At 40.5% G+C, this 57,671-nt stretch carries 42 protein-coding genes, 3 tRNA genes, 9 rRNA genes, 1 other RNA gene, 2 pseudogenes and 1 other annotated feature; of the genes and pseudogenes, 6 read left to right on the top strand and 51 right to left on the bottom strand.

Going from position 1 to position 57,671, the window contains the following annotated elements; all coding sequences use genetic code 11:
- Positions 1-494 precede the first annotated feature (494 nt).
- The 23 genes and pseudogenes from rsmI to ffs form a co-directional block, all read right to left on the bottom strand.
- Entirely contained in the window at positions 495-1,367 is an 873-nt protein-coding gene (gene rsmI / locus AC3WSO_RS01440) for a 16S rRNA (cytidine(1402)-2'-O)-methyltransferase (protein WP_492528132.1), read from the bottom strand.
- Positions 1,364-1,627, bottom strand: a complete 264-nt coding sequence (locus AC3WSO_RS01435) for a GIY-YIG nuclease family protein (protein WP_492528130.1) — start codon at positions 1,625-1,627, stop codon at positions 1,364-1,366. The genes rsmI and AC3WSO_RS01435 overlap by 4 nt, the downstream gene beginning before the upstream one ends.
- Positions 1,611-2,360 carry a tRNA1(Val) (adenine(37)-N6)-methyltransferase gene (locus tag AC3WSO_RS01430; protein WP_492528128.1) on the bottom strand — a complete coding sequence of 250 codons (750 nt, stop codon included), beginning with the start codon at positions 2,358-2,360 and terminating at the stop codon, positions 1,611-1,613. The genes AC3WSO_RS01435 and AC3WSO_RS01430 overlap by 17 nt, the downstream gene beginning before the upstream one ends.
- Before the next feature lie 63 nt (positions 2,361-2,423).
- Positions 2,424-2,780 (bottom strand): DNA replication initiation control protein YabA, encoded by a 357-nt coding sequence (gene yabA, locus AC3WSO_RS01425; RefSeq protein WP_492528126.1) that lies wholly within the window; start codon positions 2,778-2,780, stop codon positions 2,424-2,426.
- A gap of 27 nt (positions 2,781-2,807) precedes the next feature.
- Positions 2,808-3,623 (bottom strand): PSP1 domain-containing protein, encoded by an 816-nt coding sequence (locus tag AC3WSO_RS01420; protein WP_079563667.1) that lies wholly within the window; start codon positions 3,621-3,623, stop codon positions 2,808-2,810.
- Complete coding sequence (gene holB, locus AC3WSO_RS01415; RefSeq protein WP_492528124.1) at positions 3,616-4,620, bottom strand: DNA polymerase III subunit delta'; 1,005 nt, start codon at positions 4,618-4,620, stop codon at positions 3,616-3,618. The genes AC3WSO_RS01420 and holB overlap by 8 nt, the downstream gene beginning before the upstream one ends.
- Before the next feature lie 175 nt (positions 4,621-4,795).
- A complete protein-coding gene (locus tag AC3WSO_RS01410) occupies positions 4,796-5,236 on the bottom strand; it encodes a YaaR family protein (protein WP_079563665.1) in 441 nt (146 codons plus the stop codon).
- An 87-nt stretch (positions 5,237-5,323) separates the two neighbouring features.
- A complete protein-coding gene (darA, locus tag AC3WSO_RS01405) occupies positions 5,324-5,653 on the bottom strand; it encodes a cyclic di-AMP receptor DarA (protein ID WP_049667342.1) in 330 nt (109 codons plus the stop codon).
- Between the two features lie 207 nt (positions 5,654-5,860).
- Positions 5,861-6,490 (bottom strand): dTMP kinase, encoded by a 630-nt coding sequence (tmk, locus tag AC3WSO_RS01400; RefSeq protein ID WP_492528122.1) that lies wholly within the window; start codon positions 6,488-6,490, stop codon positions 5,861-5,863.
- Positions 6,491-6,507: 17 nt separating this feature from the next.
- On the bottom strand, positions 6,508-7,932 hold the full coding sequence (locus AC3WSO_RS01395; protein WP_492528120.1) for an aminotransferase class I/II-fold pyridoxal phosphate-dependent enzyme: 1,425 nt from the start codon (positions 7,930-7,932) through the stop codon (positions 6,508-6,510).
- Positions 7,933-8,022: 90 nt separating this feature from the next.
- Positions 8,023-8,559, bottom strand: a complete 537-nt coding sequence (locus AC3WSO_RS01390) for an HXXEE domain-containing protein (RefSeq protein WP_492528118.1) — start codon at positions 8,557-8,559, stop codon at positions 8,023-8,025.
- Between the two features lie 195 nt (positions 8,560-8,754).
- Positions 8,755-8,985, bottom strand: coding sequence for a hypothetical protein (locus AC3WSO_RS01385; protein WP_492528116.1), 231 nt, complete (start codon positions 8,983-8,985; stop codon positions 8,755-8,757).
- Between the two features lie 201 nt (positions 8,986-9,186).
- Positions 9,187-9,276: pseudogene (locus tag AC3WSO_RS01380) on the bottom strand (TetR/AcrR family transcriptional regulator); the annotation flags it as partial.
- Between the two features lie 323 nt (positions 9,277-9,599).
- Positions 9,600-10,034, bottom strand: a complete 435-nt coding sequence (locus AC3WSO_RS01375) for an SRPBCC domain-containing protein (protein WP_492528114.1) — start codon at positions 10,032-10,034, stop codon at positions 9,600-9,602.
- Positions 10,035-10,151: 117 nt separating this feature from the next.
- Positions 10,152-10,267 (bottom strand): 5S ribosomal RNA (gene rrf, locus AC3WSO_RS01370).
- A 186-nt stretch (positions 10,268-10,453) separates the two neighbouring features.
- Positions 10,454-13,381, bottom strand: a 23S ribosomal RNA gene (locus AC3WSO_RS01365).
- Between the two features lie 181 nt (positions 13,382-13,562).
- Positions 13,563-15,114, bottom strand: a 16S ribosomal RNA gene (locus AC3WSO_RS01360).
- Together the 16S, 23S and 5S rRNA genes form the textbook arrangement of a ribosomal RNA operon.
- A 290-nt stretch (positions 15,115-15,404) precedes the next feature.
- Positions 15,405-15,677 (bottom strand): pro-sigmaK processing inhibitor BofA family protein, encoded by a 273-nt coding sequence (locus AC3WSO_RS01355; protein WP_349662205.1) that lies wholly within the window; start codon positions 15,675-15,677, stop codon positions 15,405-15,407.
- 200 nt (positions 15,678-15,877) lie between these two features.
- On the bottom strand, positions 15,878-16,093 hold the full coding sequence (locus tag AC3WSO_RS01350; RefSeq protein WP_492528112.1) for a YaaL family protein: 216 nt from the start codon (positions 16,091-16,093) through the stop codon (positions 15,878-15,880).
- 13 nt (positions 16,094-16,106) lie between these two features.
- Positions 16,107-16,703 carry a recombination mediator RecR gene (recR, locus tag AC3WSO_RS01345; RefSeq protein ID WP_079564088.1) on the bottom strand — a complete coding sequence of 199 codons (597 nt, stop codon included), beginning with the start codon at positions 16,701-16,703 and terminating at the stop codon, positions 16,107-16,109.
- An 11-nt stretch (positions 16,704-16,714) separates the two neighbouring features.
- Entirely contained in the window at positions 16,715-17,029 is a 315-nt protein-coding gene (locus tag AC3WSO_RS01340; protein ID WP_134026842.1) for a YbaB/EbfC family nucleoid-associated protein, read from the bottom strand.
- 21 nt (positions 17,030-17,050) lie between these two features.
- Positions 17,051-18,838 carry a DNA polymerase III subunit gamma/tau gene (gene dnaX, locus AC3WSO_RS01335; protein ID WP_492528109.1) on the bottom strand — a complete coding sequence of 596 codons (1,788 nt, stop codon included), beginning with the start codon at positions 18,836-18,838 and terminating at the stop codon, positions 17,051-17,053.
- A gap of 305 nt (positions 18,839-19,143) precedes the next feature.
- Positions 19,144-19,411, bottom strand: an RNA gene (gene ffs, locus AC3WSO_RS01330) — signal recognition particle sRNA large type.
- Between the two features lie 171 nt (positions 19,412-19,582).
- On the opposite strand from ffs, the gene AC3WSO_RS01325 reads away from it, so the two are divergent.
- The 4 genes from AC3WSO_RS01325 to AC3WSO_RS01310 all read left to right on the top strand — a co-directional run bounded on the left by AC3WSO_RS01325 (position 19,583) and on the right by AC3WSO_RS01310 (position 23,613).
- A tRNA-Ser gene (locus tag AC3WSO_RS01325) sits at positions 19,583-19,675 on the top strand.
- A gap of 431 nt (positions 19,676-20,106) precedes the next feature.
- Positions 20,107-21,369, top strand: coding sequence for an ATP-binding protein (locus AC3WSO_RS01320; RefSeq protein WP_492528107.1), 1,263 nt, complete (start codon positions 20,107-20,109; stop codon positions 21,367-21,369).
- Positions 21,370-22,248, top strand: a complete 879-nt coding sequence (locus AC3WSO_RS01315; protein WP_492528105.1) for a response regulator — start codon at positions 21,370-21,372, stop codon at positions 22,246-22,248.
- 90 nt (positions 22,249-22,338) lie between these two features.
- Entirely contained in the window at positions 22,339-23,613 is a 1,275-nt protein-coding gene (locus AC3WSO_RS01310; protein ID WP_492528103.1) for a cation:dicarboxylate symporter family transporter, read from the top strand.
- Between the two features lie 48 nt (positions 23,614-23,661).
- Here AC3WSO_RS01310 and AC3WSO_RS01305 read toward each other — a convergent pair whose 3' ends face one another.
- The 11 genes and pseudogenes from AC3WSO_RS01305 to AC3WSO_RS01255 all read right to left on the bottom strand — a co-directional run bounded on the left by AC3WSO_RS01305 (position 23,662) and on the right by AC3WSO_RS01255 (position 32,207).
- Positions 23,662-24,282: an RraA family protein gene (locus tag AC3WSO_RS01305; RefSeq protein ID WP_492528101.1), complete on the bottom strand. Its 621-nt coding sequence runs from the start codon at positions 24,280-24,282 to the stop codon at positions 23,662-23,664.
- Between the two features lie 142 nt (positions 24,283-24,424).
- A complete protein-coding gene (locus AC3WSO_RS01300) occupies positions 24,425-24,916 on the bottom strand; it encodes a methyl-accepting chemotaxis protein (protein ID WP_492534218.1) in 492 nt (163 codons plus the stop codon).
- A 45-nt stretch (positions 24,917-24,961) separates the two neighbouring features.
- Positions 24,962-25,333: pseudogene (locus AC3WSO_RS01295) on the bottom strand (PAS domain S-box protein); the annotation flags it as partial.
- A 105-nt stretch (positions 25,334-25,438) separates the two neighbouring features.
- Positions 25,439-25,966: an LOG family protein gene (locus AC3WSO_RS01290; protein ID WP_492528099.1), complete on the bottom strand. Its 528-nt coding sequence runs from the start codon at positions 25,964-25,966 to the stop codon at positions 25,439-25,441.
- Between the two features lie 278 nt (positions 25,967-26,244).
- A complete protein-coding gene (locus AC3WSO_RS01285) occupies positions 26,245-26,913 on the bottom strand; it encodes a deoxynucleoside kinase (protein ID WP_492528097.1) in 669 nt (222 codons plus the stop codon).
- On the bottom strand, positions 26,910-27,548 hold the full coding sequence (locus tag AC3WSO_RS01280) for a deoxynucleoside kinase (RefSeq protein WP_492528095.1): 639 nt from the start codon (positions 27,546-27,548) through the stop codon (positions 26,910-26,912). Before AC3WSO_RS01280 ends, AC3WSO_RS01285 begins: the two co-directional genes overlap by 4 nt.
- Before the next feature lie 180 nt (positions 27,549-27,728).
- Positions 27,729-30,140 (bottom strand): heavy metal translocating P-type ATPase, encoded by a 2,412-nt coding sequence (locus AC3WSO_RS01275; protein WP_492528093.1) that lies wholly within the window; start codon positions 30,138-30,140, stop codon positions 27,729-27,731.
- An 81-nt stretch (positions 30,141-30,221) separates the two neighbouring features.
- Entirely contained in the window at positions 30,222-30,428 is a 207-nt protein-coding gene (gene copZ, locus AC3WSO_RS01270; RefSeq protein WP_068986807.1) for a copper chaperone CopZ, read from the bottom strand.
- 61 nt (positions 30,429-30,489) lie between these two features.
- Entirely contained in the window at positions 30,490-30,822 is a 333-nt protein-coding gene (locus AC3WSO_RS01265) for a metal-sensitive transcriptional regulator (protein ID WP_492528091.1), read from the bottom strand.
- Positions 30,823-30,903: 81 nt separating this feature from the next.
- Positions 30,904-31,851 carry a cation diffusion facilitator family transporter gene (locus AC3WSO_RS01260; RefSeq protein ID WP_492528089.1) on the bottom strand — a complete coding sequence of 316 codons (948 nt, stop codon included), beginning with the start codon at positions 31,849-31,851 and terminating at the stop codon, positions 30,904-30,906.
- A 20-nt stretch (positions 31,852-31,871) separates the two neighbouring features.
- A complete protein-coding gene (locus AC3WSO_RS01255) occupies positions 31,872-32,207 on the bottom strand; it encodes an ArsR/SmtB family transcription factor (RefSeq protein WP_492528087.1) in 336 nt (111 codons plus the stop codon).
- Between the two features lie 217 nt (positions 32,208-32,424).
- On the opposite strand from AC3WSO_RS01255, the gene tadA reads away from it, so the two are divergent.
- Complete coding sequence (gene tadA, locus AC3WSO_RS01250) at positions 32,425-32,943, top strand: tRNA adenosine(34) deaminase TadA (protein ID WP_492528085.1); 519 nt, start codon at positions 32,425-32,427, stop codon at positions 32,941-32,943.
- A 79-nt stretch (positions 32,944-33,022) separates the two neighbouring features.
- On the opposite strand, the gene serS is transcribed toward tadA, so the two are convergent.
- The 3 genes from serS to pdxS form a co-directional block, all read right to left on the bottom strand.
- Complete coding sequence (gene serS, locus AC3WSO_RS01245; protein ID WP_492528083.1) at positions 33,023-34,303, bottom strand: serine--tRNA ligase; 1,281 nt, start codon at positions 34,301-34,303, stop codon at positions 33,023-33,025.
- A gap of 70 nt (positions 34,304-34,373) precedes the next feature.
- Positions 34,374-34,597: a binding site (T-box leader), on the bottom strand.
- A 49-nt stretch (positions 34,598-34,646) separates the two neighbouring features.
- Positions 34,647-35,210 (bottom strand): pyridoxal 5'-phosphate synthase glutaminase subunit PdxT, encoded by a 564-nt coding sequence (gene pdxT, locus AC3WSO_RS01240; protein WP_492528081.1) that lies wholly within the window; start codon positions 35,208-35,210, stop codon positions 34,647-34,649.
- 1 nt (position 35,211) lies between these two features.
- Positions 35,212-36,096 carry a pyridoxal 5'-phosphate synthase lyase subunit PdxS gene (gene pdxS, locus AC3WSO_RS01235; RefSeq protein ID WP_197143171.1) on the bottom strand — a complete coding sequence of 295 codons (885 nt, stop codon included), beginning with the start codon at positions 36,094-36,096 and terminating at the stop codon, positions 35,212-35,214.
- A gap of 105 nt (positions 36,097-36,201) precedes the next feature.
- On the opposite strand from pdxS, the gene pdxR reads away from it, so the two are divergent.
- Positions 36,202-37,626, top strand: coding sequence for a MocR-like pyridoxine biosynthesis transcription factor PdxR (gene pdxR / locus AC3WSO_RS01230; RefSeq protein ID WP_492528079.1), 1,425 nt, complete (start codon positions 36,202-36,204; stop codon positions 37,624-37,626).
- A gap of 25 nt (positions 37,627-37,651) precedes the next feature.
- On the opposite strand, the gene asnB is transcribed toward pdxR, so the two are convergent.
- The 14 genes from asnB to AC3WSO_RS01160 form a co-directional block, all read right to left on the bottom strand.
- The gene (gene asnB, locus AC3WSO_RS01225; RefSeq protein ID WP_492528077.1) at positions 37,652-39,490 is read right to left on the bottom strand and encodes an asparagine synthase (glutamine-hydrolyzing); all 1,839 of its coding nucleotides are present in this window, start codon (positions 39,488-39,490) and stop codon (positions 37,652-37,654) included.
- A gap of 102 nt (positions 39,491-39,592) precedes the next feature.
- Positions 39,593-40,924, bottom strand: coding sequence for a D-alanyl-D-alanine carboxypeptidase family protein (locus tag AC3WSO_RS01220; protein ID WP_492528075.1), 1,332 nt, complete (start codon positions 40,922-40,924; stop codon positions 39,593-39,595).
- Positions 40,925-41,065: 141 nt separating this feature from the next.
- Positions 41,066-42,529 (bottom strand): IMP dehydrogenase, encoded by a 1,464-nt coding sequence (gene guaB / locus AC3WSO_RS01215; protein WP_197143168.1) that lies wholly within the window; start codon positions 42,527-42,529, stop codon positions 41,066-41,068.
- Between the two features lie 300 nt (positions 42,530-42,829).
- Positions 42,830-42,945, bottom strand: a 5S ribosomal RNA gene (rrf, locus tag AC3WSO_RS01210).
- A gap of 186 nt (positions 42,946-43,131) precedes the next feature.
- Positions 43,132-46,059 (bottom strand): 23S ribosomal RNA (locus AC3WSO_RS01205).
- 180 nt (positions 46,060-46,239) lie between these two features.
- Positions 46,240-47,791: ribosomal RNA gene (locus AC3WSO_RS01200) — 16S ribosomal RNA — on the bottom strand.
- 312 nt (positions 47,792-48,103) lie between these two features.
- On the bottom strand, positions 48,104-48,997 hold the full coding sequence (locus tag AC3WSO_RS01195; protein ID WP_492528072.1) for a patatin-like phospholipase family protein: 894 nt from the start codon (positions 48,995-48,997) through the stop codon (positions 48,104-48,106).
- Between the two features lie 192 nt (positions 48,998-49,189).
- The gene (locus AC3WSO_RS01190) at positions 49,190-50,872 is read right to left on the bottom strand and encodes a methyl-accepting chemotaxis protein (protein WP_492528070.1); all 1,683 of its coding nucleotides are present in this window, start codon (positions 50,870-50,872) and stop codon (positions 49,190-49,192) included.
- Positions 50,873-50,908: 36 nt separating this feature from the next.
- The gene (locus tag AC3WSO_RS01185; RefSeq protein ID WP_492528068.1) at positions 50,909-52,084 is read right to left on the bottom strand and encodes an ATP-grasp domain-containing protein; all 1,176 of its coding nucleotides are present in this window, start codon (positions 52,082-52,084) and stop codon (positions 50,909-50,911) included.
- A 326-nt stretch (positions 52,085-52,410) separates the two neighbouring features.
- Positions 52,411-52,526 (bottom strand): 5S ribosomal RNA (gene rrf / locus AC3WSO_RS01180).
- Between the two features lie 184 nt (positions 52,527-52,710).
- A 23S ribosomal RNA gene (locus tag AC3WSO_RS01175) occupies positions 52,711-55,638 on the bottom strand.
- Between the two features lie 89 nt (positions 55,639-55,727).
- Positions 55,728-55,803, bottom strand: a tRNA-Ala gene (locus AC3WSO_RS01170).
- Between the two features lie 12 nt (positions 55,804-55,815).
- Positions 55,816-55,892, bottom strand: a tRNA-Ile gene (locus tag AC3WSO_RS01165).
- A gap of 94 nt (positions 55,893-55,986) precedes the next feature.
- A 16S ribosomal RNA gene (locus AC3WSO_RS01160) occupies positions 55,987-57,538 on the bottom strand.
- Between the last annotated feature and the right edge of the window lie 133 nt (positions 57,539-57,671).

Raw genomic sequence — 57,671 nt, 5'->3', positions numbered from 1 at the left:
TTTATTTTTATCCATTTCTCCTTAGCGTAATTGCTTTCAGAGGCGTTATTATTCAATAGAAGATAACTATAATATAACCAATTTTTAAGTCCCTTATAATGTCCATGTCAGACCTTTCATAGTTAAGAGTACTATTTTTTACAATTATTATCAATTAAATAGTTTATATGCTTATCACTAAAGGTTTGACATGATATTTGTTAAAACGTATACCATGTATTGGAATGAAGGTTGGGCGACACCTTGGGGATCAGCGATATAGAAGAACGAAGGCTAAAAGAATCACGTCCTGTGATAACGCCTTCGTGACCAACATCCTGATGGCCCGAGATTCTGAAGCGAGCCTGTGGATGAAGCAGCTCATCGGACGGCCAGGAAAGCGCCCAGCCGGAACGGAAATCAACCATACGTTTTGGTGATGAGCTATTTTTATAATTACCTATTTAGATATACAAAAAAGAGGTGCCTATATTAAGGCGACCTCTTTCTTTATATTAACTATGGTATTCATTATAGATTTCACGCTTGGCTACTTGACGTAGTTTGGCTACTTCTTTTATAGCTTCTTTTGATGTAACACCCGTTTGATCAATAATATAATCAACATGTTCAACAATAGACATTGTCACCCAATAGGCTTGTTCATCATTTTCTTCCTCAGCATTTTCGTTTCCTTCAAGGACAATACAAAATTCTCCTCGAATTTCCTCTGTTTGTGACCACTCGACTGCTTCAGCCAACGTACCACGTAAAAACTCTTCGAATTTCTTAGTTAACTCGCGAGCTAATACAATTCGACGATTACCAAGAATAAATTCCATATCTTTTAAGGTTTCCTTTAAACGGTGAGGAGCCTCGTAAAACAAAATGGTTTCCTGACGTTTTTTTAATTGCTCTAATTGCTGTCGACGTTCCTTTTTCCCTCGATTTAAAAATCCATAAAAGAAAAATGGTTGCGGTGTTAATCCAGAGGCGATTAATGCTGATATTGCAGCATTGGGACCTGGCACCGGCACAACCGGAAAGTCTTGCTCAATTGCTTTTTCGACTATATCTGCACCAGGATCGGAAATACACGGTAGACCAGCATCACTAACTAATGCAACTGTTTTTCCTTCACGTAAAAATGCTAATAGCTTCTCTCCCCCCACTTCTATATTATGTTCATGATAACTGATTAGTGGTGTTGCTATATCAAAGTAGTTGCAAAGCTTTTTGGTATTTCGTGTATCCTCAGCAGCAATAATATCCGCTTCCTTTAAAATACGTAACGCACGCACGCTCATATCCTCTAGATTTCCAATAGGTGTTCCAATTAAATATAAACAACCTGTATGATTGTGCATTGTACTTTTTTGAGATTTCATAACGCATCCCTCCCTATATATTTCATTTTTTGCGTTCGTGTTAGCTGTTTAAAAGCATATTCTGCACGCATCGCCTCTTGTTTCGTATCGAATTCCTCTACATAAATGCATTCCACCGGGCCTCGTGCTCTCGTATATTTTGCTCCCTTACCAGCATTATGTACAGCGACACGTCTGTCTACATTATTCGTGTAACCAGCGTAAAAGGATTGGTCGGCACATTCTAGCACATAAAAATAATGGTTACTTTTCTTTTCCATAAAGAATTTCTCTCACTTCTGCTGTATATTCATTATCCGCATTATACACATACAGGGGTGGTAATATTTTCAGATCCGGTTTACCGTCCTTAATTCCTTCTATTAATAGTGTGTTGGCCTCCTTACCCTCTTTCGGGTAAATAAGTTGCATACGTTTAGGCTCTATACGATTCGCTCGCATTGCCGTAACAATATCCAACAACCGGCCAGGACGATGAACAAAAGCGGCCTTTCCGCCCTGTTTTAATAATTTACTTGCTGATTGTATTGATTCCTCTAACGTTAGATATAGTTCATGACGGGCAATAGCGTAATGCTCACTTAAATTTTTATCACTAGCTTCATGTGCTAAAAAATATGGTGGATTACATGTTACAACGTCATACTTTTCAATACCAAGCTCCTTAGGAATTTCCTTCACATCACCAAGGACCATATGGATTTGCTCTTCCAACTTATTATAACGGATACTTCGATCAGCCATATCAAATAAGCGTGGTTGAATTTCTACTCCTATAATATGACCCTTTGTTCTAGCACTTAGAAAAAGTGGGATTACACCATTACCTGAGCATAAATCAACAATTTTTCCTTTATGGTGTGGGACATTGACAAATTTCGAAAGTAGCACTGCGTCCAATGAAAATGAAAATACAGAAGGGCTTTGAATAATACGTAAATTCTCAGCTAATAAATAATCTAACCGTTCATCATCTTCCAACCATTCTTCCATGTTTCTTCCTCCTACTATACAAAACAAAAGACTGACACCACTATAGTGGGAATCAGCCTTCTATTACACATTTTGTTTATTTAAAAATGATAGACAAAACAGACAGTCTTCACCTTTACGTGAACTTCCGAAATGAACATGACAAACATGGAAGCCTTCATGGTACAAACGTGCTAGGTTATCATAACCCTCGCCAATATCTAACGGATTCTCTTTCTTCTCATCAGTAGTCTGTTCAGAGTTTTCATTAGAAAGTAATTCTTCTAGACGTGTACGAAGGAGATGATTTTCTGTTTCGAGTGTCTTATGCTCCTCCATCATTAACGCTACAAATTGTTTCAATGCACCAAATTGCTCCTGCATTGCTTCGAGCTGTTGTTCGAACTCCATAACGGTATCTAAGAAATTACGGTCCTTCACCCAAGCCACCTCGTTCAGTTCTCTATCTTATATAAGATTTTTTTCGCATGCTAGCAGTTCTTCTAGTGTATACTCGACTGTACGCTCCTGCTCATGTAAATATACTTGAATGAGTCTCTCTAGTACATTTAAACCTACAACTTTACCTCGTCCATCTGGTGTCATCGTCAATTCACCGATGTCTGGCATGCCCTCTTTCGCTTCCTCATATTCATCATTTTCATATTTCAAGCAGCACATTAAACGACCGCAAAGACCTGAAATTTTAGATGGGTTTAAAGATAGGTTTTGATCTTTAGCCATTTTAATAGACACTGGCTCAAAATCCCCTAAAAATGTTGAGCAGCAAAGCATCCTACCACATGGACCAATACCACCTAACAACTTCGCCTCATCACGTACACCAATTTGACGAAGTTCGATACGTGTTCTAAAAACGGAAGCTAGATCTTTTACAAGATCTCTGAAATCAACGCGTCCTTCAGCCGTAAAATAAAAGATGATTTTATTACGATCAAATGTATATTCAACATCAACGAGCTTCATTTCTAAATTATGCTCAATGATTTTTGTACTTGCTAGTTCAAATGCGCGCTTTGATTCGGCAGCATTTTCCTCTACTTGAATACGATCACGTTCATCCGCTGGTCGCAGAACTTGTTTAAGTGGTAAAACAACATCATTATCCTCAACAACCTTTTGAGGGACAACTACTTTACCATATTCTACACCGCGAGCTGTCTCTACAATAACATATTGACTGTCCTCTAGTAGATATGATGCTGGATCAAAATAATATATTTTACCCGCTTTTTTAAAGCGGACTCCAACTACATTATACAAATGTATACCCCTCCTGCAGATTTAGCATTAACTGCTCCATCATTAACGTCCTATTCATGTTACGCTGTAAAGATGAACGTGCCTGTAAAATAGACTCCATTTGACTAGATAGACGTTCATAAGTCGAATGTAACGCTGCTTCTTTAAATGTCTGTAACATGTCTGGGTAAGTACAAGCTGATTCGGGATTAGCTTTTATTGACACTATATCACGGTAAGCAAATAGTAGTAAATCTAATGCTTGCTCCATCTCGCCTTTTTCTTTAAATAGTGGCAACCATTCTTCATGTACAACAAGCATTGCTTCATGTACGTTCTGGCGAATTGCCTCTACTAATTTTAACACTGTTTTTCGAGCATGTGCAAACTGCTCATCATTTGCTAAAATCATAGCTGTTTCGAGCTCGTTCGTCATCATGCTCACTGTAGAAGCCATCGAGTAAGAAATATTATTATCTTGTAAATGCTTTAACAATAAATGTCGAGGCATTTTTTGAAATTTAATATGCTGACAACGAGAGCGAATCGTTGGTAAAACTGACTGCATTTGCTCCGTTAATAAAATCGCAGTTACCTCACCATCAGGTTCCTCTAAAAATTTAAGAATCATGTTTGCAGATGCAATATTGAGACGGTCTGCATGATGAAGTACATAAATCTTACGTCCCTCTTCAACACCCATCATCTTCATTTCTGCAATTAATTCACGTATTTGATCAATTTTTATAAATTGACCCTCTGGATAAATTTGATGAATATTCGGATGATTTCCCGAATCAACACGTCTGCAATTTCGACATGTTTCACATGGAACATTTTGAATTGGTTGCTCACAAAGCATTAATTTGACAAAAAACTGCATAATATCTACTTTGCCTGTCCCTTTTTCACCATCAAAAATGTATGCATGTGCTAATCTATGTTTGTCAAAAATCGTTTGAAGTTGCTTCATTACGACTGGTTGCAGTGCGAATAGCTCTTCAACATTCTTGGCCATATATTAAAATTCCTTCCTATATCAATTACACTCATAGCATAATTGTTTCCTATTGCCTTTTTCAGTACAGAAATATCTACAGTTTTAGAGCAGATAGATTAGTTTCATCGTGAATTGAGTTCATACCATTCAGTTTGAAAAAAGCCCGCGCCTACAAGAGAACGAGACACGGGTTTTACATATACAAATTAATTAATAAGCCTTTTATCTCACCGATTTTATCGAGAAGATCAATTGCTTCCTTTTCTTCATCTAAAATATCTTGAGCAAGCTCCACAAGTCGCGTATCAATAGTTTCAATAATTTTTAAGCGTCTTCCTTCACCAAAACGATTCCATGAATGCGATTGTTTTAAATCCATACCATGCTCTACTGTTTCTTGTAGAAATCGTTTAACAAGCATTTTAAAACGAGCAAGCTCTCGTAAATTACGCGATCTTGCAACACGATCACCTGCTGTAGAAATATCCCCTAGCAATCGCGTAAGCTGTTCAGTTTGCAATTTAGTGCCTTGCTTGACGACCATATCTCCAAATCGGTTATTTTGATTATTGTTATGCAGTGGTTCTTTACGATTAGTATTTAACCCGACACGTATATCTTGATTGATCTTCAAGCTGTTTCGCCCCCACTTGCTTTCTTTACCAAATACACAAAAGCTAAATTATAATGTGTTTTTCTTCCCATTTTACGTGGCAATAATTTAAAAATGATGGAACTGTTCAATTGGTAATACAAAAACTGTCGCTCCACCTACCTCTACCTCCACAGGATAAGGTATATAGGAATCTGTATTCCCGCCTAATGGCGAAACAGGTGCTACCATTTGTTCTCGTGCACGACAATTATCACGAATAATATCTAAAACTTTGGGTATGAGAGAGTCTTCCGTTCCAATAAGAAACGTCGTATTTCCAGAGCGTAAAAATCCTCCAGTGCTCGCTAATTTAGTTGCGCGAAACTGATTTTTCGTTAAAGCATTCGATAAGCGGCTGCTATCCTGATCTTGCACTACAGCTACGACTAACTTCATTCGCACTCACCCCTTCGATAAAATTCATCTAAATAGATTTTAGTTACCTTTTCCGTGACATACGTTAGAGTTCCTCTGTTTCAGTAGGTGTTTGGAACATCTACTGAAATAAAACTACTTCTTCATTCATCTCAAAACATTTTCTGAATGAAAATAAGATTATAGTTGTTACCATTATATCACATTGTGGTAGACAACTTCATGCATTTACTGTATTGCTTCATATATTAATGACCATACATCTTCAACAACACGATCAATATTTTGGTCCGCATTGACGACATGTATGCGCTCAGGATAACGCTCCACCAGCTGTAAGTACCCTTCCCGAACCTTGTTATGAAAAGCTAAGCTTTCAACATCTAAACGATTGACCTCTCGCTCTCCATGGGCATGAATCCGTGCCAATCCAACCTCTGGTGCAAGGTCAAATAAGATTGTCACATCAGGTAACTTCTTACCGATTGCAAACTCATTAATAGATAATACTTCATCAACGCCGATACCACGTGCATATCCTTGGTATGCTAAAGAGGAATCGATAAAGCGATCACAAATAACCATTTTTCCAGCATCCAACGCAGGTCGAACTTTTTCAAAATAATGCTGACTTCTCGCCGCTGCATATAATAACGCCTCTGTACGCTCATCCATGGCTGTATGTTCGGGGTCTAAAATTACGCTCCTAATTTTCTCAGCAATCTCAATACCACCAGGTTCTCTCGTTGCTAATACATCAATCTTTTTCTCTGCAAGTCGCTCGGCTATTTTTTGAATGACTGTTGTTTTTCCAGCACCTTCTGGACCTTCAAATGTAATAAATAAATTGCAATTCATGCTGTTATAGCCTCCAACTATTTAATGATCTTAATCATCTTTTCTTCTAAACGGTGATTTCCTTGAAACGTTGCACCAGTAGCTAGTAATTCCTCTAACTGACTTAACTTTGCCACGGTTATTTTTTCTCCTGGAACAAGCAGTGGAATACCAGGTGGATACGGAATAATCATACTTGCGGAAATACGCCCCATCGTTCGCATATACGGTAACCATTCTGTTTCCGCCTTTTCTATTTCATCAAATGTATAGGACGGTTCCGTTATGGCCACAAAATTATAGGCCGTTTGTGAAGCAGTTACGATTTCCGACTTTGGTGTACTTAATAACAATGTTATAGCCTCTTTAATACGGACACGTATTTCTGCAAATGGATAGATATGTCCCTGTTTCAACAAAGGCAGCACAAGCAATACTTGATTTGCATCTGCTAGTTCTGCATATACATGCTTTGCTTCTAATGCTTCCTGTAATTGAAAACCCGTATAGCCCTTAACACGCAATAATAATTTGATAGGGTCGTCTACCTCAATAACTTCCAAAGAGCCAATAGCTTGTAATGCCTCAATCCATTGATTTCTTTTTCCTATTATATATGCACCGTCACTCTCCATATATGTCTGTACATAATAGCGTGCATCATCTAAAGAAGCCAATAAAAGGTAGGATGGGCTGCTAGATTGTAGCATACGTAAATAGTGATTTATTTTGTCGACATCGACAAAGTTAGAATTAACATGCATAAAGGATGCCATTGTCATCGCTGGCAATGTTTTATGCGCAGACTGTACTACTATATCTGCACCAAATGTCAATGCAGATGGCTGAAATAAAGTACATGCACTAAAATGAGCTCCATGTGCTTCATCCACTAAAACAGGAATACCTTTCTCATGACAATACGCAATCTGCTGCTGTATTTCTTTCGATGTCATACCATAGTAAGTAGGATACGTTAATACTACTGCACGTGCCTCTGGATAATAATCAACTGCTTCTTTTAAATCTTTATAAGAAACATGGGTTGCCGTTAATGTTCGTTCATCCCATAGCGGGGATACAAATACAGGCTTTGCTCCAACAAGCTCAATCGCGTGAAATATGGACTTATGTGCATTACGTTGGACAATAATCGTATCACCTTTTTTACATGTAGCATAAATCATTGCTAAATTCCCAACTGTAGATCCACCTACTAAAAAGAAACTTTTCATCGCCCCATAAGTATCTGCCAATAAGTTTTCTGCTTCTAATATCATTTCCTCTGGGTGATGTAAGTCATCAAGACCTGATAATTCAGTCACATCATAACGCATTACATCTTTAAAGGGCTGAGGAAGATAGGATAGTTCTCCGTGTTTATGCCCTGGTACATGAAAGGAAATATTTTGTTGTTGTTGAAAGCGCTCTAATCCTTCTACAATCGGCTTTTTCTTTTGCAAAACAAAACACCCATTTCCGTTATATTCTTATTTAATTATAACACTTACGTTAGAAAAAAATTTATTGAATGAATATAAATAAAGTGAAATTCATATAACCTTTTTCCCGATCCAATGTGCTAGTAATGCAATAGGGATCAATAAAAGACAAAATGGCAAGCAAACAAAAATAATGTTCCATGTTATGACGTTATTAATTAATAACGAACGATACAACATTAAACTATATGGAATGACGATTATCAAAGATGTGAGTGCACCTGGTGTAATAGAACGAAGAAAAATAGACTGTGCAAGGTGAGTGAACGCATGTAGAAAGTAGGTTAGCGTAACAACAGTGAAGAAGTAGATATCTCCGAACGGCCCTTGATTCACATATTGATTTGCTACAAAAGTGGAACTACTTACAAACATAAATACTACGACTACTGCTACGGCAAACTGTGCTGTCGACATCGAAAACTGTTTAATAACTTGATTAGCAATTTTTTTCGGTAATCTTTCATACAAAACCATAGAATTCTTATTTAACCACTTTTCAACCATAATGATTTCTTCAAAATCATGGAGAATAAACATAATAGGGAATAGCCAAATAAGTGTTTGAATACCTATCCATTGCTCCATAATGATTCCTCCTTTTTAAATTACATTGAGTAATTACTCAAATTTTTCTCAAAAAAAAAGCTCCTTCTCGATAACATGTGGTTAATTTCCGTTTTGATTGGTCGCCTTCCTGGTGCGTGCGTTCGATTTTCACTACAATTGACTTATACAAATTGCATAAGTTTTAACACATCTCATCCACAACGTTTGAAATACTTAATGGGAAATTTGCATTCCTTTTAAAATAAACATTGCTATCTCCTCAATGTAATCGTAATTTCTAATTGGCTTTTTTTCTGCTTTTCTTTCTTCAACTAAAACATTCGTTAATATGGTTGAAAGAAACATTGAGGCTGCCGTTTCCACTGTCTTTTTTTCTACAGTACCTGAAGAAGCTCTTATTAAAAGTGAACAAGCCTGCTCACCCATTATACTTATAAAATCCACAATATCCTTACTAACAATTGTGTTCCGCACTATTTCTGGGGACCAAATAAAAGTTAAAAAGCTTTTATTACATGATAAAAAATTGGCATATAATTGGCCAAATTTAATTAAAGCCGTATATGGCTCCTCCTTCGAAAGCTCTTTTATCTCATTTTGTAGAGAGTTAACAAATGAAAATTCATGAATAAGATAGTTAAGAAGTTCATTTTTATCTTTAAAATAATAAAATATAAGCCCCTCTGCTACTCCGCTCTTTATTGCTATTTCTTTAGTAGTCGTTGCGGTAAAGCCCTTTTTAGTAAAGCTCTAATGACACTTCCAAAATTTTATCCTTCTTTGACACCAAACCTTTTCACCACCAATTTATTTTTTAAGTGTTTACTCAAATATAAAGGTCAAAAAAGAATTTTGTCAAGTTATTCCAGGATTAGCGGCAAAATAAGGTAGTATTAATTTCAGTTCCTACTCATTAACGTTTTAATAAAATGCCATCTCAAACTCTTGGTGATACGTCAGAAAAAAGTCATTGCAACTAAAGCAATGACTTTTTTCTATGACATGACACTCTTCTTTAATTAGTAACAATTATGCCGAGGCTAATTGTATCCGAAAAACTAGATACTAGCCTTTATTGCCATCTCTTGTACTAGCTGTTCTACTAATGGCGGTACAAACTTTTCTAAAATTGGATTCATCATTCCCGCAAGGAAACCACTTGCCTTTAATGTTAAATTACCTTCTAACTGACATGTACCATCTTGGTTTTGTGTAACTTCAAAGTATCCATCACCATTTAAAGGATCTGATAAGCCTACCAAATCAAATATAACCTGATTAGGATTTGATTCCTTACACTTAAGTTCAACCTTTACAGCTTTTTGGATCATTCCAAAATCCCCTTGAAATACCCAAATCATATTTCGTTCACTTGGGAATTCATGATGTAAATAACCAGGTATTAGTATAGCCCATTCTTCTTTATTTTGAATAAACCCCTGTAGCTTAGCTTTTTCAATTTGAATATTTTCTCTATATACCCCTGTTGCCATTTAAACACACCCCTATATTTGTTTATTTAAATTAATTAAATTCTAACATTTATTGGGTGTTATTACTGATTCTTTTTAAAATAAAAAAAACCACTGATTTCTCAGTGGCTACTTTGTGCCTAGCGACGTCCTACTCTCACAGGGGGAAGCCCCCAACTACCATCGGCGCTAAAGAGCTTAACTTCCGTGTTCGGTATGGGAACGGGTGTGACCTCTTTGCCATCATCACTAGACTATTTTCGGCTTTCAATATACGTCGCATTTCTTCGTCAGCTTCAGTCGTTCAGTCAGTCACGTACTTGAGTACGCTCCTTCCCTCTCTCCATCGCTTCCTCGAACTACTCGTATCTTGAAACCCTATATGAAAGAAATTATTCTTTCAAAACTGGATAAACTGTTCATTGAATGTTTCAAACATTTTGGTTAAGTCCTCGATCGATTAGTATTCGTCAGCTCCATGTGTCACCACACTTCCACCTCGAACCTATCTACCTCATCGTCTTTGAGGGATCTTACTTACTTGCGTAATGGGAAATCTCATCTTGAGGGGGGCTTCATGCTTAGATGCTTTCAGCACTTATCCCGTCCACACATAGCTACCCAGCGATGCCTTTGGCAAGACAACTGGTACACCAGCGGTGTGTCCATCCCGGTCCTCTCGTACTAAGGACAGCTCCTCTCAAATTTCCTACGCCCACGACGGATAGGGACCGAACTGTCTCACGACGTTCTGAACCCAGCTCGCGTACCGCTTTAATGGGCGAACAGCCCAACCCTTGGGACCGACTACAGCCCCAGGATGCGATGAGCCGACATCGAGGTGCCAAACCTCCCCGTCGATGTGGACTCTTGGGGGAGATAAGCCTGTTATCCCCGGGGTAGCTTTTATCCGTTGAGCGATGGCCCTTCCATGCGGAACCACCGGATCACTAAGCCCGTCTTTCGACCCTGCTCGACTTGTAGGTCTCGCAGTCAAGCTCCCTTGTGCCTTTACACTCTACGAATGATTTCCAACCATTCTGAGGGAACCTTTGGGCGCCTCCGTTACCTTTTAGGAGGCGACCGCCCCAGTCAAACTGTCCGCCTGACACTGTCTCCTGCCCCGCTAAGGGGCATGGGTTAGAATTTCAATACAACCAGGGTAGTATCCCACCGACGCCTCCTTCGAAGCTGGCGCTCCGAGATCTCTGGCTCCTACCTATCCTGTACAAGTTGTACCAAAATTCAATATCAGGCTACAGTAAAGCTCCACGGGGTCTTTCCGTCCTGTCGCGGGTAACCTGCATCTTCACAGGTACTATAATTTCACCGAGTCTCTCGTTGAGACAGTGCCCAGATCGTTACGCCTTTCGTGCGGGTCGGAACTTACCCGACAAGGAATTTCGCTACCTTAGGACCGTTATAGTTACGGCCGCCGTTTACTGGGGCTTCAATTCGCAGCTTCGCTTGCGCTAACCACTCCTCTTAACCTTCCAGCACCGGGCAGGCGTCAGCCCCTATACGTCACCTTACGGTTTTGCAGAGACCTGTGTTTTTGCTAAACAGTCGCCTGGGCCTATTCACTGCGGCTCTCATGCGCTTGCACGCTCAAGAGCACCCCTTCTCCCGAAGTTACGGGGTCATTTTGCCGAGTTCCTTAACGAGAGTTCTCTCGCACACCTTAGGATTCTCTCCTCGACTACCTGTGTCGGTTTGCGGTACGGGCACCTCTCACCTCGATAGAGGCTTTTCTTGGCAGTGTGAAATCAGGAACTTCGTCCATACGGACTCGCCATCACAGCTCAACGTTACAGTGTGCGGATTTGCCTACACACACGCCTTACTGCTTGGACGCGCATATCCAACAGCGCGCTTACCCTATCCTACTGCGTCCCCCCATTTCTCAAACGGTGAGGAGGTGGTACAGGAATATCAACCTGTTGTCCATCGCCTACGCCTATCGGCCTCGGCTTAGGTCCCGACTAACCCTGAGCGGACGAGCCTTCCTCAGGAAACCTTAGTCATACGGTGGACGGGATTCTCACCCGTCTTTCGCTACTCATACCGGCATTCTCACTTCTAAGCGCTCCACCAGTCCTTCCGATCTGACTTCAACGCACTTAGAACGCTCTCCTACCACTGACATCGTAGATGTCAATCCACAGCTTCGGTGAATCGTTTAGCCCCGATACATTTTCGGCGCAGCGTCACTCGACCAGTGAGCTATTACGCACTCTTTAAATGATGGCTGCTTCTAAGCCAACATCCTGGTTGTCTGTGCAACGCCACATCCTTTTCCACTTAACGATTACTTTGGGACCTTAGCTGGTGGTCTGGGCTGTTTCCCTTTTGACTACGGATCTTATCACTCGCAGTCTGACTCCCGTGTATAAATATCTGGCATTCGGAGTTTGTCTGAATTCGGTAAACCGGGATGGCCCCCTAGTCCAAACAGTGCTCTACCTCCAGTATTCTCATCACGAGGCTAGCCCTAAAGCTATTTCGGAGAGAACCAGCTATCTCCAAGTTCGATTGGAATTTCTCCGCTACCCACACCTCATCCCCGCACTTTTCAACGTGCGTGGGTTCGGGCCTCCAGTAAGTGTTACCTCACCTTCACCCTGGACATGGGTAGATCACCTGGTTTCGGGTCTACGACCACGTACTATTTCGCCCTATTCAGACTCGCTTTCGCTGCGGCTCCGCCTTCTAAAGCTTAACCTCGCACGTAATCGTAACTCGCCGGTTCATTCTACAAAAGGCACGCTATCACCCATTAACGGGCTCTAACTACTTGTAGGCACACGGTTTCAGGATCTCTTTCACTCCCCTTCCGGGGTGCTTTTCACCTTTCCCTCACGGTACTGGTTCACTATCGGTCACTAGGTAGTATTTAGCCTTGGGAGATGGTCCTCCCGGATTCCGACGGAATTTCACGTGTTCCGCCGTACTCAGGATCCACTCAGGAGAGAACGAACTTTCGACTACAGGGCTTTTACCTGCTCTGGCGGACCTTTCCAAGTCGCTTCATCTAACTCGCTCTTTTGTAACTCCGTATAGAGTGTCCTACAACCCCAAGAGGCAAGCCTCTTGGTTTGGGCTCTTCCCGTTTCGCTCGCCGCTACTCAGGGAATCGATTTTTCTTTCTCTTCCTCCAGGTACTTAGATGTTTCAGTTCCCTGGGTCTGCCTTCAAGACGCTATGTATTCACGTCAAGATACTACGCGATTAAACGTAGTGGGTTCCCCCATTCGGAAATCTCCGGATCAAAGCTCACTTACAGCTCCCCGAAGCATATCGGTGTTAGTGCCGTCCTTCATCGGCTCCTAGTGCCAAGGCATTCGCCGTGCGCCCTTAATAACTTAACCAAGTTATTAAGCCTATAAAAAAACTTAAAAAATAAATGTGTTTGTTACAATTTCAATGTCGTTTTATCCAGTTTTCAAAGAACAAGTTTTGAAGTATTTCATTCAGAAGAATGAACCTTCAAAACTGAACGCAAAACGTAATCTTACAAACCCTAGGTTTGTATTCCGAAAATATCCTTAGAAAGGAGGTGATCCAGCCGCACCTTCCGATACGGCTACCTTGTTACGACTTCACCCCAATCATCTATCCCACCTTCGGCGGCTGGCTCCAAAAGGTTACCCCACCGACTTCGGGTGTTACAAACTCTCGTGGTGTGACGGGCGGTGTGTACAAGGCCCGGGAACGTATTCACCGCGGCATGCTGATCCGCGATTACTAGCGATTCCGGCTTCATGTAGGCGAGTTGCAGCCTACAATCCGAACTGAGAACGACTTTATCGGATTAGCTCCCTCTCGCGAGTTGGCAACCGTTTGTATCGTCCATTGTAGCACGTGTGTAGCCCAGGTCATAAGGGGCATGATGATTTGACGTCATCCCCACCTTCCTCCGGTTTGTCACCGGCAGTCACCTTAGAGTGCCCAACTAAATGATGGCAACTAAGATCAAGGGTTGCGCTCGTTGCGGGACTTAACCCAACATCTCACGACACGAGCTGACGACAACCATGCACCACCTGTCACCGTTGTCCCCGAAGGGAAAACCATATCTCTACAGTGGTCAACGGGATGTCAAGACCTGGTAAGGTTCTTCGCGTTGCTTCGAATTAAACCACATGCTCCACCGCTTGTGCGGGCCCCCGTCAATTCCTTTGAGTTTCAGTCTTGCGACCGTACTCCCCAGGCGGAGTGCTTAATGCGTTAGCTGCAGCACTAAGGGGCGGAAACCCCCTAACACTTAGCACTCATCGTTTACGGCGTGGACTACCAGGGTATCTAATCCTGTTTGCTCCCCACGCTTTCGCGCCTCAGCGTCAGTTACAGACCAGAAAGTCGCCTTCGCCACTGGTGTTCCTCCAAATCTCTACGCATTTCACCGCTACACTTGGAATTCCACTTTCCTCTTCTGCACTCAAGTCCCCCAGTTTCCAATGACCCTCCACGGTTGAGCCGTGGGCTTTCACATCAGACTTAAAGGACCGCCTGCGCGCGCTTTACGCCCAATAATTCCGGACAACGCTTGCCACCTACGTATTACCGCGGCTGCTGGCACGTAGTTAGCCGTGGCTTTCTAATAAGGTACCGTCAAGGTACAGCCAGTTACTACTGTACTTGTTCTTCCCTTACAACAGAGTTTTACGATCCGAAAACCTTCTTCACTCACGCGGCGTTGCTCCATCAGGCTTTCGCCCATTGTGGAAGATTCCCTACTGCTGCCTCCCGTAGGAGTCTGGGCCGTGTCTCAGTCCCAGTGTGGCCGATCACCCTCTCAGGTCGGCTACGCATCGTCGCCTTGGTGAGCCGTTACCTCACCAACTAGCTAATGCGCCGCGGGCCCATCTTATAGCGACAGCCGAGACCGTCTTTCAGTATTTCACCATGAAGTAAAATAGATTATTCGGTATTAGCCCCGGTTTCCCGGAGTTATCCCAAACTATAAGGTAGGTTGCCCACGTGTTACTCACCCGTCCGCCGCTAACGTCAAAGGAGCAAGCTCCTTTTCTGTTCGCTCGACTTGCATGTATTAGGCACGCCGCCAGCGTTCGTCCTGAGCCAGGATCAAACTCTCCATAAAAGAAATTTGATTAGCTCAAATTGTTTTGCTGGCATCATGTTTGATGTCCAAAATTTTGTTTCGTTCACCAACTCAAGGTTAGCTACTAAAAACTTTATTGATTACGTTTTGCTTGTTCAGTTTTCAAAGTTCATTTCGTTGCCGTTTCTTCATCAGCAACTCTTATATAATATCATGTCTCAAACCCGATGTCAACAACTAAATTATTTAATTTGAAATTCATTTGTTTAACAACGGTTATCTTAACGACTCTTATTACTATACCACAATATTTTTTCTTTGCAAGTGTTTTATAAAAAAAAGATTAACGCAGTTATTCCTAGTACACCCGGAATACCTAATATCGCAATGGTGAACACTGAGAATAGATTGATTGGTACTTCATAGCCTGCATATCCTATACCTAAGTGAATAATAAATAATAGTAGAAAAGCAAAAGCAAATCTAAACCAAAACACAGACATTCCTTCTAATATTTTACCCATCTTGGCATGTCTTATTATTATATAAAGAAAAAGAAGCACTATAGGCACACCAACACTCATAATTACTAACCACGACATATGGTTTCCCCCTTAAATATAATTATGAAAGTTTATGTTTTCTATTTTACTTCTATGAATATCAATTATGTCTCGGAATAATTGTAGCTGTCGATACAGAAAACATTTTTCGATACAGTTCAGTGAACACCTTCCCAATTCCGTGCCTATTAACGAATTTCAGCGGATGTTTGGACACCCGCTGAAATTTTAAAAAACTATTATTTAATTAATACTCTCCGAATTCTAGCTTCCTTGAATAAATAAAAATGTATACTCTCCGCTACTTTTCGTTGAGCAATTGCTTCTAAATCATAATCATCTATTAGTTCTTCAATTACCTTCGCTTGCTGTAAATCCTCTTTTGTCTCTTTTATAAGACTCACAAGCTTGTCATCGAATTCTTTTTTTAATTTTCCCTTACTGCGGAAGAACATATTAATCCCTCACTCACAATTCTCGGCGACCTTCCATTGCCTTCGATAACGTTACTTCATCTGCATATTCTAAATCTCCACCTACTGGTAGACCATGAGCGATTCGTGTTGTTCGAATACCAGATGGCTTCACTAGACGAGAAATATACATAGCCGTTGCCTCGCCTTCAATAGTCGAATTCGTGGCTAAAATAAGTTCCTGAACAGTTTCATCTTGCAAACGAACTAGCAGGGAAGCGACATTAATATCCTCTGGACCAACACCATCCATAGGTGAAATAGCTCCCTGTAATACGTGATACATACCATTGAAATCACGCATTTTCTCCATTGCAATCACATCTTTTGTATCTTGAACAACACAAATAATAGAATGATTTCGTTGTTTGTCGGTACAAATATGACATGGATCTACATCAGTTATGTTGCCACATACGGAGCAGTAGCTTAAATTTCGTTTAGCATCAATTAATGCCTTTGAAAAGGATAAAACATCATCCTCTTTCATTGTTAATACAAAAAACGCCAGACGGGCCGCGGTTTTCGGCCCGATACCTGGCAATTTCATAAAACTATCAATCAGTTTCGATATTGGTTCTGGGTAGTACATTTATTTACCTCCTAGAATGGAAGGTTCATGCCCTGAGTGAATTTACCCATTGTTGCATTCGTTTTTTCATCTACTTTTTTCAACGCTTCATTTGCAGCAACAACGATTAAATCTTGTAGCATTTCGATATCATCTGGATCTACAACTGATGGATCAAGATTTACTTCTACGATTTCACGTTGACCAGTTACAGTTACTTTTACCATACCGCCACCAGCTGCGCCTTCAAATTGCTCTGCATTTAAAGCCTCTTGAGCTTCCATCATTTCTTTTTGCATTTTTTGCATTTTTTTCATCATACCTTGCATATTTCCCATTCCACGCATAAACATATTCCTCCTAAATGATTAGTCTTCAACAATTTCAATAAAATCTTTACCAAACAGCTTTTCTGCTTCCGTCACAAGTGGATCTTGTGACGCAAGTGGTTGAGCGTCGTCGATAAATGGCCCATCCGGCATTTCTGCCGGTGGCGGCTCTAATAACTCTATTTCAGGATCATTCTCATCCTGAGACTTTTTCTGCTGCTGTAAGCCATGATCACGAATAAACTCTTCACGTAATTTTAACCAAGCATCATCAGGTGTACAAAGCATTTCATACATAGTACCTGTTTGCCCTGCAATTAATTGTGTGAATTGAGCTTTTAGGGCTTGGTTATCAGCAACCATTTGACAATGAATATCATACTTGAATTTTAACACAAAAGCACTTGAAGATGCCGCAACAGGTTCAGCCTCTGCTAAAAGAGCTGATTGAGATTTTTGCATTTGGTTTAATGCCTGCGCCCAAACTGATTTGATACGTTGCACATCTTGCTTTGTAGCATCCTTTAACACTTCTTGAATACGACCCGTCGGCGCTTTATAGCCATTTGGATTTTTAGCTCGTGGACGTTGCTCTTTTGGCGTTTGCGTTGCTTGTACAGAAGCACCCGCTTGCAATTGGGCTGATAGTTGTTGCACCATCTGCTCAAGTGCCACAATTTTTTGAGCGAGCTCAGGACTCATAGCTACCTCACCTGAAGTAGTAGTTTGGCCAACTACCCCTCCTGAAAATTGCACCATTTTAAGTAATGCTGTTTCTAAGTAAATCTTTGTATGGTGGGAGAACCGCATTTCTTGCTGTGTTTTCGCTAATATATCAATGTAGCCATATAGCAAATCGGGTGCAAAATCATGCGCTAATGTAAATACTCGCTCCTCTGGTGATACTAGCTCTAATAATTCAGCCAAATCCTCACTTGTTTGCAGTAATAATAAGTCACGGAAAAATGTAATCAGGTCCTCAGAAAGGCGAAGAGGATCTTTCCCATCCGCAATAAGCTGCTCTAATAACGCAAGCATTTGTGCGACATCTTTTATTTTTAGAGCTTCTGCTAATTCATAGAAAACTTCCTGACTAATAGAACCTGTTACAAGCAACGTGTCCTCTAGCTTCAACATTTCCCCGCTGAAGGAAACAACCTGATCTAATAAACTTAAAGCATCACGCATACCACCAGCTGCCGATTGTGCGATTACCTTTAAACCTTGCTCCTCAAATGGTAACTCAATATCCTCTAATACAACTTTCATGCGCTCAATAATATCATTGGTTGAAAGACGCTTAAAATCAAAGCGCTGACAACGCGAAATAATCGTTGCAGGCAATTTATGGGGCTCTGTCGTCGCTAAAATAAATACAGCATGAGAAGGTGGTTCTTCTAATGTCTTTAAAAGTGCATTGAAAGCACTAGTAGAAAGCATATGCACCTCATCAATGATATACACTTTATATCTGCTACTAGCAGGAGCAAATCGAACTTTCTCAATGATGTCTCGTATTTCTTCAACACGTGAATTAGACGCAGCGTCAAATTCAATAACATCTGGATGAGAACCATCTGTAATACTCAAACAAGTAGCACACTCGTTACAAGGTTCATTTGATGGTGCCTGCTCACAGTTTAAAGCCTTTGCAAAAATTTTAGCTGTACTTGTTTTCCCGGTACCACGTGGGCCAGAAAATAAATAAGCATGCGTTGTTTTATTCGCTAGGAGAGCATTTTGTAGCGTTCTTTTGACATGTGCTTGACCAGACATTTCTCGAAATGATTGTGGTCGATACACACGATAAAATGCTTGATACGTCAATGGTTTCCTCTCCTCTTCTTCATTATATAGATAGTTCTATTATAGCATTTGCTCCATTATTTATAAAATAGTGTCATCGTTTTTCTAAAAATTCAGGACGATTGTTTTTCACTAGCTCTACTTATAAGGGAGGCTGGTCTTATGTACCTATCCTACCGGCCGCCTTGTACAATGCGTAGCTTTTTTAAACGGTCTGGGAACTGCCCCTCCGTCTAAACAATCTGAAGAATAGTAAAAACAACTTGTAAAATAATAAAAAACGCATCCGCCTTTTGGACGGATGCGTTTGAATTGGCAATTTAATGCCGTGCACCTTTCTTCGACAGCCGCACATAAGCGTTACTCTTGTCGTTAGCTCAGATTAGGCAACCCCGCGGCACATGAATAAGACCACTTAATGCTGCTTCCTTCCGGACCTGACATGGTTCATGGGTATCCATTGCGCAGGACCCAATCGTCAACACTACGTGCAAAAGGCAGACCAAACAATACGGACAGCCTCGAAAAAGGAATTCAGTCTCGCTAGAGCGGATTGCGAGTTACAGGACACCGCTACCTTCCCACCTAGCACGGCAATAACTAGTATACTGACTGTTTTCATAAATTGCAACTTAATACGCATAATATTTGTGTGGAATATTCTATCAGCACTGTAAAAAAGAAATTGTTTAAAAAACTGTTGACGGGAATTTTAAAATATGATAAATTTATTTTTGTCGATGAGACAACGCAACAGAACAACATGGAGGTATACCCAAGTCTGGCTGAAGGGATCGGTCTTGAAAACCGACAGGCGGGTAACACCGCGCGGGGGTTCGAATCCCTCTACCTCCTCCAGTTTTAAAATTCCGACTACGAATGTAGCCGTTTTTTTTTGCCTAAAAATTATATGTAACACTTATTAGATGCCACTTCCGCTTAGGGTGTGGTATTTTTTTATTGTAAATTACGATTTTATAACCGATTCATTATGCCTCGGCATAATTGCGTCCACAATCGGCTTTGTAATTAGGTCCGACAAGATGTCGGTCATTTCGAAAATGTCACAGGACGTGGCGTTCTTAGAACAAGTTCCTCTATCTCAGCGGATGTTTGGACACCCTCTGAATGAAGTTAAAAATCTATACCCCTTTCATCTCAAAGTCGCATTCTGGCAAACACGACGTCAAAAGTAGTGGTACAATTACTTTTATTTCTAACACGCAAACGAGTTCTTTAGCATATCTTTTCTTTGCTATACTACTCTGTTAATATTGGGAGGATTTTTTATGCATTCGAAATTTTACATATATCGTGCTTCCCTCACTTGGATTTTTACAATTGCACTGTTAACTGCTGTCGGTAGTGAGATTAAAATAATGCCTTTCTCGAATACAACATTTCGTTTCGGATTAGGAAGCATCATTTTCTTTTTATGCACTTTACTTAAACCTACACCAATCATTTTGGCTGGATTTACTACAAGCATAGTGACAACCATTTTCCGAGTTATCATTAATTACTCTTTACATGATGTTCCATTAGTCGATAGTTTACTAATACATTTACCTGCTGCTACATTTTATATATCGTTCGCAGTATGCCTACAAATTCTAAGTATTCATCAATATAGAGAAAAACCGCTATTGCTTGGATTACTAGTTGCGTTTAGTGAAGTATTCAGTAATTTAGTGGAACAACTATTTCACTTTATTATAAATTCTTATACTTTTTTACTCCTCCCTGATTTACTTATACTTGTAGCAGTTGCTTTATTACGTAGTTTTTTTGTTGTTGGTATTTATAGTTCCATTTTAATTGCTGAGCAAAAAAAACGGGTTCAGGAAATGCTTACAATCGGCTCAGATTTATATGTTGAGACACTTTATTTGAAAAAATCTATGAACCATATAGAAGCAATTACAGCTAGTGGATTTGATTTATATCGACAATTAAAATCGCTAGGCTATCGTGCGGAAAGTTTACAGGCACTCCATATTGCCCAGGAAATTCATGAAGTAAAGAAGGATTCACAACGCATTTATGCAGGTATTTCTAAAATTGTTGGTGACAAGAGCTTTGACTCACTCAGATTATCAGAATTATTACATTTTATCGAAGATGGCAACAGTAAATACGCAGAATTTTTAAGGAAAGAAATTGAGTTTATAATAAATATTGATATCGATTTTCAAACGAAAGAACATATTGCATTACTTGCGCTTTTAAATAATTTAACAGCTAATGCTATTGAAGCAATTGAGGATCAAGGTATTATTTCTATTGCCATTCAGCAGCAACAGGATGATACTGTAATCACAGTATGTGATAATGGGAAGGGAATTCCACACAGTAATCTCTCTATCATTTTTGAACCTGGATACACTACAAAATACAATGTAGACGGTGTCGCAGCAACAGGTATTGGACTTTCACACGTTATTGAATTAGTAAATAAATTAAATGGCTCAATATCCGTTGAATCAAACAATCAAAACACGATGTTTAAAATTAAAATTCCTACGCAAACTATTCAAACAGGAGAGACTTAAATGAGGTATTTTATTGTAGATGATGATCGAGCAAGTCGGGTCATGTTAAAACAAATTATTGAAGATAGTGGTTTAGGTACAGTAATTGGTGAAGCACGCAATGGTGAGGACGCTATTCCACAAATTTTAATGACACAGCCAGAGTTTGTACTGATTGATTTGCTTATGCCTAAGCTTGATGGAATAGCAACAGTCGAGCAGCTTATTCAAAATCGTTTTGAGGGACAATTTGTCATGATTTCTCAGGTAGTGAATAAGGAGATGGTAGGTGAGGCCTATGAGCAAGGTATAGATTTCTTTATTCATAAGCCAATAAACCGCATTGAGGTTGAAAATGTTTTACGTAAAACAACTGAACAATTTCGCCTAAAAAACTCATTGCTTATAATTCGCCAATCACTTACAAATATTGATCTAAGTGAACAAATAAATCATAAAGCGACGTCTCGCGATCATATTCAATCTATCTTAAATGATATGGGTATCGTTGGTGAAATCGGAAGCGAAGATATTATAGCTATCATCGAAACATTGCTTGCTCATCAGCACAAAATTGCACCGCTACCTCCATTAAAGGAGCTTTATGAGGAAATTGCAGCTGTCACAAAGGCTACACCAGATGAAATTTTGAAGGAAAGTAAAGCCATTGAACAGCGTGTGCGCCGTACTATATTAGCAGCAATGATAAATCTCGCCAATTTAGGTGTCGTAGATTATACAAACTCGGAATTTGAATATTATGCACCTCGATACTTTGACTTTAAAGAAATTCGTCAGCTTATGTCTCAGATAGAAGATCACGCAAACCGTAAAGCAAAAGTTAATATTAAGAAGTTTATTCAGGTGTTATATTCAGACATTTTAACAAAAGTAAATTAATTTTCTCGGATTTTGTCGGATTCCATAAGTCCTCTGTATTATTAAAATAAGGCAAGTCCTAAAAATTTAATATTAGGGGGTACTAAAGTTTTGAAGAAGAAATTTAGAATCAGTTTAGCCACTCAAATTTTAGTCGGTTTGATTTTAGGGATTATTGTTGGCGGTATCTTTTACGGAAACCCCAAAATTGAAACATATTTACAACCTTTAGGTGATATTTTCCTTCATCTAATTAAAATGATAGTTGTACCGATTATTATTTCAACATTAATCGTCGGTGTTGCTGGAACTGGAGATATGAAACAGCTCGGACGATTAGGTGGTAAATCACTTATTTACTTTGAAGTCATTACAACAGTAGCAATTGTAGTTGGTTTACTGTCTGCAAACTTGTTCCAACCAGGCGCAGGTATAAACATGAACGAACTTTCGCAAGGGGATATTTCGAAATACGTTGCAACTACTGAAGAAGTACAGCATGAAGGACCATTTGATATTATTGTAAGCATTGTACCAACAAATATTGTTCAGGCAATGTCTGAAGGTAATATGCTTGCTATCATCTTCTTCTCAGTTATTTTTGGTTTAGGGGTAGCTGCCGTTGGCGATCGAGGTAAACCAGTATTAGACTTCTTCCAAGGGGTAGCAGATGCTATGTTCTGGGTAACGAACCTCGTAATGAAATTCGCTCCACTTGGGGTATTTGGTTTAATCGGTGTAACCGTTTCCAAATATGGATTCGCTTCACTAATACCACTTGGCAAACTTGCTATACTTGTTTATGCAACAATGCTATTCTTTATCTTTATCGTTCTTGGTCTTGTGGCAAAATTCACGGGTATCAATATTTTCTTCTTAATTAAAGTACTAAAAGATGAGCTAATTTTAGCGTTCTCAACAGCAAGTTCTGAAGCTGTGTTACCACGAGTTATGATGAAAATGGAGAAACTAGGTGCTCCAAAGGATATCGTATCTTTCGTTATTCCAACAGGTTACTCCTTTAACTTAGATGGTTCTACACTGTATCAAGCTATTGCTGCATTATTTATTGCTCAAATGTACGGTATTCACCTAAGCATTGGTGAACAAATTACGTTAATGCTTGTATTAATGGTTACATCTAAAGGGATTGCAGGTGTTCCAGGAGTATCCTTCGTTGTACTTCTAGCAACTCTAGGTACTGTCGGCATTCCAGTTGAAGGTTTAGCATTCATCGCAGGTATCGACCGTATTCTTGATATGGGACGTACAGTCGTTAACGTAATTGGCAACTCACTTGCGTCATTAGTAATGGCGAAATGGGAAGGCCGTTTCGATACAGACAAAATGAAAAATTACTTTAAAGAAAATGAAAATTTAGCATAAAGATCAAAAAAAATCTCACGATGTACGGATGGCATCGTGAGGTTTTTTTTATTTTGTTAGAACTTTATCTAAATAAGCAATAATTGATTCTTTTCCATTTACGTGTGCTTCTTGTGCACGGATTTCATCCTTCAGGATTTTTGCCTCAGCAGTTGCAACAGTACGCTCTGCATCTTCCTGTGGCACGACAACGACACCGTCCACATCCCCAATAATATAATCACCAGGACGAACAGAAACGCCCCCAATAGCAATAGGGACATTTACTTCCCCACCACCGTTTTTATAGCCAGCTGCTACCGTTGTGCCAAGTGAAAACACAGGAAAGTCTAGCTCGCGAATTGCTGCAATATCACGAATAACACCATCAACGACAAGGCCCTGTACACCAATACCCTTCGCCAATGAAAGAACAAAATCACCGGCAACCGCACGATTGGTATTCCCTTTAGCATCGATTACTAATATATCTCCCTCTTTAGCAGCTCGGATTGCTTCCAATACTGCACCATTTTCACCATCTGGTAAACGCACCGTTACCGCACGGCCAGCAATTTTATAATGATCTGCTAACGGTTTAATAGCACTACGTAAATTTGTATGTCCTCCTGTCGCATCTGAAACTGCAGTCGTTGGCAAATGCTCAAAACTTACTTCCACCTTTGTCATCCATAACACCCCTATTATGATTTATGAAATCTTACACAATTATTGTAAATAAAACTCATCCACTATTTCAATATATATGTCAGAAAATTATGTAAGTAAATAATGGGGTACTTATTTTACAAAAGACGCTTGTTGAATGAAGTTAAATTATTTTGGTAAAATGCCTCGATTGTTCATCTAATGCCTCTGCAGCAGTAGCGATTTCAGCAAAATCATTCGTTGTTACATTAATTTGACCATTTGTTTTTTCAACTTTTTCGGCTATACGCGTGATACTCTCAGTGACTTGTCCTATCTCTCGCTCAATGCCCTCAACATTATCTTTTACTTCTGAAATAGATTGCTCCACCCTTACAGAAAGTTTTCTAACCTCTTTTGCTACAACATCAAATCCTCGTCCATACTCACCAGCTCTTGCTGCTTCAATAGCTGCATTTAGTGCAAGTAAGTTTGTCTGAGAAGCAATTTCTTGAATGGTTTTTACAATCCCTTTAATAGATTCAGCTTGCTTCTGTAGCTGTGCAAGATTTCTCACATTATCGGCAGACTCTTGTGAAACCTCTTTCACTGTTTCCAGTAAATCCTCGCTATTTTGAATACCAGCCTCCGAACGGCTATGAAGCTCTTTAGACATGACTTTTAATGTATCAGCTACACTGACAATTTCATTTTGACGTTCAGTAATATTTGTTGCCATTTTCGATACACCAATCACCCTTCTTGAATTATTAGCAAAGACAGGCATATAAGTAGCCTCAAGCCAAATTCTATTACCTCTTGCATCCATTCTTTCAATTTTACCCTGATAGCTATTACCAGCAGCTAAGTTTATCCAAAACTTTCCGTATTCTATACTATTCGCAAATTCCGGTAAACAAAAATCCTTATGATCTTTCCCTATCATTTCTTCAACTTTATAGCCTAATGTTTTAGCAAAAAGTTCATTTACATAGGCAACTTTATGGTCCATATCAAAACGGATAATGGCTATATTCCGTTCAATTGCCAACACTACTTGATCATCGGTAACTTTTGTATCTATTGCCTGCATGACCTACACCTCTTTCATTGTATTAGTGAACCAAAATTTTATAGTAATGATCCTAACAAAAATATTTATACAGATTATTTATTGCAGAAAAAACATGGGCATATATTACCCATGTTTTTTTAATAAATTTAATACTTCCTCCGATGTAGTAGCTACAAGAATAAGTGGTTGTTGTTCTGTTCGTATAAAACCTTCCTCAAGCATTTTCTGAAAGTGTTGTAAAATCGCATCATAAAAGCTATTTACATTATATAGGATTACAGGCTTTTCATGTAATCCTATTTGTGCCCACGTAAATACCTCAAAATATTCATCCATTGTTCCACCACCACCTGGTAAAGCTATAAAAGCATCTGCTAACTCTACCATTTTGGCTTTACGTACATGCATAGACTCCACAAAATGAATTTCTGTTAACGAGGCATGTGCTATTTCCCGCTTCTGCAAATGAGTTGGCATCACGCCTATAACCTCTCCGCCACCTTTTAATACTGCATCTGCTACTTTTCCCATCAGTCCTGTTTTCGATCCACCATAAACAACACCATGACCATTTTGAGCTAATACAGTTCCTAATTCGGCTGCCCTCTCTGCATAAATTGGATTTATGCCTAAGCCTGAACCACAATACACTGCTATTCTTATAACAATCCCTCCTACCCAAAAGACGTGACACAATAGCTACATATTGTCTCACGTCTTTTGATCATTTATTTTCTTCAATTGCTGTTTCTGCCCGGCGAATCGCTTTCGGCCAGAACGCAAAGCTTTCCTTACTTTATATTACATTTTTAAGCATAGTTTATTTCTTATTTACGTAAATGACTTGTTTGTGCCTGTCGCTCCGCTTTCGGCCAGAACAAAAATTTATCTTCCTATTGTTTTAGAAATATAAGCTTTAGCAAAACCTTTTATTTACGTAAATGACTTGTTTGTTTTAACATATGACTGATACGGCTCACTATTGATTCAATTGCTTCAGGATTTTTTAATAAATCATAATCATTAATATCTAAACGTAGAACCGGGCAGGAATTAAAATTATTGATCCAGCTCTCATAGCGATCATGCATTTCAATCCAGTAATCATGCGGTGTTTGTTGCTCCATTGAACGTCCACGCTCTTGGATACGACCAATTACATCATCAATTGGCCCCTCTAGATAAACAAGTAAATCTGGATGAGGGAAGTACGGTGTCATCACCATCGCATCAAATAAATTTGTATACGTCTCATAATCTGTTGGGCTCATTGTACCTTTGTCATAATGCATCTTCGCAAAAATCCCTGTATCTTCGTAGATTGAGCGATCTTGAATAAACCCGCCGCCATATTCAAAGATTCGCTTCTGCTCCTTAAAACGCTCAGCTAAAAAATACACTTGTAAATGGAAGCTCCATTTTTCAAAGTCCTCATAAAATTTATCTAAATATGGATTCGTGTCCACCTTTTCAAAAGACGTACGGAAATTTAGCGCCTCTGCCAACGCTTTTGTCATCGTTGATTTCCCTACACCAACCGTACCAGCGATTGTAATGACCGTTTGTGGTGGAATATCGTATTTCTCTCTCAAATTCATTGTTGCAAACTCCTTTGTTGTAACGTGTCCTTTATTGTTTGTAAAACATATGTCAAATCATTTGGATTTTTTACGAAATCAAGCTGATCACCATTAAATCGAATAATAGGAATTTCAGGATGCATTTTCTCAAAATGCTCGATAAAAGAATGATAATCTGCCACCAGTTGCTCCATGTAATCTCGCGAAATCATTTTTTCAAATTCACGACCACGCATCGCAATACGTTTCATCAACGTATCTACACTGGCATGTAAATAAACAACTACATTAGGTACAGGCATATCTTTCGTTAATATTTTATAGATTTCCTCGTATTTATCATACTCAATTGATGCCAATGTACGCTTTGCAAATATTAAATTTTTAAAAATGTGGTAGTCCGCTACAACAGGTTTATCATGCGTTAAACGGAAACTTTTTATATCCGATAATTGTTTATAGCGATTACATAAGAAGAACATTTCCGTTTGGAAGCTCCATTCTTCAATGTTTTCATAAAACTTATTTAGAAAAGGGTTTTCGTCTACTATTTCTTTTAATAGATGGTAATTAAATGCCGCCGCAATCTCTTTCGATAAAGAGGTTTTACCAACACCAATCGGACCTTCTACCGTAACAAATGGAACCGTCACCAGAAGCTCCTCCTTTATGTTCTATGGATTCTATCATCACTTTCCTCGTCCTCGAGGTTTTTTATAATCAGTGCTTTTCATTGTATCATAGTGAAAAAATGAAAAACAGAATCAAACTATTTCTCTCTATAAAATAGGCGACAAAAAAATAGACCCACCATAGTGGATCTATTTTTAAACTTATAATTTAACTCGCTGTAAACGCAGTGCATTTAATACAACAGATACTGAACTAAACGCCATTGCTGCACCTGCTACCCATGGAGCTAGTAAACCGACTGCAGCAATTGGAATACCTAATGTATTGTAAGCAAATGCCCAGAATAAGTTTTGTTTAATGTTGCGCATTGTTTTACGACTCATTATGATAGCATCCGCGATACTATTTAAATCGCCACGAATTAGTGTAATATCCGCTGCTTCCATAGCCACGTCAGTACCGGTCCCTATCGCCATCCCAATATTAGCTGTCGCTAGTGCCGGCGCATCATTAATACCATCCCCAACCATCGCCACTTTTTTACCTTGAGCTTGCAGTTTTTTCACTTCATCTGCTTTGCCTTCCGGAAGAACTTCAGCAATCACATGATTCACACCAACTTCTGCTCCGATTGCTTGTGCTGTACGTTCATTATCACCAGTCATCATAATGACTGTAATACCCATTTCTTGTAGACGACTAACCGCTTCTTTTGAAGTATCTTTTACTGTATCAGCAACTGCTACTAGACCAGCATACTGACCGTTAATCGCAGCTAACATAGCAGTTTTACCGTTTTCCTCTAAATGCTCCATTGTTGGTAGAATATCATTAATATGAATACCGTATTGTTGCATCAATTTACGAGTGCCAATAACAACTCCTTGACCAGATACAGTCGCTTGCACACCGTAACCTGGTATTGCTTCAAAAAATTGAACATCTCCTAGGTCAATTCCGCGATCAGTAATTCCTTGAACAATTGCTTCTGCTAACGGATGCTCGGATTGCTTCTCTGCTGCACCAATTAACGATAAAAATTGTGCCTCGTCTTGATTCGCCGCTAATACAACATCCGTTAATACAGGTTTGCCGTGTGTTACTGTACCTGTTTTATCAACAACTACTGTATCGATGCTTTGTGTTTGCTCTAAATGCTCTCCACCTTTAAATAAAATACCAAATTCCGCAGCACGGCCAGAGCCTGCCATAATCGATGTTGGCGTTGCTAATCCAAGCGCACATGGACAAGCGATAACAAGTACTGCAATTAATACTTCTAGTGCAGGTGTAAATTCACCTGGTCGCACCCAAATAATCCAGATTAAAAACGCTACAATCGCAATACCAACAACGATTGGTACAAAAATACCTGAAATTTGGTCTGCTAAGCGTTGTATCGGCGCTTTTGAGCCTTGTGCATCTTCTACAACTTTAATAATTTGAGCTAAGGCTGTATCGCGACCAACTTTAGTTGCCGTCATTTTAATAAAACCATTTTTATTAATAGTGGAACCAAATAATAAATCGCCTTGCTTTTTATCAACAGGTAAACTTTCTCCCGTTAACATCGATTCATCGACAGCTGTTGTTCCTTCTAACACTTCACCATCGACAGGGATTTTTTCACCAGGTTTCACTAAAATAATGTCGCCAATGACTACTTCTTCTAATGGTACTTCTTTTTCTACACCGTCACGAACAACGATGGCCGTTTTTGCCTGAAGGCCCATTAGCTTTTTGATTGCTTCAGAAGAGCGGCCCTTCGCTTTTGCTTCAAATAATTTACCTAATAAAATTAAAGTAATTAATACGGCACTCGTTTCAAAATATAGATGAGGGGCATGATGTGACCCTGTAGTAATAATGGCTTGATATAAACTATAAAAATATGCTGCAGAGGTACCCATCACTACAAGTACATCCATATTGGCACTACCATTGCGTAAAGCTTTGTATGCCCCAACATAAAATTGCTTCCCGATAATAAATTGAACGGGAGTGGCCAACACCATTTGTACCCACGGATTCATTAAAAATTCGGGAACATATAAAAATGATGTAAATGAAAAGTGTCCTACCATCGTCCAAAGTAATGGTAATGAAAGAATGGCAGAGAAAATAAATTTTTGCTGCTGTTGCTTGATGGCCTGTTCTCGATGATCTATTGTCTCTTGCTCATCCGCTTTTTGACGCGCTTCATATCCTAATTTTTCAACCTTCGCAATCATATCTGCAATCGTCACCTCAGATGGGTTAAACTCTATAGTTGCTTTTTCGAGCGCTAAGTTTACGTTCGCAGAGGATACACCTGCTAGTTTATTTAAGCCCTTTTCTATCCGTGTTGCGCAGGCCGCACATGTCATACCTGTAATATCGAATTCAGTTTTTTGTTTAACGACACCATAACCAAGTGCTTCAATTTTCTTTTCAAAGTCTTCTTCATTTAGTTTTGTCGGATCGTATTTAATGGACGATTTTTCAAGAGCTAAATTAACCGTCGCTTGTTCTACACCATCCATTTTATTTAAACCTTTTTCTATACGAGTTGCACAGGCCGCACATGTCATACCTGTAATTTGCAAATTCGCTTCCTTTATTTCTGAACTCATGATCATTTCTCCTCCCTACATACCAACAGGGGGTATGTTTAATTGAAAATAATAGAGTGCTACTTGAGCACCCTATTTATATTATTTAACGTCATAGCCTTGATCGTCGATTGTTTCTTTAATTTGATCTAGAGATACTTGTGTTTCATCAAATGCTACATCTACTAAACCATCAGCTAAGTTTACTTTTACTTGTTCAACGCCTGCTAAAGCTCCAACACTTTTCTCCACTGAGTTGACACAATGTCCACATGACATTCCTTGTACATTTAATGTTACATTTTGCATAAAAATATCTCTCCTTTTATTTTATATACTATATAGGGGTATATATTTATTAAAAATTTTACTACTTCTTCATTAATTTTTGGATAGTTACTACTAATTCATCTAACACTGCTTCATCACCTTCTGATAGGCGATCTACTACACATCCCTTTAAATGACCTTCTAATAATATTTTTGCTACACTATTTAAAGCAGACTGTGTGGCAGACAGTTGCGTAATAATATCATCACAGTAAACATCTTTGTCAATCATCCCTTTAATGCCCCGGATTTGACCTTCGATTCGATTTAAACGAGTCGTTAAATCTTTTTTTACGCGTTCAGGATGATGACTTTTTCGACACGACATAGCTCCCTCTGTATGACAAGAATCCTCTTTCACTATATCCTCCATTCGATACACCTCCTACTCACACTCATCATACTATACCCACGAAGGGTATGCAAAGTGTAAAAAGAACTAAATATTTTTTTATTAATGATGATGATTCGACTGCTCAGCTTTTATTGTACATAAAATGGATTGATCATGCTTATGTGCTACTGTTTCCAACTGAATCGTTACATGCTTTATGCCCTTATGCTCAAGATTATGTTCAATTTCCCGTAATATATGCTCACCATCCGCAATTTTTAGCTGCTCATCGACAACGGCATGACAAGAAAGTGCATTTGTTCCACTTGTTATTGTCCAAATGTGTAAATCATGAATGCTATGAACGCCATTTGTTTGTACAATAATTTGTATTATTTCTTCAACGTCAACGTTTGAAGGTGTACCTTCCATGAGAACATGGACAGCAGCCTTCGTTACATAGTAGCCGCTTCTTAATACTAATGCTGCAACAATAACACTCGCAAGTGGATCAGCCCAGCCCCAGCCAAAAAACATTATTAACAGTGCGGCTATGATGGCCCCTACAGATCCAAGCATATCGCTTAATACGTGTAAATAAGCTCCACGCATATTTAAATTATCTTTTGTATCACTGCCACGCATCATAATCCATGCTACTAAAATATTTATCAAAAGACCGATTGTACTAATAACTAGCATGCCTGTTGTTGCTACTTCTGGTGGATTGGCAAAACGTTCTATTGCCTCATAGAAAATGAATAAAGCAATTAAAATTAAAGTCACACCATTTAATACCGCTGCTAAAATTTCAAATCGTTTATAACCGTATGTTTTACTATAGCTCGCAGCCTTTTCTCCAAATATAAAAGCAAGTAAAGCTATTGCTAATGAAATTGAATCACTTAACATATGTCCTGCATCGGATAAAAGAGCCAAACTATTTGTTAAATAGCCACCAATCGCTTCAACAACCATATAACTCGTAATAATAATAAATGATAAGATTAACACCTTTTTATTTGCGCCATGTGTATGGTCATGGCTGTGATCATGACTATGTCCCATTTCTTATCCCTCCATTAGTTCTAGTTATGTGCAGCATGCTCAATAGCTTGCATTAACAAATTCATAATGTGATCATCATCTTTTGAATAATATAAGGTTGTGCCTTCCCTTCTATATTTCACTAACCGTAAATTTTTCAAAAAACGTAACTGATGTGAAACTGTTGATTGGCCTAAATCTAAACTTTCAGCGATGTCGTTGACTGAATGCTCATCCGTACATAATAAGTTCAAAATGCGAATTCTTGTCGGATCACTTAAAGCTTTAAATGTTTGAGACACGACGAATAGTGTCTCTTCGTCTAAATGTTGTTCTTTGTTATTCTGAATCTCTGTATTTTGTAATTTTTTATCCATTTAGCTTACCCCTAACTTATATTTATATATGAGCATGTTTTCATATATAAATATAAATGGTTGTTTTGAATATGTCAACGTTTTAACTTCTTACATAATACAGAGGCAATGTTTATCTGTGCGAAAGCGAAGCGACAGCAACAATGTTGCCAAGACTCATTTGACAGTAGCAATTGTTAATTAAGCAAGATACACTAAATGATAAGGAGAGATCATAGTGGATATTTTTGAAACAGACCGATTGTTTATGAACAGTGCACTGGAAGAAGCTAAGAAAGCAGCTTTACTTGGGGAAGTGCCGATAGGAGCTGTGCTTGTCTACGATGGAGAGATTATTGCACGTGCTCATAATTTACGAGAAACAACACAAAACGCGACGACGCACGCTGAACTAATGGTTATTCAAGAAGCTTGTAAAAAAATAGGTAGCTGGCGTCTTGAAAAAACAACACTCTATGTGACGCTTGAACCTTGCCCTATGTGTGCAGGTGCCATTTTACAATCTCGTGTACCACGGGTTGTATATGGTGCAAGAGATATAAAAGCTGGCTGTGTAGATTCACTGTATCGTTTATTAAACGATGCACGCTTTAACCATGAATGTGAAGTAACAGAAGGAATTTTAGCTGAGGAATGTGGACAAATCTTAACCGATTTTTTCCGAGCATTACGCGAACGAAAAAAAGCCGAGAAAAAAGCGCGACAAGCTCTAATTGTTGAAAATGAAGAATTTTAATAAAAAATTCACCCTATTGGTTAAAAAGAAAAACTACTGTTGAAATTTCAACAGTAGTTTTTTCATTTCTTGACTCCAATTACTTTGGAGCAATTACTTCTTTTCCGCCCATATATGGTCTTAATACTTCAGGAATCACTACGCTTCCATCAGCTTGTTGATAGTTTTCTAAGATTGCTGCTACTGTACGGCCGATTGCAAGACCTGAGCCGTTTAATGTGTGTACATACTCTGGTTTTGCATTTGGCTCACGACGGAAGCGAATATTTGCTCGACGTGCTTGGAAATCTTCAAAGTTAGAGCATGAAGAAATTTCACGGTACATATTTTGCGCTGGAATCCAAACTTCTAAATCGTACTTTTTCGCTGCAGTAAAGCCTAAATCAGCTGTACACATTTTTAGTTTGCGGTATGGTAACCCTAATAATTGCAGTACCTTTTCAGCATGACCTGTTAATAGTTCTAATTGTTCATAAGATTCCTCTGGTTTAACAAAGCGTACTAACTCTACTTTGTTGAATTGATGTTGACGAATTAAACCACGTGTATCACGGCCCGCAGATCCTGCCTCTGAACGGAAGCAAGCACTATATGCTGCAAAGCCTTGTGGTAAAGCTTCAGCCGGTAAAATTTCATCACGGTAGAAGTTTGTCACAGGTACTTCTGCTGTTGGAATCATGAAATAATCTGTGTCAACTAATTTAAAGACATCTTCTTCAAATTTAGGTAGTTGTCCTGTACCTGTTAAGCTATCGCGATTAACAATTACAGGTGGTAGCATTTCTTCATAGCCATGCTCTTCTGCATGTAAGTCCATCATAAACGTCATTAATGCACGTTCTAAACGAGCACCAAGGCCACGATAGAATAAGAAACGACTACCCGTCACTTTTGCACCACGTTCAAAGTCTACAATTTGTAAGTCCGTAGCGATATCCCAGTGTGCTTTAATGTCAAAATCAAATGTTGGTACCTCACCCCAAGTATATTCCTCAACATTATCATCCTCTGTTGTGCCAACTGGTACAGATTCATGTGGAACGTTTGGTAAACGCATCATCATATCTTTAAAGCGATCTTCTACATCATTTAATTGGACATCTAGCTCTTTAATTTCATCGCCAACCTGACGCATACGTGCAATAACTTCATCAGCATTTTCCTTATTACGCTTCATAATAGAAATTTGCTCAGATACTTTATTGCGCTCAGCTTTAAGCTCTTCTGTTTTTGCAATTAATTCACGACGCTTTGCATCTAATTGTTCAAAATCGTCTAAGTTTCCTAAATCCTCATTACGTGTTAATAGCATTTCTTTAATTTCCGCGAAATTGTCGCGCACGCGTTTAATATCTAACATCGTCATACCTCCAGTAGATTATTAATGATGGGAAAATAGTTAGTGGGAACACAAAAAAGCCCTCATCCCCAAAAGGGACGAGAGCTACCCGCGTTGCCACCCTAATTGACTAAACACTTTGTACTTTGTCTAATCCACTTATTTCATAACGGCATTTCAGCCGGCGACAGCCTACTTCATTCACTTCGACTGCGCAACTCCAGGACGGATTCACAAGTGCTTTTATCAGCTTCCACCACCCGCTGACTCTCTAAAAAAAACGTGCTTGTTACTACTTCCCATCATCGTGTTAAGTTATTTAAATTTTATCCATACTGTACTATATGAAATGAGATTTTGCAAGTCATACCATAAAAGATACAAAATATTCAAGAATACGTGTATCTTCCGTTAATTCAGGATGGAAGGAACAACCTAATAAATGACCGTCTTTTGCTAACACGATTTTCCCGTCATGCTCCGCTAATACTTCAACACCTTCACCTACAGAAACAATATGTGGCGCGCGTATAAAGACAGCCGGAATAGCAGGACCTATTTCAGGTATGTCGAGCTTCACTTCAAAGCTATCTACTTGACGTCCATAAGAATTCCGTGCAACTACCACGTCCATTACTGCTAAATGTGATTCATAATCCACTAAGTCCTTTGCTAATAAAATCAATCCTGCACATGTTCCAAACATCGGTAAACCTTGCTTTGCAAGTGTGCGAATTGGCTCTAATAGCTCGTATCGATTCAGCAATTTGCGCATCGTTGTGCTTTCTCCACCAGGCAAGACAAGTCCATCAAGCTTCTCTAAATCACTTCTTTGTTTTACTAAGACCGCTTCGCACCCGAGAGACTCTAACGTTTGCACATGCTCTCGCACCGCGCCCTGTAATGCTAAAACACCGATTCGCTTCATTTTACCAGCCTCGCTCTTGCATACGCTCATTTTGACTAAGCTGTGCAATATCAATGCCTTTCATCGGAACACCTAACTCTTTTGAAATTTCAGCAATTAGCTTGTAGTCCTTATAATGCGTAGTAGCTTCAACAATTGCACGAGCAAATTTCTCTGGGTTTTCTGATTTAAAAATACCAGAACCAACAAATACACCGTCAGCTCCAAGCTCCATCATTAATGCTGCATCCGCTGGCGTAGCAACTCCACCTGCTGCAAAATTTACGACTGGTAAACGGCCAAGACGCTTAATTTCTCTTAATAATTCAAAAGGAGCACCAAGCAATTTAGCCTCTGTCATTAATTCGTCCTCTGTCATACCAACTACCTTACGTACTTGCGCATTCACTTTTCGAATATGGCGAACCGCCTCTACAATATTACCCGTCCCTGGTTCCCCTTTAGTTCGTAGCATAGAAGCCCCTTCACCTATGCGTCGGGCTGCTTCACCCAAATCACGGCACCCACAAACAAAAGGCACTGTATAATCACTTTTTAATAAATGAAACTCCTCATCCGCTGGCGTTAATACTTCACTTTCATCGATATAATCAACACCCATTGCCTCTAACACTCTTGCTTCTACAATATGTCCAATACGTGCTTTAGCCATTACGGGAATGGATACAGCTCCCATGACCTCCTCGACAATACGAGGATCCGCCATACGTGCAACACCACCCGCCTTACGAATGTCTGATGGTACTCGTTCTAATGCCATGACAGCTACAGCTCCTGCCGCTTCTGCAATTTTCGCCTGCTCCGCATTAATAACATCCATAATGACGCCACCCTTTTGCATTTCTGCCATCCCACGCTTAACTAATTCTGTACCTGTTTGTCTCATGATTTCTAACCTCCACCTTTATGATGAAATTTAGTATAATCGAAATTGACCATATAAAAATATCCAGTTTACTAAATAACCATAAGGTCAGGGGGATGAATGAACATGGACATGCTATTATTCCAACTAGAAAAAAATGGTGAAAAACCGCTCTATGACCAGCTCTATAGCGGCATTAAAGAAGCTATTATTTCAAAGAAAATTGCAGTAGGAGAAAAATTACCATCAAAAAGAAAATTAGCCGATTTTTTGAATATTTCTCAAACAACTATTGAAATTGCATATGCACAGCTACTTGCAGAAGGCTATATTATGTCTAAATCTCGTGTCGGTTATTTTGTAGAGGAAATTGACGAACTTCCATATATTCAGCAAGACACAATAGTTTCTTTACATGAGCAACCTAAGAAAAAATCTTATAAGATAGATTTTAATCCTGGTTCTATCGATATTGATGCCTTTCCATTTCAAACATGGCGGAAATACGCGAAAGAACTCTTTGATGATGCCTCAAAGGAATTATTATTAACAGGTGAGCCTCAGGGAGAACTATCTTTACGAACGGAGATTGCTAATTATTTATTTCAATCACGCGGGGTTGTTTGTAGTCCCGAGCAAATTGTCATTGGCTCAGGAACCGAACAGCTTCTACCAATGATATTACGCCTCTTTGGTGACGATACTTGCTTTGCGCTTGAAAACCCAGGGTATCCAGCTGTTCATCGTATGTTTTCTCAGCATAAACGAAAAGTCTATCCAATTGCGGTCGATGATGAAGGAATTGTCATCCATGAGCTCGAAAATACTAGCGCTGACGTTGTCTATATTACGCCATCACATCAATTTCCTACAGGAGCAGTATTATCGGCTACAAGACGTGCACAGGCTTTAAATTGGGCCGCACAAAGCTCCTCTCGATACATTATTGAAGATGATTACGATTCCGAATTTCGTTATACTGGAAAACCAATTCCAGCCCTTCATGCATTAGATCGAAATGATAAAGTCATTTATATGAGTACATTTACAAAATCATTAATGCCGTCCTTGCGTGTTGCATATTTTGTACTCCCATCAAAATTACTTGCTACTTATAATGATGTGTTTAATTACTATTCATCAACAGTACCTCGTTTTGATCAACATATCGTAGCTAATTTTATGCGTGATGGCCATTTTGCAAAGCATTTAAATCGTATGAGGAAGGTTTATCGAAAAAAACATGAAAAACTTACTTCTATTTTAGAAAACTATTCTAGTCAAATTAATATTACCGGTGAGCAAGCAGGAATGCATATTTTACTCGATGTACAGCATACTTTGTCCGAAAAACATTTACAGCAGCTTGCCTTCAATGCGGACATCAAAATCTATCCACTATCTGATTATCGTCTAGATCACTCTACACCCTCACAAGCTAAATTTTTACTAGGTTTTGGAGGTATACCTGTACAAGAAATTAAACCTTCAATTGAAAAGCTAATGAACTGTTGGGACATACAGAAAAAACACCGATCAACCTCACCTTAAAAGGTTGATCGGTGTTTCCGTTATATTACGATTCAATTAGTTGGATATTATATAGCTTAAACCATGTATGGATTTGGCCGAGATAAGCTAAAAGCTGTGGACCTGCCATTAATTGTCCATACCAAGGAACTTTGAAAGAACTGCCACCAGATTCAATTAGCCCTATTAGCTTCTGTCGCTCAAACAATTCATGAAGAATTGAATTTTTATCCTCCATTATTTCTCTTAGCCATTTTTGAACACCTGCTGTATAAACTGGATGATATGTTTTAGGGTACGGATTCTTTTTCCGATATAAAACTTCTTCTGGTAATAAATGTTGCATTGCCTTACGAAGCAACCCCTTTTCTAGACCGCCTAAATTTTTCATTTCCCAAGGAATATTCCACGCATATTCCACAAGTCGATGATCTGCAAACGGAACACGAACTTCAAGACTCGCCCCCATGCTCATACGGTCTTTTCGTTCCAACAATGTTTGCATAAACCATACCGTATTCAAATAAAACATTTCACGTTGCCTTACTTCCTCAATATTCTCTCCATCAAGATATGGGACTTCGGCAATTGTTTGCGAATATGCTTGTTGTGCATATGATTCAACTGTTAATTTCCTACGCCACCGCTCTTGTAACATGGTTGATCTTTCAGACAGTGAACGAATCCAAGGAAAACCTGTTGTCTTTTCTGTAAACCATGGATAACCGCCAAAAATTTCATCTGCACATTCACCAGATAGTGCAACGGTAAAGTCTTTTTTTATTTCTCGACAAAACCATAGTAACGATGAATCTACATCTGCCATCCCTGGTGAATCTCTCACAACGACAGATTCTACCAACTCATCAATTAATTGCTGCTGAGAAATTTCCTCAGCATGATGTGTTGTACTAAAGGTATCTGTCATTTTTTGAATCCAATACGTGTCTGTTGTTGTTTGAAAAGCATGTGGATTAAAGAAGCGTTCATTATCCTCATAATCTATAGAATACGTATGGAGCATGCCTTTGTTTTGTTTATGAAACCTATTTGCTGCAATTCCAGTAATAATACTGGAATCTAATCCGCCTGAAAGAAATGTACAAATGGGTACGTCTGAAACAAGCTGTCGTTCAATAGCATCCGTTAGCAAAAAACGGACATGCTCGATTGTTTCCTCTAATGACTCTTCATGTCGTTTACTTTGTAACTGCCAATACTGCCAAACTCGTATACCCTCTCTAGAGAAACGCATTGCATAACCTGGACGTAGCTCACTAATATTTTGAAAAAGTGATTTTCCGGGCATTCTAGATGGCCCTACTGCCATCATATTTGCTAGCCCTTCCGTATTAACGGTTGTTTTAATCAATGGATGAGCTAATAATGCTTTCACCTCGGATGCAAAAAGCAGGCCGTCTTGTTGTTCTGTGTAAAACAAAGGTTTTACACCTAGTCGATCTCGGCATAAAAAAAGAGATTGTGATTGTTCATCCCATATACCGAAAGCGAAAATTCCATTTAAAAAATCAACACACTGCTCTTTCCATTCAATATAAGCAGTTAATAATACTTCCGTATCTGAATGTGTTGTAAAAACATGCCCTCGATTTTGAAGCTCTTTCCTTAATTCTTCTGTATTATAAAGCTCGCCATTATATGTAATGACATAGTTTACACCATCATGTACTTTTTTCATCGGTTGCTTTCCACCGATTAAGTCTATGACAGCTAGCCGACGATGGCCAAATGCAATATGCTCACTACACCAAATATTTTCATCATCAGGCCCTCGTTTATTTAATGTTTGCGTCATTAACTTTAGAATTTCATTACTTGTTCTTAAATCCTTTTGAAAGCTAGCCCATCCTGTAATGCCACACATTTAGCCACATCCTTTCGCCTAATAGCGTATGCAGTAGAGCGAAAAAACGTGAAAAAGAACACGAGATGTTTGATAACATCTACGTGTTCTTTAAATTAATTATTAAAATAAGCCACCGACAAAGTCAGTAATGCTGCTCCATAAGTTTCCGAAGAAACTACCAACACCTTGGAAGAATAATGAGATACCACCAGCACGCTCTACAGCCTCTGTTGTGACAACATCGACTTTAAGGTCCTTACCGTCAATAAAACCGTAATCTGTGCCTTCTGAGCGCTCAATAACTACCTTTCCGACAACTGTGTCCTTCTTAACCTCTGCTTCAAGACTCTTTTTATCTAATACTAGTTTAGGTTTATATAAGTCTTTTTCAGATGACTTTACCATAAATGAAACTGGTTCTTTAACAGCAATCGCTACATTCTTTTCTTTACCTTTCGTAACTTTTACTGTTTCTTGACCTTTAAATTTATAGTTCGCTGGAATAATTTCTTGTTTCGAGAATTGTGAGAAGCCATAGTTAAGTAATTTAGCTGTTTCATCGAAGCGAGATTTTCTAGTACCTTCTCCCTTTTCATCTACAGCCTTCATAACAACAGAAATTAAACGTGTACCATTACGCGTTGCAGTACCTGTAAAGCAATGTCCAGCAAAGTCTGTTGTACCTGTTTTTAACCCGTCAACGCCTTCATATTGATTCGCTAACCCAGGTAACATATCGTTCCAGTTTCTCATTTCAATTCTATCTTCTGTACCTTCACGGAACGTCTTTTCTGCAATTTTAGACGTTTTTAATACGTCTGGGTGATCTTTTAGTAAATGATATGCTAATTTAGCTACAGATTTAGCTGGCATTACGTTTTCATCTTTTGGTCCAGTACCAGCTGGATGCATACCAAATAAATCTGCATTGTTAAGACCAGTAGAGTTTACGAATTTATAGTCTTTAAGACCAAGCTCTTCTGCTTTTTTATTCATTAGTTTTATAAACTCAGTTTCAGTACCTGCAATTGTTTCCGCAATAGCCACTGTAGCAGCATTTGCAGAGTAAATAGCCATCGCCTCATACAATTCGCGAATTGTGTAAGTTCCATCCCTACGTAATGGTACATTACTTAACGCACGGTTTTGAGAAATTTTATACGTATAATCAGTTACGTGATATTCCTGATCCCACTTAACTGTACCTGCATCAATCGCGTCCAATAACAAGTATTCAGTCATCATTTTTGTCATACTCGCAATACCTAGTGAAGTATCTGCATTTTGCTCATATAAAATTTTACCTGAATCTGCGTCAATTAAAATCGCAGCATCCACTTTTAACCCTAAATCTGTTTCTGCATTTGCCTTCGCAGGAACACCTGCCAAAACACTTAATAACAAAACAGGAATTAGGAGTATGCGAATGACAGTGTTCATTGTCTTTTTCACCTTTAAAACCCTCCAAAAAATATTCTTGTCCTCGACATTTTATCATATATAGTAATGTCCGTGCGCACTCTCTATCATAAAAAAATGCTCTCGTGTCATCTTTGTAGACGATTCGAGAGCATAAAAGTTGCTAGTAATATATTACATCGAATAGTTTGGTGATTCTTTTGTGATTTGTACATCATGTGGATGTGATTCACGTAGACCTGCACCTGTCATACGAACAAATTGAGCATTTTCACGTAAGAACTCAAGGTTAGCTGAACCGCAATAGCCCATACCTGCACGAATACCACCGATTAGTTGATAAATTGTATCTGCTAGTGGTCCTTTGTATGGAAGGCGACCTTCAATACCTTCAGGTACTAATTTTTTCGCATCCTCTTGGAAGTAACGATCTTTTGAACCTTTTTCCATAGCTCCAATTGAACCCATACCACGGTAAACCTTGAAGCGACGCCCTTGGAAGATTTCAGTTTCACCAGGAGATTCAGAAGTACCTGCAAGAAGTGAACCAAGCATTACAACATTACCACCCGCTGCAAGAGCTTTTACGATGTCACCAGAATATTTAATGCCTCCATCAGCAATAATTGTTTTCCCAAGTTCACGTGCTACTGTTGCACAATCGTAAACAGCTGTAATTTGTGGTACTCCTACACCAGCTACGACACGAGTTGTACAAATAGATCCTGGTCCAATACCAACTTTCACTACATCAGCACCAGCCTCAAATAATGCGCGTGCACCTTCAGCTGTTGCCACGTTTCCAGCGATAATTTCAAGCTCTGGATAAGATTCACGGATAGAGCGAATTGTTTGTAATACACCCTCAGAATGGCCGTGAGCTGTATCGATTACTACGATGTCTACTTGTGCTTCAACAAGCTTTTCAATACGTATCATCGTATCTTTTGAAACACCAACTGCTGCCCCTACTAATAAACGACCATGTATGTCTTTTGCAGCGTTAGGGAACTCAATTACCTTTTCGATATCCTTAATTGTAATTAATCCTGTTAATTTACCTTCTTCATCTACAATTGGTAACTTTTCGATTTTATATTGTTGAAGAATCTTTTCAGCATCCTCTAGAGTCGTTCCAACAGGTGCTGTAATTAAATCTTCTTTTGTCATAACATCTTCAATTTTTAAAGAATAGTCAGAAATAAAGCGTAAGTCGCGGTTTGTAATAATCCCTACTAGCTTTTGGTTTTCCATGCTATCAACGATTGGTACACCAGAAATTCGGTATTTGCCCATTAAATGCTCAGCATCGAATACTTGGTGAGTCGGAGTTAAGAAGAATGGGTTTGTAATAACACCATTTTCAGAACGTTTTACTTTTTCTACTTGCTCAGCTTGCTCATCAAGCGACATGTTCTTATGGATAATACCGATGCCACCTTGACGTGCCATAGCAATCGCCATTTTAGATTCTGTAACTGTATCCATGCCTGCGCTGATCATTGGAATATTTAATTTAATCTTCGGTGTTAGTTGAACTGATAAATCAACATCTTTCGGTAATACTTCTGAATGAGCTGGTACTAATAATACATCATCAAAAGTTAAACCTTCTTTGGCAAATTTAGTTTCCCACATTTTCGTAACGTCCTCCTATAGTTAAAAGAATATTAATTGTAAGATTAACAACGTGCTAAGCTACTGTCAAGAAACTTATAAAAGAAAGACAATTCAGATTTTTGTAAGCGTCATCTCTAACAGAGTTTTCTTCCTTTTTTATACTGGAGAAAATATAATTTTTTAATTTCTTCTACATTTCGTATATAAATATTAGTTAAGCTCTTCTTATTTTAAGCAAGTTTTGTGGAATTATTGATAATTTATTAAGGTTTTTCAAAAAAAAAAAAAACAGTCAGCACACAGCTGACTGTTTACATTGCCTAGCGACGTCCTACTCTCACAGGGGGAAGCCCCCAACTACCATCGGCGCTAAAGAGCTTAACTTCCGTGTTCGGTATGGGAACGGGTGTGACCTCTTTGCCATCATCACTAGACTATTTTCGGCTTTCAATATACGTCGCATTTCTTCGTCAGCTTCAGTCGTTCAGTCAGTCACGTACTTAAGTACGCTCCTTCCCTCTCTCCATCGCTTCCTCGAACTACTCGTATCTTGAAACCCTATATGAAAGAAATTGTTCTTTCAAAACTGGATAAACGGTTCATTGAATGTTTCAAACATGTTGGTTAAGTCCTCGATCGATTAGTATTCGTCAGCTCCATGTGTCACCACACTTCCACCTCGAACCTATCTACCTCATCGTCTTTGAGGGATCTTACTTACTTGCGTAATGGGAAATCTCATCTTGAGGGGGGCTTCATGCTTAGATGCTTTCAGCACTTATCCCGTCCACACATAGCTACCCAGCGATGCCTTTGGCAAGACAACTGGTACACCAGCGGTGTGTCCATCCCGGTCCTCTCGTACTAAGGACAGCTCCTCTCAAATTTCCTACGCCCACGACGGATAGGGACCGAACTGTCTCACGACGTTCTGAACCCAGCTCGCGTACCGCTTTAATGGGCGAACAGCCCAACCCTTGGGACCGACTACAGCCCCAGGATGCGATGAGCCGACATCGAGGTGCCAAACCTCCCCGTCGATGTGGACTCTTGGGGGAGATAAGCCTGTTATCCCCGGGGTAGCTTTTATCCGTTGAGCGATGGCCCTTCCATGCGGAACCACCGGATCACTAAGCCCGTCTTTCGACCCTGCTCGACTTGTAGGTCTCGCAGTCAAGCTCCCTTGTGCCTTTACACTCTACGAATGATTTCCAACCATTCTGAGGGAACCTTTGGGCGCCTCCGTTACCTTTTAGGAGGCGACCGCCCCAGTCAAACTGTCCGCCTGACACTGTCTCCTGCCCCGCTAAGGGGCATGGGTTAGAATTTCAATACAACCAGGGTAGTATCCCACCGACGCCTCCTTCGAAGCTGGCGCTCCGAGATCTCTGGCTCCTACCTATCCTGTACAAGTTGTACCAAAATTCAATATCAGGCTACAGTAAAGCTCCACGGGGTCTTTCCGTCCTGTCGCGGGTAACCTGCATCTTCACAGGTACTATAATTTCACCGAGTCTCTCGTTGAGACAGTGCCCAGATCGTTACGCCTTTCGTGCGGGTCGGAACTTACCCGACAAGGAATTTCGCTACCTTAGGACCGTTATAGTTACGGCCGCCGTTTACTGGGGCTTCAATTCGCAGCTTCGCTTGCGCTAACCACTCCTCTTAACCTTCCAGCACCGGGCAGGCGTCAGCCCCTATACGTCACCTTACGGTTTTGCAGAGACCTGTGTTTTTGCTAAACAGTCGCCTGGGCCTATTCACTGCGGCTCTCATGCGCTTGCACGCTCAAGAGCACCCCTTCTCCCGAAGTTACGGGGTCATTTTGCCGAGTTCCTTAACGAGAGTTCTCTCGCACACCTTAGGATTCTCTCCTCGACTACCTGTGTCGGTTTGCGGTACGGGCACCTCTCACCTCGATAGAGGCTTTTCTTGGCAGTGTGAAATCAGGAACTTCGTCCATACGGACTCGCCATCACAGCTCAACGTTACAGTGTGCGGATTTGCCTACACACACGCCTTACTGCTTGGACGCGCATATCCAACAGCGCGCTTACCCTATCCTACTGCGTCCCCCCATTTCTCAAACGGTGAGGAGGTGGTACAGGAATATCAACCTGTTGTCCATCGCCTACGCCTATCGGCCTCGGCTTAGGTCCCGACTAACCCTGAGCGGACGAGCCTTCCTCAGGAAACCTTAGTCATACGGTGGACGGGATTCTCACCCGTCTTTCGCTACTCATACCGGCATTCTCACTTCTAAGCGCTCCACCAGTCCTTCCGATCTGACTTCAACGCACTTAGAACGCTCTCCTACCACTGACATCGTAGATGTCAATCCACAGCTTCGGTGAATCGTTTAGCCCCGATACATTTTCGGCGCAGCGTCACTCGACCAGTGAGCTATTACGCACTCTTTAAATGATGGCTGCTTCTAAGCCAACATCCTGGTTGTCTGTGCAACGCCACATCCTTTTCCACTTAACGATTACTTTGGGACCTTAGCTGGTGGTCTGGGCTGTTTCCCTTTTGACTACGGATCTTATCACTCGCAGTCTGACTCCCGTGTATAAATATCTGGCATTCGGAGTTTGTCTGAATTCGGTAAACCGGGATGGCCCCCTAGTCCAAACAGTGCTCTACCTCCAGTATTCTCATCACGAGGCTAGCCCTAAAGCTATTTCGGAGAGAACCAGCTATCTCCAAGTTCGATTGGAATTTCTCCGCTACCCACACCTCATCCCCGCACTTTTCAACGTGCGTGGGTTCGGGCCTCCAGTAAGTGTTACCTCACCTTCACCCTGGACATGGGTAGATCACCTGGTTTCGGGTCTACGACCACGTACTATTTCGCCCTATTCAGACTCGCTTTCGCTGCGGCTCCGCCTTCTAAAGCTTAACCTCGCACGTAATCGTAACTCGCCGGTTCATTCTACAAAAGGCACGCTATCACCCATTAACGGGCTCTAACTACTTGTAGGCACACGGTTTCAGGATCTCTTTCACTCCCCTTCCGGGGTGCTTTTCACCTTTCCCTCACGGTACTGGTTCACTATCGGTCACTAGGTAGTATTTAGCCTTGGGAGATGGTCCTCCCGGATTCCGACGGAATTTCACGTGTTCCGCCGTACTCAGGATCCACTCAGGAGAGAACGAACTTTCGACTACAGGGCTTTTACCTGCTCTGGCGGACCTTTCCAAGTCGCTTCATCTAACTCGCTCTTTTGTAACTCCGTATAGAGTGTCCTACAACCCCAAGAGGCAAGCCTCTTGGTTTGGGCTCTTCCCGTTTCGCTCGCCGCTACTCAGGGAATCGATTTTTCTTTCTCTTCCTCCAGGTACTTAGATGTTTCAGTTCCCTGGGTCTGCCTTCAAGACGCTATGTATTCACGTCAAGATACTACGCGATTAAACGTAGTGGGTTCCCCCATTCGGAAATCTCCGGATCAAAGCTCACTTACAGCTCCCCGAAGCATATCGGTGTTAGTGCCGTCCTTCATCGGCTCCTAGTGCCAAGGCATTCGCCGTGCGCCCTTAATAACTTAACCAAGTTATTAAGCCTATAAAAAACTTAAAAAATAAATGTGTTTGTTACTATTTCAATGTCGTTTTATCCAGTTTTCAAAGAACAAGTTTTGAAGTATTTCATTCAGAAGAATGAACCTTCAAAACTGAACGCAAAACGTAATCTTACAAACCCTAGGTTTGTATTCCGAAAATATCCTTAGAAAGGAGGTGATCCAGCCGCACCTTCCGATACGGCTACCTTGTTACGACTTCACCCCAATCATCTATCCCACCTTCGGCGGCTGGCTCCAAAAGGTTACCCCACCGACTTCGGGTGTTACAAACTCTCGTGGTGTGACGGGCGGTGTGTACAAGGCCCGGGAACGTATTCACCGCGGCATGCTGATCCGCGATTACTAGCGATTCCGGCTTCATGTAGGCGAGTTGCAGCCTACAATCCGAACTGAGAACGACTTTATCGGATTAGCTCCCTCTCGCGAGTTGGCAACCGTTTGTATCGTCCATTGTAGCACGTGTGTAGCCCAGGTCATAAGGGGCATGATGATTTGACGTCATCCCCACCTTCCTCCGGTTTGTCACCGGCAGTCACCTTAGAGTGCCCAACTAAATGATGGCAACTAAGATCAAGGGTTGCGCTCGTTGCGGGACTTAACCCAACATCTCACGACACGAGCTGACGACAACCATGCACCACCTGTCACCGTTGTCCCCGAAGGGAAAACCATATCTCTACAGTGGTCAACGGGATGTCAAGACCTGGTAAGGTTCTTCGCGTTGCTTCGAATTAAACCACATGCTCCACCGCTTGTGCGGGCCCCCGTCAATTCCTTTGAGTTTCAGTCTTGCGACCGTACTCCCCAGGCGGAGTGCTTAATGCGTTAGCTGCAGCACTAAGGGGCGGAAACCCCCTAACACTTAGCACTCATCGTTTACGGCGTGGACTACCAGGGTATCTAATCCTGTTTGCTCCCCACGCTTTCGCGCCTCAGCGTCAGTTACAGACCAGAAAGTCGCCTTCGCCACTGGTGTTCCTCCAAATCTCTACGCATTTCACCGCTACACTTGGAATTCCACTTTCCTCTTCTGCACTCAAGTCCCCCAGTTTCCAATGACCCTCCACGGTTGAGCCGTGGGCTTTCACATCAGACTTAAAGGACCGCCTGCGCGCGCTTTACGCCCAATAATTCCGGACAACGCTTGCCACCTACGTATTACCGCGGCTGCTGGCACGTAGTTAGCCGTGGCTTTCTAATAAGGTACCGTCAAGGTACAGCCAGTTACTACTGTACTTGTTCTTCCCTTACAACAGAGTTTTACGATCCGAAAACCTTCTTCACTCACGCGGCGTTGCTCCATCAGGCTTTCGCCCATTGTGGAAGATTCCCTACTGCTGCCTCCCGTAGGAGTCTGGGCCGTGTCTCAGTCCCAGTGTGGCCGATCACCCTCTCAGGTCGGCTACGCATCGTCGCCTTGGTGAGCCGTTACCTCACCAACTAGCTAATGCGCCGCGGGCCCATCTTATAGCGACAGCCGAGACCGTCTTTCAGTATTTCACCATGAAGTAAAATAGATTATTCGGTATTAGCCCCGGTTTCCCGGAGTTATCCCAAACTATAAGGTAGGTTGCCCACGTGTTACTCACCCGTCCGCCGCTAACGTCAAAGGAGCAAGCTCCTTTTCTGTTCGCTCGACTTGCATGTATTAGGCACGCCGCCAGCGTTCGTCCTGAGCCAGGATCAAACTCTCCATAAAAGAAATTTGATTAGCTCAAATTGTTTTGCTGGCATCATGTTTGATGTCCAAAATTTTGTTTCGTTCACCAACTCAAGGTTAGCTACTAAAAACTTTATTGATTACGTTTTGCTTGTTCAGTTTTCAAGGTTCATTTATAATCATTATCTCTTTTGTTAAGAGCTAACTTTTATATAATAACATGTTTTATACATAATGTCAAACAGTTATTTGATTTTTATATTGTTCTAGTTGCATGTTCATCAGCAACTTTTATATAATATCATCTACCTCATAGAACGTCAATAGTATTAATACATTTTTTTAAAAGTTTTATAACTTATATCTCGGCCACGTTTTTAAAAATTGAATCGTACGGTTTCTTCCAATTTCTAAAAGTGTTTCTTTAGTCTCCTCGTCTAAATCAAATTGTGTGGCGCTATAATCATCAACAGGAATAAAAATAATATCTCTTTCATGCCGTCTTGAGATATATCTTTCATCATGAGCATCTTTCATAGTAGAGAATAAAGCTTCAAATAAATTTAATCCATTTTTAATTTCATGTGGGTGTTGTTCTTCTCTACGTCTACTTAATTTAAGTCCGATAATCGGTCGTACTTTACGTCCTTCTCTATCATCAAATACCCACAACGGAAAATTACTCAATACACCGCCATCTACAATAACTGATTCTCCTTTTCCTGTTTTTAATGTAACGGGTTCAAAGAAAAATGGTATACCACAACTCATACGTAAAGCACACGCAACTGAAAAATTTTTAGCATCAATTTGATATTTTTGTAAATCATCCGGTAACACAATCATTCTGCCATTTGTTAAATCTGAGGCCACTAACTTTAATGAATCTCTAGGTAAATCTCCGAATGTATAAACGCCTTTTGCTGCTAATTTCTGAAAAAACCATTTTTCTAATGCTTTTCCTTTATATAAACCTAAATGGTGATAAACATTAACCCACTTCATAAATGGGAATGGTAATATTGTTTTCCTTGGATCTAGTAATGAAGGTACATCCAACTCTTCTAACATAGTCTGGATTTCATTCCCTTTATATCCTGCAGCAATAAAAGCTGCTAATATAGCCCCAGCACTTGTTCCAGCTACCCGTTTAAAGCGAAAATTCTGAGCTTCTAGTACTTGATACGCCCCAACAAGTGCAAACCCCTTCAAACCGCCACCAGAAAAAACACCATCAATCCACAAAATTTCCTCTCCTTTTTAAGGTGATCGTTTCATTATATAAAGAGTTATATACAATTAGAACGAACTCAATGAGTATTTTGTCGAATTAACAAACGCCTTTTATACTGGCAGACGGATCTAAAAATAGTAAAAGGATTAGCTCTGTTCAAGTTAGAGCTAATCCTTTTAACTTAGTTAATGTTATTGCTTAGATTACTTAATTTTAAAATGTGCAATTTGACCTTTCAAGTTTTCAACCATATCATTTACTTGATTAGCTGTTCCTAGCATTTCTTCCATAAAAGCAGATTGCTCTTGCATAGTTGAAGCAATATTTTGGGTACCTGCTGATGTTTGCTCCAATGATTGCACAGTTGCCTCAGTAGTCCCTAATACTTGTTCAGAGCTTGCTGATATTTGTTCTACTGTTGAAGCAATTGATTGCGTTCGCATGCTAATGTTTGAAATTAGAGATGATATTTTTTGGAAAGTATCTCCAGCCAATCTTATTGCGACAGTCTCTTGATCAATTTCATCTACTACTCTCGTAATAGCTTCAACCGATTCATTAGAATTGTTTTGCATTTCAGAGATTAATTTAGTTATATCATTAGCAGATTGGGCAGATTGTTCTGCTAAATGTCTTATTTCATCTGCGACAACAGCAAAGCCTTTTCCGTATTCACCTGCACGAGCAGCCTCAATAGCTGCATTTAGTGCCAGTAAATTAATTTGATCTGAAATATTTGTAATTACATTTGTAATTTGTCCCACTTCTTTAGAACGTTGATGCATTTGTTCTGTCATTTGCATAGAGGCTTTTGAAAGCTCGTTAATTGAATCAATTCCTTGTACGGATTGTTGAATGACATTATTACCTTGATTAGATTCTTCAGATGTCTTAATAGATTCATCAGAGACGTTTGTAGTAGATTCTGTAATTTCTACTATTCCCTCTGATATTTCTCTAATCGCAATTTGATTCTGAATAGCTCCAGTTGTTACCATTTCACTACTTACTGAAACTTCCTGAATTGCTGCTGATACCTGATTAGCCATTTCTGTCACTTGCTCTATACTTTGAGTCAATTCTTTAGACCCGTTTGCTACATAGTCTGCTGTTGAAGATACATGACCTATAACTTCTTTTAGCTGTACTTGCATACTATTAAAACTTGATGCAAGTTGACCAATTTCATCATTACTTGTATTTTTTATTTCCTGTGTTAAATCACCAGCTGCAATTACTTTAGTATAATCTACAAGTTCATTTAATGGTTTAGAAATTCTTTTAGCAGTGAAATACGCTAGTATACCACTTACCACAATAAATATTAGCGCTAATAATACACATACTTTTATTAATAAATTTTCTAGATCAACTATAAAATCTGCATCTTCATCTAATCCTAAGACAGAATCTGTCCCTTGAACTTGTAAGAATGTAGACTTATGAGCGCCGTAATCATCTTTATAAATATCACTTGTAACCATTTTAGTTGTACCTAGCGCTGCTTTTTGTTCATCTGTAAACGCTAGTGGTGATAAATACTTATCGTCATTACCTAAAAATAAAATGACTTCTTTATTATCTACTTTACTCATAATATATACATTTTCTAAATCATACTCTTCTTGAAATGCATTTCCTCTAGACAATAGTTCTTGATATGCACTTTTGTTTGTTTTAGCACTATTGATTAATTCTTTATCAAATAAATCATTAAAGTCCTCCATTTTCATTGTTAAGCTCTCTTCAAACTGAGGAATAATATACCCGTCAATTAAACGAGCAGCTACAATAAAAATGGCTAAGCTAAAAATTGTGCTTATAACAACAATAGGCATTAATACGTTTAATAATATTTTTTTTCTAATTGTCATACCTTTAAACATGATTAACGCTCCTAACTGCAATAAAAAAATTATTCATTAGTAAACAAATACCAATTCTTTTAACGTTATATATTGATTCAAATCTAAATTCAATAACCTTATATTTTCATTTAAATCCGGTGACTTATGGAAGATTACAGCAAAAGTAGAGCTTTCATTTACTTTCATTGGTCGGTATTCTAAAATTTCACCAAAGTTTAATTTAAACGCTTCATGATTAATAGATACAACTTGCTTACAATCAATAGAAGCATCTATTTCAGCACAACAAAAACTATAAATTGAATCATCCATTTGATTAACTATATTTCCCCAATCAGGCTTTTCTTGTTTAAAAAAGTACTCACATGCATTTACACCATATGCATGAACGCCAAGTTCATTTGTACCGATACCAGCAAATCTAAGTGGATTTACTTCAATAGGAACAATCTGTTCATCATTATCGATGCGAATTTCAATATGTATTGGGGCAGACTTTAAAGCGAAGAACGACGAAATAGTTCTTAAAAACTCTTGAATTTTGTTGAGGGACTCATTTATTACTTGCTTACTCGTATAGTAAATTCTATCGCTCATGTCTTTCTCATGCCTAAACATTCTTTTAAAAAGATTTAGGATAACAGGTTCCCCGTCTTCTGTAAAATATACGTCAACTGCGTATTCATCGCCTTCAATTAATTTTTCAATTATAAATGATTGATTATTAATAACTTCGATTGGATACTCTGAACTTGTAACTTCCATTTCAAACTTAAGTTTTTTAATAGTTTCTTTATATTCTTCTACCTTATCAATACGATGTACACCTATACTTGAATATCCTATAACAGGCTTAACAATAATAGGGAAAGGTAGAGCACTAGGATCTAATTCTTCTAATTCTTTTAGAGAAACTTCTGTGAAAAAGAAATCTTTATAATGTCTACTTAATGTTTTCCTGAAAGTAACTTTATTTTTCAAAATATCTGTAACAGTTGTTAAATAGTGATTAGGCGCATATTTTGATAAAATATTAAGTCCATTTTCAGAGTTAAAGAGAATTGGCGAATTCCCCTTCTCTAATTCAATCAACAAATCGTCTACCTTTTTTAAATTTATAGTAGATTCGTTTGGTATAAAAACTTCGTTTAATTTGATTACCGGAATTTTATTCTTACTAATTGTATTCGCTAATAATTCCGAAACATAAGGTCTATCTAGTATTATCAATATTTACACTCCTATCCATATATTTTTTACATATCTATAGTATGTAAAAATAACTATTACCTATTTTAATATATAATACCTATAAAAGCCATAATATTACCTTTTAATACTATGGGTAATATTACATCGGAATTAATATGAAAGCATAATGAAATATCTAAATACTAATAAGTATATTTGACTATATAAGGATTAACTTTTGCTAAAGTAAGTAATTAAAAAAATCGAGAAGCTTAAATTAGCTTCTCGATTTTTTACTATTGGTTAATTACTATTAGTATAATTTTATAAAAAAAACAGCCAGCACACAGCTGACTGTTTACATTGCCTAGCGACGTCCTACTCTCACAGGGGGAAGCCCCCAACTACCATCGGCGCTAAAGAGCTTAACTTCCGTGTTCGGTATGGGAACGGGTGTGACCTCTTTGCCATCATCACTAGACTATTGTCGACCTCCAATACACGGCGTATTACTACGTCAGCTTCTCTCGCTCAATCAGTCACGTACAGAGGTACGCTCCCTCATTCACTCGTTTGCTTCCTTGTACTACTTGTGTCTTGAAGCTCTTTTAGAAAGTTTGTTCTTTCAAAACTGGATAAACGGTTCATTGAATGTTTCAAACATGTTGGTTAAGTCCTCGATCGATTAGTATTCGTCAGCTCCATGTGTCACCACACTTCCACCTCGAACCTATCTACCTCATCGTCTTTGAGGGATCTTACTTACTTGCGTAATGGGAAATCTCATCTTGAGGGGGGCTTCATGCTTAGATGCTTTCAGCACTTATCCCGTCCACACATAGCTACCCAGCGATGCCTTTGGCAAGACAACTGGTACACCAGCGGTGTGTCCATCCCGGTCCTCTCGTACTAAGGACAGCTCCTCTCAAATTTCCTACGCCCACGACGGATAGGGACCGAACTGTCTCACGACGTTCTGAACCCAGCTCGCGTACCGCTTTAATGGGCGAACAGCCCAACCCTTGGGACCGACTACAGCCCCAGGATGCGATGAGCCGACATCGAGGTGCCAAACCTCCCCGTCGATGTGGACTCTTGGGGGAGATAAGCCTGTTATCCCCGGGGTAGCTTTTATCCGTTGAGCGATGGCCCTTCCATGCGGAACCACCGGATCACTAAGCCCGTCTTTCGACCCTGCTCGACTTGTAGGTCTCGCAGTCAAGCTCCCTTGTGCCTTTACACTCTACGAATGATTTCCAACCATTCTGAGGGAACCTTTGGGCGCCTCCGTTACCTTTTAGGAGGCGACCGCCCCAGTCAAACTGTCCGCCTGACACTGTCTCCTGCCCCGCTAAGGGGCATGGGTTAGAATTTCAATACAACCAGGGTAGTATCCCACCGACGCCTCCTTCGAAGCTGGCGCTCCGAGATCTCTGGCTCCTACCTATCCTGTACAAGTTGTACCAAAATTCAATATCAGGCTACAGTAAAGCTCCACGGGGTCTTTCCGTCCTGTCGCGGGTAACCTGCATCTTCACAGGTACTATAATTTCACCGAGTCTCTCGTTGAGACAGTGCCCAGATCGTTACGCCTTTCGTGCGGGTCGGAACTTACCCGACAAGGAATTTCGCTACCTTAGGACCGTTATAGTTACGGCCGCCGTTTACTGGGGCTTCAATTCGCAGCTTCGCTTGCGCTAACCACTCCTCTTAACCTTCCAGCACCGGGCAGGCGTCAGCCCCTATACGTCACCTTACGGTTTTGCAGAGACCTGTGTTTTTGCTAAACAGTCGCCTGGGCCTATTCACTGCGGCTCTCATGCGCTTGCACGCTCAAGAGCACCCCTTCTCCCGAAGTTACGGGGTCATTTTGCCGAGTTCCTTAACGAGAGTTCTCTCGCACACCTTAGGATTCTCTCCTCGACTACCTGTGTCGGTTTGCGGTACGGGCACCTCTCACCTCGATAGAGGCTTTTCTTGGCAGTGTGAAATCAGGAACTTCGTCCATACGGACTCGCCATCACAGCTCAACGTTACAGTGTGCGGATTTGCCTACACACACGCCTTACTGCTTGGACGCGCATATCCAACAGCGCGCTTACCCTATCCTACTGCGTCCCCCCATTTCTCAAACGGTGAGGAGGTGGTACAGGAATATCAACCTGTTGTCCATCGCCTACGCCTATCGGCCTCGGCTTAGGTCCCGACTAACCCTGAGCGGACGAGCCTTCCTCAGGAAACCTTAGTCATACGGTGGACGGGATTCTCACCCGTCTTTCGCTACTCATACCGGCATTCTCACTTCTAAGCGCTCCACCAGTCCTTCCGATCTGACTTCAACGCACTTAGAACGCTCTCCTACCACTGACATCGTAGATGTCAATCCACAGCTTCGGTGAATCGTTTAGCCCCGATACATTTTCGGCGCAGCGTCACTCGACCAGTGAGCTATTACGCACTCTTTAAATGATGGCTGCTTCTAAGCCAACATCCTGGTTGTCTGTGCAACGCCACATCCTTTTCCACTTAACGATTACTTTGGGACCTTAGCTGGTGGTCTGGGCTGTTTCCCTTTTGACTACGGATCTTATCACTCGCAGTCTGACTCCCGTGTATAAATATCTGGCATTCGGAGTTTGTCTGAATTCGGTAAACCGGGATGGCCCCCTAGTCCAAACAGTGCTCTACCTCCAGTATTCTCATCACGAGGCTAGCCCTAAAGCTATTTCGGAGAGAACCAGCTATCTCCAAGTTCGATTGGAATTTCTCCGCTACCCACACCTCATCCCCGCACTTTTCAACGTGCGTGGGTTCGGGCCTCCAGTAAGTGTTACCTCACCTTCACCCTGGACATGGGTAGATCACCTGGTTTCGGGTCTACGACCACGTACTATTTCGCCCTATTCAGACTCGCTTTCGCTGCGGCTCCGCCTTCTAAAGCTTAACCTCGCACGTAATCGTAACTCGCCGGTTCATTCTACAAAAGGCACGCTATCACCCATTAACGGGCTCTAACTACTTGTAGGCACACGGTTTCAGGATCTCTTTCACTCCCCTTCCGGGGTGCTTTTCACCTTTCCCTCACGGTACTGGTTCACTATCGGTCACTAGGTAGTATTTAGCCTTGGGAGATGGTCCTCCCGGATTCCGACGGAATTTCACGTGTTCCGCCGTACTCAGGATCCACTCAGGAGAGAACGAACTTTCGACTACAGGGCTTTTACCTGCTCTGGCGGACCTTTCCAAGTCGCTTCATCTAACTCGCTCTTTTGTAACTCCGTATAGAGTGTCCTACAACCCCAAGAGGCAAGCCTCTTGGTTTGGGCTCTTCCCGTTTCGCTCGCCGCTACTCAGGGAATCGATTTTTCTTTCTCTTCCTCCAGGTACTTAGATGTTTCAGTTCCCTGGGTCTGCCTTCAAGACGCTATGTATTCACGTCAAGATACTACGCGATTAAACGTAGTGGGTTCCCCCATTCGGAAATCTCCGGATCAAAGCTCACTTACAGCTCCCCGAAGCATATCGGTGTTAGTGCCGTCCTTCATCGGCTCCTAGTGCCAAGGCATTCGCCGTGCGCCCTTAATAACTTAACCAAGTTATTAAGCCTATAAAAAAACTTAAAAAATAAATGTGTTTGTTACTATTTCAATGTCGTTTTATCCAGTTTTCAAAGAACAATAATTGGTGGAGCCTAGCGGGATCGAACCGCTGACCTCCTGCGTGCAAGGCAGGCGCTCTCCCAGCTGAGCTAAGGCCCCAAGAGGTATATATGGTGGGCCTAAATGGACTCGAACCATCGACCTCACGCTTATCAGGCGTGCGCTCTAACCAGCTGAGCTATAGGCCCTCTTAGAAGTTTTATATATAGTCATAAACCTTCAAAACTGAACGCAAAACGTAATCTTACAAACCCTAGGTTTGTATTCCGAAAATATCCTTAGAAAGGAGGTGATCCAGCCGCACCTTCCGATACGGCTACCTTGTTACGACTTCACCCCAATCATCTATCCCACCTTCGGCGGCTGGCTCCAAAAGGTTACCCCACCGACTTCGGGTGTTACAAACTCTCGTGGTGTGACGGGCGGTGTGTACAAGGCCCGGGAACGTATTCACCGCGGCATGCTGATCCGCGATTACTAGCGATTCCGGCTTCATGTAGGCGAGTTGCAGCCTACAATCCGAACTGAGAACGACTTTATCGGATTAGCTCCCTCTCGCGAGTTGGCAACCGTTTGTATCGTCCATTGTAGCACGTGTGTAGCCCAGGTCATAAGGGGCATGATGATTTGACGTCATCCCCACCTTCCTCCGGTTTGTCACCGGCAGTCACCTTAGAGTGCCCAACTAAATGATGGCAACTAAGATCAAGGGTTGCGCTCGTTGCGGGACTTAACCCAACATCTCACGACACGAGCTGACGACAACCATGCACCACCTGTCACCGTTGTCCCCGAAGGGAAAACCATATCTCTACAGTGGTCAACGGGATGTCAAGACCTGGTAAGGTTCTTCGCGTTGCTTCGAATTAAACCACATGCTCCACCGCTTGTGCGGGCCCCCGTCAATTCCTTTGAGTTTCAGTCTTGCGACCGTACTCCCCAGGCGGAGTGCTTAATGCGTTAGCTGCAGCACTAAGGGGCGGAAACCCCCTAACACTTAGCACTCATCGTTTACGGCGTGGACTACCAGGGTATCTAATCCTGTTTGCTCCCCACGCTTTCGCGCCTCAGCGTCAGTTACAGACCAGAAAGTCGCCTTCGCCACTGGTGTTCCTCCAAATCTCTACGCATTTCACCGCTACACTTGGAATTCCACTTTCCTCTTCTGCACTCAAGTCCCCCAGTTTCCAATGACCCTCCACGGTTGAGCCGTGGGCTTTCACATCAGACTTAAAGGACCGCCTGCGCGCGCTTTACGCCCAATAATTCCGGACAACGCTTGCCACCTACGTATTACCGCGGCTGCTGGCACGTAGTTAGCCGTGGCTTTCTAATAAGGTACCGTCAAGGTACAGCCAGTTACTACTGTACTTGTTCTTCCCTTACAACAGAGTTTTACGATCCGAAAACCTTCTTCACTCACGCGGCGTTGCTCCATCAGGCTTTCGCCCATTGTGGAAGATTCCCTACTGCTGCCTCCCGTAGGAGTCTGGGCCGTGTCTCAGTCCCAGTGTGGCCGATCACCCTCTCAGGTCGGCTACGCATCGTCGCCTTGGTGAGCCGTTACCTCACCAACTAGCTAATGCGCCGCGGGCCCATCTTATAGCGACAGCCGAAACCGTCTTTTAGTATTTCACTATGAAGTAAAATAGATTATTCGGTATTAGCCCCGGTTTCCCGGAGTTATCCCAAACTATAAGGTAGGTTGCCCACGTGTTACTCACCCGTCCGCCGCTAACGTCAAAGGAGCAAGCTCCTTCTCTGTTCGCTCGACTTGCATGTATTAGGCACGCCGCCAGCGTTCGTCCTGAGCCAGGATCAAACTCTCCATAAAAAGAAATTTGATTAGCTCAAATTGTTTTGCTGGCATCATGTTTGATGTCCAAAATTTTGTTTCGTTCACCAACTCAAGGTTAGCTACTAAAAACTTTATTGATTACGTTTTGCTTGTTCAGTTTTCAAGGTTC

The organism is Lysinibacillus sp. EB106-09-02-XG168, assembly GCF_058791475.1.
This window is presented reverse-complemented; position numbering and strand designations above follow the sequence as displayed.

Coding starts and splice junctions, on each gene's coding strand:
- rsmI (WP_492528132.1), bottom strand. CDS start 1,367: ATGAAATCTCAAAAAAGTACAATGCACAATCATACAGGTTGTTTATAT.
- AC3WSO_RS01355 (WP_349662205.1), bottom strand. CDS start 15,677: ATGTCGTGGTTAGTAATTATGAGTGTTGGTGTGCCTATAGTGCTTCTT.
- darA (WP_049667342.1), bottom strand. CDS start 5,653: ATGAAGTTAGTCGTAGCTGTAGTGCAAGATCAGGATAGCAGCCGCTTA.
- AC3WSO_RS01390 (WP_492528118.1), bottom strand. CDS start 8,559: ATGGAGCAATGGATAGGTATTCAAACACTTATTTGGCTATTCCCTATT.
- AC3WSO_RS01255 (WP_492528087.1), bottom strand. CDS start 32,207: ATGGATAAAAAATTACAAAATACAGAGATTCAGAATAACAAAGAACAA.
- AC3WSO_RS01350 (WP_492528112.1), bottom strand. CDS start 16,093: ATGTTCTTCCGCAGTAAGGGAAAATTAAAAAAAGAATTCGATGACAAG.
- AC3WSO_RS01275 (WP_492528093.1), bottom strand. CDS start 30,140: ATGAGTTCAGAAATAAAGGAAGCGAATTTGCAAATTACAGGTATGACA.
- copZ (WP_068986807.1), bottom strand. CDS start 30,428: ATGCAAAATGTAACATTAAATGTACAAGGAATGTCATGTGGACATTGT.
- AC3WSO_RS01305 (WP_492528101.1), bottom strand. CDS start 24,282: ATGACAAAGGTGGAAGTAAGTTTTGAGCATTTGCCAACGACTGCAGTT.
- AC3WSO_RS01375 (WP_492528114.1), bottom strand. CDS start 10,034: ATGGCAACAGGGGTATATAGAGAAAATATTCAAATTGAAAAAGCTAAG.
- asnB (WP_492528077.1), bottom strand. CDS start 39,490: ATGTGTGGCATTACAGGATGGGCTAGCTTTCAAAAGGATTTAAGAACA.
- recR (WP_079564088.1), bottom strand. CDS start 16,703: ATGTACTACCCAGAACCAATATCGAAACTGATTGATAGTTTTATGAAA.
- AC3WSO_RS01300 (WP_492534218.1), bottom strand. CDS start 24,916: ATGTCTAAAGAGCTTCATAGCCGTTCGGAGGCTGGTATTCAAAATAGC.
- pdxR (WP_492528079.1), top strand. CDS start 36,202: ATGGACATGCTATTATTCCAACTAGAAAAAAATGGTGAAAAACCGCTC.
- holB (WP_492528124.1), bottom strand. CDS start 4,620: ATGGCCAAGAATGTTGAAGAGCTATTCGCACTGCAACCAGTCGTAATG.
- AC3WSO_RS01430 (WP_492528128.1), bottom strand. CDS start 2,360: ATGGAAGAATGGTTGGAAGATGATGAACGGTTAGATTATTTATTAGCT.
- AC3WSO_RS01285 (WP_492528097.1), bottom strand. CDS start 26,913: ATGAATTTGAGAGAGAAATACGATATTCCACCACAAACGGTCATTACA.
- pdxS (WP_197143171.1), bottom strand. CDS start 36,096: ATGAGACAAACAGGTACAGAATTAGTTAAGCGTGGGATGGCAGAAATG.
- AC3WSO_RS01340 (WP_134026842.1), bottom strand. CDS start 17,029: ATGCGTGGAATGGGAAATATGCAAGGTATGATGAAAAAAATGCAAAAA.
- tmk (WP_492528122.1), bottom strand. CDS start 6,490: ATGAATTGCAATTTATTTATTACATTTGAAGGTCCAGAAGGTGCTGGA.
- AC3WSO_RS01265 (WP_492528091.1), bottom strand. CDS start 30,822: ATGGAGGATATAGTGAAAGAGGATTCTTGTCATACAGAGGGAGCTATG.
- guaB (WP_197143168.1), bottom strand. CDS start 42,529: ATGTGGGAAACTAAATTTGCCAAAGAAGGTTTAACTTTTGATGATGTA.
- AC3WSO_RS01315 (WP_492528105.1), top strand. CDS start 21,370: ATGAGGTATTTTATTGTAGATGATGATCGAGCAAGTCGGGTCATGTTA.
- AC3WSO_RS01320 (WP_492528107.1), top strand. CDS start 20,107: ATGCATTCGAAATTTTACATATATCGTGCTTCCCTCACTTGGATTTTT.
- pdxT (WP_492528081.1), bottom strand. CDS start 35,210: ATGAAGCGAATCGGTGTTTTAGCATTACAGGGCGCGGTGCGAGAGCAT.
- AC3WSO_RS01260 (WP_492528089.1), bottom strand. CDS start 31,851: ATGGGACATAGTCATGATCACAGCCATGACCATACACATGGCGCAAAT.
- serS (WP_492528083.1), bottom strand. CDS start 34,303: ATGTTAGATATTAAACGCGTGCGCGACAATTTCGCGGAAATTAAAGAA.
- AC3WSO_RS01435 (WP_492528130.1), bottom strand. CDS start 1,627: ATGGAAAAGAAAAGTAACCATTATTTTTATGTGCTAGAATGTGCCGAC.
- AC3WSO_RS01190 (WP_492528070.1), bottom strand. CDS start 50,872: ATGTTTAAAGGTATGACAATTAGAAAAAAAATATTATTAAACGTATTA.